The sequence below is a fragment of the Rhizobium bangladeshense genome, assembly GCF_017357245.1.
In the GTDB taxonomy this organism is placed as follows: domain Bacteria; phylum Pseudomonadota; class Alphaproteobacteria; order Rhizobiales; family Rhizobiaceae; genus Rhizobium; species Rhizobium bangladeshense.
In genome coordinates this window covers 2,996,619-3,051,588 of record NZ_CP071612.1, presented here as the reverse complement: position 1 = coordinate 3,051,588, position 54,970 = coordinate 2,996,619, and the positions used below count along the sequence as shown (strand labels likewise).

Sequence of the window (54,970 nt, the reverse complement as noted above, 5' to 3'; positions counted from 1 at the left end):
CGCCAATCTGCAAGGCGTGTGCGATCTCGCGGAGAAATACGGCGCGATGGTCATGGTCGATGACAGTCATGCGGTCGGTTTCGTCGGCAAGAACGGCCGCGGTTCGCCGGAATATTGCGGCGTCGAAGGCCGGATCGACATTATAACAGGCACGCTCGGAAAGGCGCTCGGCGGAGCCTCCGGCGGTTACACTTCGGCGAGAGCTGAAATCGTCGAATGGCTGCGGCAGCGCTCTAGGCCCTATCTGTTCTCGAACACGCTGGCGCCCGTCATCGCCGCTGCCTCGCTGAAAGTTTTCGACCTGATCGAAAACGGCGATGCCCTGCGCAAGCGCCTTTCCGACAATGCCGATCTCTTCCGCACTGAAATGACGAAGCTCGGCTTCAAGCTCGCAGGGGAAGGCCATCCGATCATCCCCGTCATGCTTGGCGATGCCAAGCTCGCGCAGGACATGGCAAGCCTGATGCTGAAGAAGGGGATCTATGTGATCGGCTTCTCTTTCCCCGTCGTGCCGAAAGGCCAGGCCCGGATCCGAACGCAGATGTCGGCGGCGCATTCGAAGGCGGACGTCGAGCGGGCGATTGCGGCTTTTGCGGAGGCAGGGCGGGAATTGGGCGTGATTTGAGGATGGGGAAGTCGCGATTTACTCCTTCTCCCCAGCGGGAGGAAGAGGGGATAGCGAAGCTGGCGCGAAGCAAAGGCGGGATATGCATATGTCTAACATGATGAAGGCGCTGGTCAAATCGAAGCCGGAAGTCGGGCTTTGGATGGAGAATGTGCCGGTGCCCGAGGTCGGGCCGAACGATGTGCTGATCCGGGTGAAGAAATCGGCGATCTGCGGCACCGACGTGCATATCTGGAACTGGGACCAGTGGGCGCAGAAGACCATTCCGGTGCCGATGGTCGTCGGCCATGAGTTCTCCGGCCAGATAGCCGAGATCGGCTCGGCGGTCACCCGCTATCATATCGGCGAGCGGGTCTCCGGCGAGGGGCATATTGTCTGCGGCAAGTGCCGCAACTGCCGGGCGGGCAGGGGGCATCTCTGCCGCAACACGCTCGGCGTCGGCGTCAACCGGCCGGGTTCCTTCGGCGAGTTCGTCTGCATTCCCGAAAGCAATGTCGTGCCGATCCCGGACGATATATCAGACGAGATCGCAGCGATCTTCGATCCGTTCGGCAATGCCGTGCATACAGCACTCTCTTTCGATCTCGTCGGCGAGGACGTGCTCGTCACCGGCGCCGGGCCGATCGGCATCATGGGAGCACTGGTCGCCAAGCGTTCCGGCGCCCGCAAGGTTGTTATCACCGACATCAATCCGCACCGTCTGGATCTGGCGCGCAAGCTGGGCATCGATCATGTCGTCGACGCATCGAAGGAAAATCTTGCCGATGTTATGAAGGCGATCGGCATGACGGAGGGTTTCGATGTCGGGCTCGAAATGTCGGGCGCGGCGCCTGCCTTCCGCGACATGATCGACAAGATGAACAATGGCGGCAAGATCGCCATTCTCGGAATTGCGCCGGCGGGCTTCGAGATCGACTGGAACAAGGTGATCTTCAAGATGCTCAATCTCAAGGGCATCTACGGCCGCGAGATGTTCGAAACCTGGTACAAGATGATCGCCTTCGTGCAGGGCGGCCTCGATCTTTCGCCCATCATCACCCATCGCATCAAAATCGACGATTTCCGCGACGGGTTCGAGGCGATGCGCTCCGGGAACTCAGGCAAGGTCGTGATGGACTGGATGTGAGGAGGATGCAATTGCGGCATCGCGCCCTGCGGCCCGGCCGATGCCCGCCCGCTAAGAGGGCATATATTCCCGGCACAACTTCGAAAGCCGCCGCAATGATAGATGCAGCAGGCAAAATCTTTGCCACCCTTGTCTTTTGTTCGCTGCTTCTTAAATAAGGTTCGCAATCGCAGCCGCGGTTCAAAGCCTGTGGATAAGGCTTTTTCCGAGTTTTCGCGTGCTTTTTTGCTGGAAAAGCTTGACGAGAACAAAAAATGTGGGAATCACCGTTCGACTTGTTGAAACGGTGAACTGGGTCAAGGCGGATCGCGCAACCATGGCCGGAAAGCCAAAAGCAAGAAATCTTTGCTGTCCGGCACCGGCTATCGTGGTTAATCAGACTTTAAACGTCATCCCGTTAGGTGGGCAAGGTGATTCTAGGGCGGCGCGAGCGGTGCGTCAGGCCTGAGACGGCCCATTCACCGTAGCGAGATTGGATAGCGTCAGGAAGGCGACGATATAAATGGCAACCAAGGTCAAAGAGAACGAAGACGCGGAAGTCGAACGCGACGGCGCAAGCGACGGCCCTCTTCTCGATCTTTCCGACGACGCGGTCAAGAAGATGATCAAGGCCGCCAAGAAGCGCGGCTATGTGACGATGGACGAGCTGAACGCCGTCCTGCCGTCCGAGGAAGTCACCTCCGAGCAGATCGAAGACACGATGTCGATGCTGTCTGACATGGGCATCAACGTCATCGAGGACGAGGAAGCCGAAGAGGCCGGAGCCCAGGGCGGCGATGACGACGACGCTGGTGGCGACGACGACAGCGAAGGCGGCGAACTCGCGCCTTCGGGTGGCACTGCGCTTGCGACCGCCAAGAAAAAGGAACCGACCGACCGCACCGACGATCCGGTTCGCATGTATCTGCGCGAGATGGGCTCGGTGGAGCTTCTGTCGCGCGAGGGCGAAATCGCGATCGCCAAGCGGATCGAAGCCGGCCGCGAGACCATGATCGCGGGCCTCTGTGAGAGCCCGCTGACCTTCCAGGCGCTGATCATCTGGCGCGACGAACTCAACGAAGGCACGACGCTCTTGCGCGAGATCATCGATCTCGAAACGACCTATTCCGGTCCGGAAGCCAAGGCTGCGCCGCAGTTCCAGAGCCCCGAAAAGATCGAGGCCGACCGCAAGGCCGCTGAGGAGAAGGAAAAGACCCGGCGCGCCCGTTCCGGCGACGACGACATCACCGATGTCGGCGGCGAAGGACTGCCTCCCGAAGAGGAGGAAGAGGACGAGGACGAATCCAACCTGTCGCTGGCGGCCATGGAAGCCGAGCTTCGCCCGCAGGTGATGGAGACGCTGGATACGATCGCCGAGACCTATAAGAAGCTGCGCAAGCTGCAGGACCAGCAGGTCGAGCAGCGCCTGTCGGCGTCCGGCACGCTGTCTTCAGCCCAGGAGCGCCGCTACAAGGAGCTCAAGGATGAGCTGATCAAGGCGGTCAAGTCCCTGTCCCTGAACCAGAACCGCATCGACGCTCTGGTCGAGCAGCTCTACGACATCAACAAGCGACTCGTTTCCAACGAGGGACGTCTGCTGCGTCTGGCCGAATCCTACGGCGTGAAGCGCGATAGCTTCCTGGAACAGTACCAGGGCGCCGAACTCGACCCGAACTGGATGAAGTCGATCGGCAATCTGGCCGCCCGCGGCTGGAAGGAATTCGCCAAGGGCGAAAACACGACGATCCGAGACATCCGCCAGGAGATCCAGAATCTGGCGACCGAGACCGGAATTTCGATCTCGGAATTCCGCCGCATCGTGCATATGGTGCAGAAGGGCGAGCGCGAAGCCCGCATCGCCAAGAAGGAAATGGTCGAAGCGAACCTTCGCCTCGTCATCTCCATCGCCAAGAAGTACACGAACCGCGGCCTGCAGTTCCTCGACCTCATCCAGGAAGGCAATATCGGCCTGATGAAGGCGGTCGACAAGTTCGAATACCGCCGCGGCTACAAGTTCTCGACCTATGCGACGTGGTGGATCCGTCAGGCGATCACCCGTTCGATCGCCGACCAGGCCCGCACGATCCGTATTCCGGTGCACATGATCGAGACGATCAACAAGATCGTCCGCACATCGCGCCAGATGCTGCACGAGATCGGCCGTGAGCCGACGCCGGAAGAACTGGCCGAAAAGCTTGCCATGCCGCTCGAAAAGGTCCGCAAGGTCCTGAAGATCGCCAAGGAGCCGATCTCGCTCGAAACCCCGGTGGGCGACGAAGAGGATTCGCATCTCGGCGATTTCATCGAGGACAAGAACGCGCTGCTGCCGATCGACGCGGCCATCCAGGCGAACCTGCGCGAGACGACGACCCGCGTCCTCGCCTCGCTGACGCCGCGCGAGGAACGTGTCCTGCGCATGCGCTTCGGCATCGGCATGAACACCGACCACACGCTCGAAGAGGTCGGCCAGCAGTTTTCGGTCACCCGCGAGCGTATCCGCCAGATCGAGGCGAAGGCGCTGCGCAAGCTGAAGCATCCGAGCCGCTCGAGAAAGCTGCGCTCCTTCCTCGACAGCTGACGTTTCGACAATGCCATCATGATTTGAAAAAGCCGGGTTTTACGCCCGGCTTTTGCTTTATGATTAGTCCCGATGATTCCGCGGCTTTCTTGTCCCTTTGTGGTGACAAGCCTATAATCCGGCCGCGGGGGAAGGATCGGTCGCAACGCGCGACCGAGGGGCGACATATGCCTGCACGGCCTATCCTCCGCTGGTCCAGATGATTGCAGGCCCTGCCGGCCTGAAATCCGAATCCGGATCTGCATCAGGAAATAGAGCATGATGTCGTCTGCTCACCTTTTCGGCACCACGCTCTGGGAGGTGCGATATGACCACTTACATTCTTTTGATCGATTGGACGGACCAGGGCATCCGCAACGTCCGAGATTCGCCAAAACGGCTCGACGCCGCGAAGAAATTGCTCGCCAGCGTCGGCGGCTCCTTCACCCAATTTTATCTGACGATGGGCGGGCATGACATGGTCGCCGTCTGCGAGGCGCCCGATGATGCCGTCATGGCGCATTTCACCCTGGCTCTGTCAATGGGCGGCAATGTCAGGACTGAGACGCTGAAGGCTTTCCCGGAGGCGGCCTATAGGGATCTGATAGGTTCGCTCAGCTAGACCGAAGCCACAATACGCTGGCGACGGCCGCCCTGCCGGCCGATGAGGGACGGCGATCACGAGGTTTTTTGCTTTTGCGGCTTGATGCTGCCGGCTTTAAAGGCCACATCGCTCCTGTGACCGAAGAAGTGGAACTGGCAGAGACGAGTCATGAAACGGTAAAACGGCGGCCCGAAATCCGCTGGGGTATCGGCGCGTCCGTGCTTCTGCATGTGCCGGTCGTTGCCCTCCTTATCTTCGGCCTGCCGAAGATCGAGCCGAAGCCGCCGGAGGACGAGAGCGTGAAGGTGGAGCTCGTCCCGCCGCCGGAGGAGAAGAAGCCGGAAGAGAAGAAACCCGAGGAGAAACCGCCGGAGCCGAAGCCGCCGCAAGAGGCCAAGAAGGCGCCTCCGCCGCCACCACCACCGCCGCCTCCTCCGCCAAAGGAAGCTGCAGAGCTTCAGCCCAAGGCGCGCAACCCACTGCCAGCGACGCGTCCGGTCTTTGAATTCGGGGACGAGGATACCGGCCCGAAGAAATCGAGCACCGGAAGTTCCTCGCAAGGTGAGCCAAACGCGGCGCCTGTCCCTCCACCATCCGCGCCGACACCGACGCAACCTGAGCCCGCCGAGAATGCAGCGGAAAAGCCGGCTTCGATCCAACAACCTTCGGGCAATCCTGTTCCTAAGGACGTGAATTTGCCGGAAGTTGCGGCGGTGGATATTCATCCGGAACGAGATGCGCCTGTCGCCGCTACAACGGAAGAAGCGCAGACGAACTTCGAAATGGAGAGGCCTTCGGAAACAAAAAAGCCGACGCAACAGGAGGACGAGGCGCTGAGGGAGCAATTGCCACAGGCAAAGACGCTGTTTTCACGTAGTATCACCGATGATCCCGTTGCTCGCACGGCGATCGGCAATATGTCGCGCGGTCAACGCATGGACGAACTGTGTCGAACCGAGCTCGGCCAACAGCTTGAGCACGAATCGCCTAAGTATCGAGGAGCTGGTCTTCCTTCCTATAAATTCACGAACGAAACAGTGGTGGAGGTGCGGCAGAGGGGCCGTTTCGTGAGCGGCTCCGGCCGTTGGTATCGTATTCAGTTCCGGTGCGAGGTAAACGCTGATGCCACAAAGGTCCTGGCGTTCTTCTACAAAGTCGGAGACTTGATCCCCCGCAGCCAGTACGCCGAATTTAACATTCGCGACTAGCTCCTCGTGATCCTGAACTGCGCTCAGAAACAACCAGCCACGCGCAAGGAACTCTACCTAACCTCTCCTCATTGGCCGTGATGGTACGGTGAAGAAGGGACAATGATATGTCGAACGAGATCGAGCAGTTTCTGGAGCGGCAGGACGAAGCCGTGAGCGCGCTGTTTTTGGAAAGCAAGGGCGATGAGCTGACCGATATTCTGGTGGCGGCGCTCGAAGAGGCTTTCGAGATCCTGCTCGAAGCAGCCCCTGCCGAAACGCTTCATTGACATTTCAAGGCATTGCCGGCTGGATTCTTCGGCGCGCGTCTCTCCGGCTATCAAGATTATTGCGCTCGCCTGCCGTAGCATCGCCTATTCGGCGAGGCGCTGGTGCAGCCATTTCTCGATCGCTACGGTCTGCCGACGCCCGACCCGGCAAGGCTCGATTACTTCCAGCAGCTCGACGAATTCTTTTAGACGGTTGCGTCACCGGGGCCCGGCTGGCAGAGTTGCCGGATCGGACCTGCGGATGTGAAATGCCGAAAAACCAGTTCAGGATGCTGCGCTCGGCGGTGACGGGCGTCGAAGCGGTGGAAGCCGAAACGCCTCATAGTTTCGCCAGGCACACGCATGAGCAGTTTGGCATCGGCCTCGTCTCGTCGGGGGCACAGAAATCGCTTAGCGGGCGCGGCATGGTGGAGGCCGAGGCCGGCGATATCATCACCGTCAATCCGAACGAGGTGCATGACGGCGCGCCGATAGGCGAGCGCCGGTCGTGGCGCATCCTCTATTTCGATCCCGAGATCGTCACTGGTCTCTCGCAAGAGATGGGCGCAGCGCGCTCGGAAATCCCGCACCCCGTCATTCGTGACGCGGCGATCGCCGGCCGCTTCGAAGCATTGTTTCGCGCGGTGACCGCGAAAGCCCCCGACGGGCTGCTTTGCGAGGAGCTGCTTCTGCAACTCGTGGCCGATGTCATGCGGGAAAGCGCCGGCGGCGAGGAGAGGCCACCGGTGCCGGCGTCCATTCGCGCGGCGCGGGATCTGATCGATGACGACCCTCTTGCCGCCGTCTCGCTTGCCGATCTTTCCAGGGAAAGCGGCCTCAGCCGCTTCCAGCTGCTGCGCGGCTTCGCCAGGGCGACGGGACTGACGCCGCATGCCTATCTCGTCCAGGCCCGCATTCATATCGCCCGGCGGCTGATCGCTCAGGGCACGCCGCTTGCGGAGGCCGCCTTTGCCAGCGGCTTTGCCGACCAGAGCCATATGACGCGCGTCTTCGTGCGCAAATACGGCCTGTCGCCGCGGCTTTATGCCGGCGCGTTTATCTGAGGTCCAGCCATTCGCCCTCGTCCTTCGAGGCTCCGGCCTGCGCGCCTCGGGAGGAGGGCTGATCGTGGGTGACGCCCTGCAATTTCGTTCAAGACCCGGACCGGTCCCTGCTGTTTCCTCGGCGCATCCAACAGGAGCGCTGCATGTCGAGACAGGTTCAAGGCTATTTCTATCTGGCGGTGGCAATGCTGACGGTCGGCAGCACTGTCATTGCGAGCAAGATTATTGCTTCGGGACTGCCGCCGTTCACCGCCACCGCCTTGCGTTTCGCCCTCGCTCTCCCCGTCTTTTTCCTGCTGATGCGGGCAAGCGGCGCCCGGTTGCCGAAGCTCTCAGGGCATGACCGTCTGATCCTCGTCATTCAGGCCGGCGCCGGCAGCGTCGGGTATACGACGCTGCTGATATCGGGCCTCAGCCTGACCTCGGCGGCCGATGCCGGCGTCATCATCGGCACACTGCCGGTGGTCTCGGCGGCGGTTTCGATCCTCGTGCTGCGCGAACGGCCGGGGCGCGCCCTTCTGCTGGCCGTGGCGCTCGCGAGCGCCGGTGTGTTTTCGATCGCCTTCACGCCGGAGGCGACCGGTGGTTCCCTTGCCGGCAATGCGTTGATTTTCCTCGCGGTGATCTGCGAAGGCTTGTTCATTCTCCTGAACAAGCGGCTGACGGCTGACATTGCGCCGCTTGCCCAGTCGACGCTGATGACCGGCATCGGCTTCGCCGTCTCTATCATTCCGGCCATTTTCGAGGCGCCCTTTGCGCATGGATTTTCCACAAGCGCTGCCGCTGCCATCGTCTATTATGCCCTGGTGCCGACCGTCGGCGGCTTCCTGCTCTGGTATGCCGGGGCAGAGAGGGTAAGCGGCACCGAAGCTGCGCTCTTCACCGCGCTTGCTCCGGTTTCGGCCGTCATGCTAGCCTTCGTCATTCTCGGCGAGCCGGTCGGCTTCAACCAGATTGCCGGCGTGGTCTGCGTGCTGGCGGCCATGTCAGGGCTTGTCTTTGCAGGAAGCCACAGAAAAATTATCGAGGGGAAATGACCATGCAGTTCAGCCATTCCGACGCGATATGGCAGGCTTTTCCGGAACTTGGCGCCGGCGTGCTTCACGCCGGGGGCATTCATGCGGCGGTAGATGTCGAGGAGGCGATCGCAAGTTTCAGCGCGATTGCCGAGGCCCGCCTCGCTGAAGCACAGGAAGGCGAGTTCCCGGAGATCCAGGCCTGGCGGCGCGGCTTTTCCCGCATGGGGCTGAAGCCGACGCAGTATCGCTCGGCCTCCGAGGCGCTGCTGCGCCGTTTCCGCAAGGAGCGCGCCCTGCCGCGCCTTCATCCGCTCATCGATCTCTGCAACGCGATTTCACTCGCCTTTGCCATCCCTGTCGCCGTCTTCGACACGGAAAATATCGCCGGCGAGTTCCAGGTGAGGCACGCAACGGGACATGAGACCTATCTCACCTTCGGCGGTGAAAGCGAACATCCGGAGCCAAACGAGGTGATTTTCGCGGATGGCGAAGGCAGAGCGCATGCCCGCCGCTGGACGAACAGGCAGAGCGGGCTTTCTGCGGTTCGGGAGACGACGCGCTCGGTGCTGATCGTCGCCGAGGCGCTGCATGCCGGCGCCGGCGGGGACACGGGCAGGCTGGTTGCGACGCTCGCGGATGCGCTTGCGCGTCACTGGCCGGTGACGCCGATGACCGCCACTCTCGGGCGTGCATCGCCGCGTTTCGATTTCCAGGCGTGATGGGAGGCAAAGCCGGGGTTGGGCCGGCGGCATGGGCGCCCTATCTCAGGAGCATCGCTATCCTCTGGAGACGAACTGCATGTTGGACAAGTCGATCAAGATCCCGGGTCCGGACCATCCGATCACCGTCGAGCACAATCCCTGCCGCGTCGTCGTCACCTTCGGCGACAGGACGATAGCCGATAGCCGCAACGCGCTGACGCTGCGCGAGGCCTCCTATCCGCCGGTCCATTATATTCCGCGTCGGGATGTCGACATGACCCTGCTTCAGCGCACCGATCACCGCACGCATTGCCCCTATAAGGGCGACGCCTCCTATTACAGCATCGCTTTGGGTGGCGAACGCGCTGAGAACGCCGTCTGGACTTACGAAGCCCCGCATGCGGCTGTCAGCAACATCAAGGACCATCTCGCCTTCTATCCCGACCGTGTCGACGCGATTGAGGAAATGGCTTCGCCCGAGCCCGGCGCCTTCTGACGCCACGGTGGCGGCCGCTGAAAATTCTCCCGGCGGAACCTGCCGCCTGCGGGATCGTTAGGGGCATTATCGAAGGAGCATGCCGTGCCGAAATTCCACTTCCAGCTCTTCGATCGTGATGGTGTCGGCACCGAGACCGGATACGAATTCGAATCCGTCGAGGCCGCCAAGGCCGAAGCGCGAAGGGTGCTCGCGGAGATGGCAGCCGAAGGCCTGCCGACTGCGCCTTTGAACATGCTTTCGGTCGAACTCTTCGACGAAAGCCGCAAACCGCTTGCGGAGATCCGGCTCATTCTCGAAGAAATCGCGAAATAGCCGTAATTGGTATCCGCATGGACAATGCCTGCAGGCGTCGCCTTGGGGCGGCGAAACTATGTCAAATTTAATTGCCGCCTTTGACAGTGGGCCTTAGCGTCGCGTCCATCGACCGAGTCGGATTGATGCAAATACGGGACCCGGCGGCAGCCTCAATGGAGGCCGTCATCGCATGACGTCGAGCCATTCATTGCTGAAGACGAGGCTGGCGACCGTGACCGGATCGCCGCGCTCGTCGCGGACGGTGACGGCAATCGTCATGCGGTCACCTCCCGGCAATTCGTCACGGGCCACGTCCAACAGGATGCGGGTCACCTCTTTGGGGATGTCTTCACGAGATTTGAGCTCGGTGCCGTGCTCGTCGCGCGTCGGACCTTCCCCGTTGTGCAGATCGAAATAGTAGCGAGCCATGTTCTTTCCTGCGCGTCACAGGAGAAATAACTGATGAAGACAATTGTTCCCGAGGCTAGGCATTGATTCTCATAGAAAATATGGATCGCACCGAGGCGGTCCCTAACCCTCGCAAGATTGGGGGACATGACCGTGATTGAAGCCTTGTTGCTGAACCTTGGAAGCCGTGACGTGCTGTCGAGCGAGGAGGAAAACCTTCTCCGATCCATCCTCGTCAAGGACCGGCATTTTGCCGCCGGGGAGGATCTCGTCCCGGAGGGAAGCCGGCCGCCCTACAGCACGCTGCTGCTCGATGGCTTTGCGGCGCGCTACAAGGTGATGGCGGACGGCAGCCGGCAGATCACCGCCCTGCATGTCGCCGGCGATTTTGTCGACCTCCATGCCTTCCCGGTCAAGAAGATGGATCATGGCATCGTCGCGCTCTCGCCCTGTCACGTCGCCTTGGCCGATCATGCCGACTTGCGGGCGATCACCGAGCGCATGCCGCATCTGACGCGGCTGCTCTGGCTCGACACGCTGGTCGATGGCGCAATTCATCGGGAATGGATCGTCGCCATGGGCCGGCGCTCGAAACGCGCCCAGATCGCCCATCTCGTCTGCGAGCTCTTCATGCGGCTGCAGGTCGTCAGGCGGACGCGGGGCGAAAGCTTTCAGTTTCCGCTGACGCAGATCGAGATGGCCGACGTGCTCGGCATTTCGGTCGTCCACCTCAACAAGACGCTGCAGGCCCTCAGGCGCGAGGGCGTCTTCACCTGGGAAAACCGCACCATCACCATCGTCGACTGGGAACGCCTGCAGGAGATCGCCGAATTCGACCCCGTCTATCTCAGCATCTCCAGGGAGCCGCGCTGATATCAGCGGCCTCGCATGTGCGTTGAAAGCACGGAACGGCATCGTTAGGTTCGGCGGCGGGAATCATTCGGCGGGGCGATGCGTGAAGACGATATTTCTACCTTGTGTGCTGGCGGCGGTTGCCGCGGCATTGCCGGCGGCGGCGCAGACCGAATGGCAGGCAATCGAGGAGGTGCGGCCCTATTCGATTTCAGGCAGGACGGGTGCCGAGCTTTATGAATCGATCGGGGCACAGGGGCCTAAGGCCGGCGTCACCGGGCGGGTCATCGCCCATACGACGTTCAAGCTCACCTGGACCCGCAAATACGAGCCGCAGGGCAATGCCTGCGTCATCGTCACAAACCGGCCGAAGCTCATTATCACCTACACGCTGCCGAAGCCCTCGGCCGCGCTGCCGCCAGCCGTCAAGAGCAGCTGGGAGGGCTTCATCTCGGGCGTTGCCGCGCATGAGCGGGTGCATGGCGAAACCATCAAGGAAATGGTCAAGGAGATCGAGACGATGAGCGTCGGCCTCACCGTTGCCGACGACCCAGACTGCAAGAAAATCCGGGTCGAACTGACACGCCGCCTCGGCGAGATTTCCGCAAGGCAGCGCCAGCGCGGGCGCGATTTCGACAAGGTCGAGATGGGTGACGGCGGCAATATCCACCAGCTCATCCTCAAGCTGGTGAACGGGCCGTGAGTGCATGAAGAGCCTGCCTTCCGCTTCGTACCTGGACCTGCCCCGCTGGCCTCCTATCTCTGCCGCTAACCGGGATGAGCGAGGAGGTGTGTTATGTCCTATGTCGATGGTTTCGTCGTAGCGGTGCCGAGGGAGAACATCGAGGCCTACAAAAAATTCTCGACCTTCGCCGGCTCGATCTGGAAGGAATATGGCGCGCTCGAATATGTCGAATGCGTCGGCGACGACGTGCCTTATGGCGAGCTGACCTCCTTTCCCCGCGCGGTGCAGGCCAAGGAGGACGAGGTCGTGGTGTTTTCCTGGATTACATACCGGTCGCGACAGGAACGCGACGACGTCAACGCCAAGGTGATGGGCGATCCAAGGCTTCAGGGCGATCAATGGCAGATGCCGTTCGACGGCAAGCGGATGATCTATGGCGGTTTCGAGATGCTGCTGAAGCTCTGACCCCGCTCAGCCGCGGCTTCAGCCAGGCATTGACTTGGCCGTCACGGCGCGCCAACTCGCGGGGAGTGTCATTGCGAGATGGAGAGCGCCCGTGCCCCAGACAATCCTCACCCTGTCCACGCGCGGCCAGGGACTTTACGAATTCACCGATCAGGCGGCGGCCTTCGTCAGCGCCTCGGGGCGGGAGGAGGGACTTCTCACCGTCTTCGTGCGCCATACATCCTGTTCGTTGCTGATCCAGGAAAATGCCGATCCCGACGTGCGCACCGACCTTCTCGCCTTTTTCCGCCGCCTCGTGCCGCCTGCCTCCGATCCGTCGATGGGCTGGGTCGTGCACAGGGCCGAGGGGGCGGACGACATGCCGGCGCATATCAAAGCGGCGCTGACACAGGTGTCGATCGGCATTCCCGTCGCCAGGGGGCGCCTGACGCTCGGCACCTGGCAGGGCCTCTATCTCTTCGAGCATCGCGACCGGCCCCACAGGCGCGAAATCGTGCTGCATCTCGGGACCTGAGCGTGCGTCCTTCCCTCTCCGGGGCCTTGACACCCCGATCAGCCCTCGTCCTTGTACGTTGCCGTTGGTGTATAAACGGGCTGCGAAGGGCGTGGGTGGGTTGATGACGATCGAAAACCACTCATCTTCTTGTGAATGCAAACTGAATGCCCGGTTCGAACACCATTCAGCTTGCAGCGTTTACTGTCGAGGCAATCCCTGAAGGGAGAGCTTAAAAGACCAATCGACGGAGACACTCCATGACGCATTTCCTCACCAAGGCTTGCCTTGCCGCAGTGCTCGCCCTCTCATCAATACCGGCCACTGTTTCCACGGCGGCAGCCGCAGGGCCGCAGACGAGCTTCATCGTCGAGGCGCAATATCACCGCCCGATCCGCGGCTGCTCGCCGATGCACGCCGTGCGCAAGGCGCGCGATTTCGGCCTGCGCAGAGCCCATGTCACCCGCATGTCGCCCCGTGTCGTCGTCGTGGCCGGGCGCGACCGTCGCGGCTGGGACAGGATGGTCTTCGCCAATGTCCGCGGCTGTCCGCTGATCCGGCGCTGAGCCTCCGAGCGGCAGGCGCCGACACGCGCTCGCCGCTCCTTTTGCCTTGACGGCGGCACTTCCAGCCGTCTCTTCTCAGATTTGTATAAGTGATTCCACTGACGCTTTGATGCGGAGCGTGGGGAGGGCGGTTCGACCGCACCGATTATAGAACGAAAGGCTTTCTTTGATGATGCAGTTTCTGGCAAAGGCGGGTCTTGCCGCCATGCTGACCGCCGGCACTCTTGCCGGCACGGTGGTTCCGGCTGCCGCCCAGTTTAGTATCATTATCGGTGATCCGGATCGCGAGCCGCCGCGCGATTACCGCCGTCCGCCTCCGCCGCCGGGCTTCAATCGGCGTCCGCGCGGCTGCGATCCGCGTCTGGCTGAAGATCTCGCCCGCGATTACGGCTTCCGCCGCGCGCGCGTCGTCGACATCACCCCGCGCCGAGTCATCGTCCAGGGCTGGACCCGCCGCGGCCCCGATGAAATGAGCTTCGGCAACGTCCGCGGCTGCCCCCCTCTGCGCCGCTGATTTTTGTAGATACGGGCCGCGTCTCCCCGATGCGGACGCCAGAACCGCCTTTGCCGGTCTCCACGATCGGCAAGGGCGGTTTTCTATTTTGTGGGATTGTTTTGCGTCGGTTCGACCAGTGACCGAGACCGCCGAACCCTCCCCCGTGTGGGGAGGGGGCCTTTGGACGGCCGCAGCGCAGAACCGGGCTCCATCAACCTCTCGTCGAGGATCTGCTGCCCATTGCACCTCTTTCCAGGTGCGATTTACTGCTCGATGGCAAAGGTCACAGTGACGCTGACAGTGTAATTGTTCTCGCCGCCCTGGACGGGGACGGCCGCTACGTCAGCTTCCTTCATCATCGTGGCGCGATAGACCGGCTGCGGCAGCGGGCGAGGCACATTCTCGTTGATCTCGAGGATGCGGCCGAGCTTGACGCCGGCGGCTTCGCTCAACGTCTTCGCCTTCTTGACTGCTTCAGCGACGGCGTTCTTGCGCGCCTCTTCGAGCGCCGCGTCCGGCTTGTCATTGGTGAACTGGATGTCGCCGCCCTGGTTGATGCCGAGCGTCACCGACTGGTCAATCACCTGGCCGAGCTTGGAAAGATCACGCAGGCGGACGGTAACCGAGTTGATCGTCTGATAGCCGATCAACTGCGGCTGCTGTTGCTGGCCGTCGACCGGCTGCGGATAATTATACTGCGGCTGGATGGAAAAGCCCGAGGTCTGCAGGTCGCGCTCGGCGATACCGCCGTCCTTCAGCGACTTCAGCACGTCGTTCATCGCCTTGTTGTTCTCGTCGAGCGCCTCACGGGCGGTCTTCGCCTGCTTGACGACGGCGAGGTTGACGACGGCCATGTCGGGCGCCAGCGACGATTCGCCATCGCCCGTCACCGAAATCACCGCCTCACGCGGCTTTGTCTCCTGCGCCAATGCAGGCGCTGCACTGCCGAGCGGCAGGGCAAGAAGGGCAGTCATCATAAGTGTCTTCGAGAGAATCGGCGCCATGTTTCATTCCCTAGTTGTCGTTTCCCGATCAGCTTTCTGTCGGTTGATTGTGAAGCTATTGCGGCGGAAGGAACGGGCGCGGCCGCATTGGCAGAAAAATGTCAGAGCGTCCGGCTTGCCGCAAAACCAAGGCCGTCTGGACCGCAGCCTGCAGGCCGTTATCATGCGGCAACTATCATGGCGAGGAAACAATGTTCGAAATGCTGGATCCCGTGCCGGCCGATATCGTGGCTGCGATTTCCGATGGCCTCAGCGCCTTCAACGAGAGCTCGAACATCCGGCGCGAAGCCTTCGCCATCATCTGGCGCGAGGATGGGAGGCTTCTCGGCGGAATCACCGCGTCCGTTTCCGTCTCGATCCTCTTCATCGGCAACATGTGGGTTGAGAAATCGCGGAGGCTTACCGGCATCGGCACGAAGCTGATGGCGGCGGCGGAAGAGGAGGGGCGACGCCGTGCTGCCGGCACGGCCTGTGTTGATACGCTCTCGACCCAGGCGCCGGCCTTTTATCCGAAACTAGGCTATGTCGAATTCGGCAGGATCGGCGGGCGGGCCGAAGGCCGGCCGGTCGATCGGACATGGTTCCGAAAAGAATTGTCCGCCGCCGCTTGATAGGAGCTGTCGGCGGCGGCTTCGCGGCGCGTCAGGCGCCGAAATCATCCATGAAGGAGGGATGGATCGCGGGCTTGCGCTCTTCGCGGGCTTCGCGGATGCGCTGGGGAACCGCACCGAGACCGGCGACGAAGCGGGTCAGGAGGTTGCGGTTGAAAAGTTTCTGTATGCTCATGGCAGTTCACTCATTCTTTTTTTTGTTAGCCGGCGGCATATATTTTGCCCAGGCTGCCATAACAATGGGCAATTTGGCATGACTGCTATGCACAGGTGTGCAAAGCGATCACATTGACGTTAAGAGCGGCCTGTGGAGGGTTAACCGGCCGTTATCAATCCTCCCTTGTCCATCGCGGCGTGGTAGATTGCAGGCTCGGGCTAAGCTACGCCCCTCCGAAGGAGAAGTTCAGATGAACCGTTTTTTCGCATTTGTCGCGACCGGAACGCTGATCAGCCTTGCCACGATCACTTCGGCCTGCACCTCATCAGGAAATGTCGATCAGACGTCGTCGATCGGCGGCTATTATCAGGAAGGGCGGCCGCTTAATCCGGCTTGCGGGAATGGGTTCAGGCCCAGCGATGGACGCTCTTGCAGTTATTAGAAGGCGCGACACTTGCCATGACAGATTCGGCGGATATGTTCTCTACCGTACAGTTCTGCGAGTGTGTCTTTGGCGTTACAGCTATTTGTTGAGTTAGGCTGTACCCTCCAGTTGTGTTGCAAGACATGGGGTCACGAACATGAAGCTCACGATCGCCACCACCTTCCTAGCACTTGTCGCAACGACCGCGGTTGCAGCCGATGCCGTGCAGGATGTCCCGGCCGCACCTGTTGCGGCTGCGCCAACTTTCACCTGGTCAGGCCCGTATCTCGGCATCGATGGCGGCGCCAGTTGGCTAAACGGCGACTTCAGCCTCGGTGGCGCCAGCGATTCCCAGGATTTTAACGGCGGCGTCTTTGGTGGATTTGCGGGTTACAATTTCCAGTTCGACAACAACATCGTCGTCGGTATAGAGGGCAACCTCGAATACAATTGGAACGAAGAGGAAGCGCTGGGGGCGGACGTCGGGACCGATTGGGCCGGCGCAGTTCGTGGTCGTGTCGGCTACGCCTTCGACAGAGCGCTGCTTTATGGCGCAGCTGGTTGGACCGCCACGCGTGGATACGTCGACCTGCCGGGATTAGACAAGGAAACCGAGACCTTCAACGGTTACACCGTCGGCGCCGGCGTCGACTTTGCTATCACCAACAACATCTTCGCCCGTGGCGAGTATCGATATAACGACTTCGGCGAGAAAGACATTCTCGGTATTGATGTCGACGCCGACCAGCACGAACTCAAGTTCGGAATCGGCGTGAAGTTCTAAGAATTGTCCGTTGGATCAGCGATAAGCCCGACGATCTCCCTTTCTGGCTTGGCGGGCTCGATGGTGGCGTGGGGGTCGACCTCCCACGCCGGTCGCTTCACGGGCCGCTGTCGACATGAGAGCGATATCTAGCCGGAGGGGCGGAAGTGCTGTGTCCGTCTGCCTTTAAATCGCCGGGGCGTTCCACCGTTTTCCCGGCGCCAGGATCGACATGGCAAAGTCAAGTTGCCTTTTCGTGACTGACGGCGAGTTCGCCAGACACCTTGGCCTCGCGCGTAACAGACCACGCTGCAAGCGGCCGCGAAGTCGGGCTTTCAAATGAAGGATGCGATATTTGCAGATCGCCGATGCTGGCTGGCTTGCGTCGCTTGTCACGATCAGAGCTCATGATCGTTTTATCCCGAGAGCCGGCCGGCAAAGGTATATTCCATCTTATCTCGTGCCAGCCTAGGCGGGCACGAGATAGCCTCTTTATGGCGATGACAAACAGTTTAGCACTGCGGCTCACCCCATCGATTCGCTTAGCCCTTGTCCCAAGCCGCCGTCTACCTTGATGCGCTCTCCTGTGGTGAAGGTAGCGTCGAAGGCAAGAAACAGAACTGCGCGCGCCACCTCATCCCGGGTACCGTGGCGCTTCATCGGCGTCACCGCGTCACCGATCTTCATGAATGCCGCGCGTTCTTCCGCCGATGCGCCGGCGACGCCCATAGTCGGCGTGTCGATGAAACCCGGACTGACCATGTTGACCCTGATGCCGCGCGGTAAGAGTTCCGCCGCCAGGACCTTGCCGAAGGCCTGCAGCGCGGCCTTGGTGGCGGAGTACACCGCCATGCCCGGGATTCCGGAATCCTCAGCGATCGAAGTGGTGAAAACAATCGCTCCGCCTCTTTTAATGAACGGAATCAGGCGCTGAGTGGTGAAGAACGCACCTTTGGCGTTGATGTTGAACTGGCGATCGTAAGATGCTTCGGTGACGCGGCCGAACGGTTCCAGTTCCGACACGCCGGCGTTCACATGCAAGAAATCGATGTCGCCGAACTTCTGCCCTACCTCAGCGCCGAGCACGGCGATATCCTCCATGCTGGCGATGTCGGACCGGACCGCATGCACACTACCGCCAAGCACCTGGCGGGCATCCGCAAGGTTCCTTTCATTGCGCCCTGTGATCAGGACTTCGGCGCTTCCGGCGATCAGCGCCTGCGCCACCGCCAGTCCCACCCCATGCGTGCCACCTATGATAGCGGCCTTTTTGCCGTGAAATCTGCTCATGCCTCTTCCTTTCCCAGCGCCGAATGCGCTGTGATCCGTGGTTTGAAAATCTCTGGAACAGCCGCTTTGCGGTGCGAAAACTATCCCGGTGGAAGCTTTGCCTCTGGTCTTTTTGCCGCGCGCTCCGCCACCACGACAGAACTAGGCGTGCACTTCTTCTTGCGCAAGTACGGACAAAAATGTAAGGTACTTACCAAAATGCCGGAATTGGAGATTTCATTGGCAAGAAAACAAGGAAATTTGCCCGACAGTTGTGGATTGGGTTCGGCGTTTGCAGTTATCGGCGGCAAGTGGAAGGCGCTGCTGCTCTGGCAGATCCATCAGGCCCAGCCCTGCCGTTTCGGTGAGCTGAAACGGCTTGTCCCGGAAATTAGTGAAAAGATGCTGATCCAACACCTGCGAGAGATGGAAGCCGACGGAGTGATTCACCGGGAGGTTTTTCATCAAGTACCACCCCGCGTCGAATATTCGGTCACAGAGACCGGCGCCGACCTCGACTACGCGCTCGCTCCGGTGGCGGAATGGGGCAAGAAGCACCAGGCCCGTACTGAGAAGGATAAAGGCGAACGCAAGCATGGAGATAGGCACTCAGTCTTGGCTGACTGAGAGTATCCGCATGCGCGCAGGTGAGCTGGTGGTCACGGACGCGTCCCTTCGGTTCGCGTAGACCATGGGCGGCGACCGGAGGCCAAGTCGATCCAGCCGGTTCAAACCCAGTCGGCGCAGGATCAGAGCTACCGGCGAATGCCGCGCCAGGCACGCGAGAACTCAAGGACCCGTCTGCCGCTGCCGCCGTATATGCTCGATGGCGGCGATCTGCCCGGCCCAGGTTGGTGAGGGCGCATGTGCCGAGCTGCGACCGTGGAGCTGCCGATCCTCGGAGCGATGCCGTCGCAGCGAGTTGGCCAGGACACCTTCCGGAAGGAGCTCTCCAGAAAATGGTGGTGCCGGCGATGTACGTCGGCTCCGCGCGGCGGTTACTTCGAGGTGGCCTCACCGTCCACGATATAGTCGTAAACAAATATGCCGGTAAGCTTGCCGTTTGCGTCATGTTCAAAATGCGGCTCAGCAAACTGGGCGACAGCCTGATGGCTGGGATCCATCACCTCCGAATAAGGTTTGCCGACGAAGTAATCCCTATCCTCCCGGTTGGCGAATATTACGAGGAAGCCTTGCTCGAAGCCTTGGTCGAAGCCTTCCTTGCTGATGCCATCGCCGCCGGTAATCGAGATGATGTAGGGCTTCCCATTGCGCATCGAAGTATTTTTCAAGGCTTTGAATCGCTCGGCGATGTCGGCCTTGACGGAGGCGTCCACGTTCCGCTCGTAGCGCAACGCGACGAAGTGGTGGACGTCCGCGAGAGCCGGGGCGGCAAAGAGCGTCAAGATGAGCGAAGCGGATGCAATCATTCTTGTTTTCATAGTCTGTCTCCATGTTTCGAGCGTTGAATGCCGACCTCCTTGAGATAGTGGCAGCGACGCGGACGATGAATGCCGCAAAAGCCGAATCGTGTTGCCTTTCGTCCAAATGTGCGATCTTGGCGGAATGGCTGGTGCCCCCCGCGATCAGAATGCGGAAGCCGCGCGAGAACGTTGGATGTGGATAGCGCGAAGGCGGTACCGTTGGGCTGGACAACATACGAGAGTGTGCGCTCTGCGACGCGACCTCAGCCTGGCCTCGACAAGTCGGGGGTGCGGCGCTGTCGTTTTGGTGCTATTTTCATGGAATGCTTGATCGTTCGTCCAACGCTTCACTATTTGGAGGCAGCGATGCCGTCAGCGACCTGCTGCGCGGCCTGCGGCTCGACGGCGTCGACTATGGCCGCTGTGAAATGGGGGCGCCCTGGGGCATCTCTTTCCCCGCACAGACTGCAGCCCGCTTCCATTTCATCGATGGAAGCAGTTGCTGGCTGAAGGTTTCAGCAGGTGATTGGCTGGAGCTGCGCGCTGGGGACGCCGTGCTTCTGCCGCGAGGTCGCGAACATGTGCTGGCGAGCGCGCCTGATGTTCCATCTCTGGCGATCAGGAGCTTTAGCTTCGAAGAAGTCAGCCAAGGTATTTATGAGATGCGCGGCGGAAATGCGGAAGCAACGACAACGCTGTTCTGTGGCAGCATGCACTTCAATGTTGGCGTCGTACATCCGTTGCTCAGGATGATGCCCGAAACTATGCGGGCAACCGAATTGGCTGGGCGTGATCCCGCAATCCCACATCTGCTCGAAGCGATGACCCGTGAAGTCGACATGAAGCGCGTCGGCTCCGCAGGCATTCTCGCACGTCTGGCTGACGTCCTCGCCGCCACCATCATACGCGCGTGGGTCGAGCGCGGCTGCGGAGACTCGACCGGATGGGTTGCGGCGATCAGGAACTCCGACATCGGGAAGGTTCTTGCCGCAATCCATCGCAGTCCGGATCACGATTGGACCGTCGAATCGCTGGCAAAATTGATGGGTGCGTCTCGCTCGAGTTTCGCGGAACGCTTCACCGCGATCGTCGGTGAGACGCCGGCGCGCTATGTCACGCGGGTTCGGATGCACCAAGCCATGCATTGGCTGACGCGCGACCGGCTGCGGGTCTCGGTTGTTGCCACGCGGCTTGGCTATGACTCGCAGGCTTCCTTCAGCCGCGCATTCAAGCGCGTCATTGGCGAACCGCCCAGCCATTTCCGTGACGACGCCCAGGGTGAGGGCTTGTTCTCGTCTCCTCTTTTCTGAGGAGGAGATAGGCGCGACTGCTCACGTTCGTTCGCGCGGATGGGTGTGGTCGTGCGAACCATGAGGGCCTCGACAAGCGGCGATCGCGTCGCTTGCCGCGATCGAACGCCCATGGGCGTAGCCGATGCAGATGGAGGAATGCGCTTGATCCCTGATCACTCGACCAAACCCTCCATCAGCCAGGGACACGCATAGTAATCCGAGATGCTCAGGCCTCCATCTACGCCGATCTGAATGCGCACCGGATAGGTCGGACGCCAAGAGTCTTCGACCCAGTTGGACACCATCATGAGCAGCTCACCGTCGAATCGGGCGAGATCAAGATGCCAGGGGGTCTTGGACTTCTGGAACTCTGAAAAATACGGCGCGTTGCCGATTTCGCCGTCATAGCAATCGGCGACGTGCAGGTGTGCGTCGGCACTCGTCAGCTCGACAACGCCAGCCCAGTTCCGTTGGTTGAACAAGGCGACATACCGCTCCAGAAGTGCGACGAGTGCCGGATCGTCGGAAGCGGGTCTGGCGGACGCTTCCGACTGCGCCGCTAGTCGCGCCCGGCCGCGATGCAGGGCAGACTTCACGCCGCCCACGCTGTTGCCGACGACACCTGCCGCCTCTTCGAGAGAGAGGTCGAGCACGTCCTTTAAAAGCACGCAGGCGCGTTCCATCGGCGGCAGCGTTCTCACGAGCCGATCGATCGCGTTGGTGGTGCCGAATGCCGGTATTTCGGGGGGCAAAAAGGCTGGCGCATTCGCTTCGTCCAGTTCAACGAAATTCCAGGAACGCTTCGTGCGGATATGGTCGAGGCATCGATTGTGGGCGATGCGAAACAACCACGCCTTCATCGCCCTTGGTTCCTTGAGCAAATCCAGCTTGCGATAGGCCTCCAGCAGGACATCCTGCATCACGTCTTCGCCGTCGAGCACCGAGCCGCACATGCGCGCGCAATAGCGATGCAAGATGGCGCGATGGCCCCTCACCGTCTCCAGAAACGCCGCGTAGCGAAGATCGAAGAGGCCCTTGGGAAGCTGGTTCTCAGGCATTGCGTTGCCTGGATTTAGGAACGTACGTCATCACCACAACCCCGTTGCTAAACGAGCGTAGTCCGGCAAGGTCGAAGTCGACCAGCTCCGGCGGCACATCCTCGAATGCCCGTTTGCCCGCGCCGACGCGCGTTGGAATGATCGAGAGCTCATAGGCATCGACCAGTTCATTCTCGAGCAGCGTGCGGTCAAGCTCACTGATGCCATATTTCAACAGGTTGCCGCCATCCTGCGTTTTGAGCTCGCGAAGCTTGCCGACGATGTCGCCGTTCAGAATCGATGCGTTCCATCGAACGTCGGCCAACGTATTGGACACCACAAGCTTTTTGAGGCCGTTCATTCGATCCATGTACTTTCCCGTCAGCGCCGGCCACCTGGCGGCGAACATCTCGTATGTCTTACGCCCGAGGAGGAAGTAGTCGGCCTCGCCGGCCTTGTGATAGGCATCCTCGACCGCCTCGTCGGTGAAGAAGCGACTGGCCCAGGCCATTGGGCTCTCGATGACGCCATCGAGCGAAACAAAACTTCCGACAATTAACTTGCGCATGTGCGTACTCCAATTGAACTCCGCGTGAGCAGGGCACATGCAAGGACGTTCGGCAGCGACAGAAAGATACTTCACTATCGACGTATCCTTGTCGTCGGAAAGCTCGTCTTTGTTTTCGTCACAGGTTCAAACGGGAGACGAAAGTGGCAAGCAGAGCCAGCGCGGCCAATCGGCGGCACTACGAAGCCCTCGCTGCATCACCCCAGGCGGGTAGCGACGAGCTGACGAACGAGCAGATCCAGCACCGCGCCGACCTCCACTGGTCGAGCCTCACCGCGGAGCCGGGCAGCGTGGACTATAGCGAAGTCACGGTTGCCGGCCGCCGAGCCCTTTGGATCGTGCCCGAGGGATCGAGGGCCGACCAGGTGCTGTTCTATGTCCACGGTGGCGGATTCGTCGGCGGCTCGATCTACTCTCACCGCAAGCTCGTCGGCCATCTGGCGAGCGCAGCCGGCACGAAGGGCCTGCTGGTCTCGTACCCAATGTCGCAAACAGCGAAGTTTCCAGCCCAACAGCGGCACGTGAGAGACGCCTACAAGTGGCTGCTGAAGACGGGGTGTCCGGCCGAGGGCATCGTTGTGGGAGGAGACTCCGCCGGCGTGGGCGCTCTTTTTGGTGGCCTGCTTCTCGCCAAGCAGAGTGCCCTTCCCATGCCGGCTGCGGCGCTGTCGATTTCCGGCTGGGTCGATTTCACACAATCGGGCAGATCGTATCAGACAAACCGGGAGCGGGATGCGTTCTTCCAGAAGCCGACGGTCGATTTCCTTGCCTCATTGGTGCTAGGCGGCCTGGACGCCCGCGAAGCCAGCCCACTTTTCGCAGATCTCACCGGCATGCCTCCCACGTACCTGCAGGTGGGGGAACACGAGGCATTGCTGGACGACAGCGTCAGGTTCGCCGAGGCGTTAAAGGCGGCTGGCGTGGAAACAAGCATCGACATCTTTCCTGAGATGCTGCACTCGTTCCAGATGATGGCCGGCTTTGCTCCTGAGGCCGACGATGCGATAGCGCGCTTTGCCGGCTGGATGAGGCCACGCCTTGCTCGAAGCGTGCCGCCAGAGCGCTAATGGTGACCCGGTTCTGGAATGTCGGCTTTCACGCGACAGGGCTCGCAATTCCCGGCGGCCGGCGACAACGAAGCCGAAATCACCGCTGGCTGACCTCGGGCAAGAAGACCTTCGTGGCTGACTGCGATGCAGTACATTTGAACGGGGGGCCAGGCAGCGCTGCTTCGCGCCTCGAGGGGCTTCATGTCAGACGCCAAGGTTTTGACCTATGCCGCTCGCCACCTGACGTCTAGCTGAGAGGGCTGTCATCATGTTTCGAACTCGAGCGGGATCAGCAGGCGCTAACTCTGTTGGCGTGAGATCTACGCCCATGTCTTCGCGATGGTTTTGGTGGGCCCGGAGGGTAACCACTAGTGCAGAAGATCAATGACATGGCCGAAAGTGGGACCAGCAATTGTCCCGCGCGTTTCTTATGTTTTTCGGCGCTGAAGTCCGACCGAAGCAGTGCTGGAGTTACGAACCGCAATCGATATCGCTGACCTTTGCCGCGGCGATGAAGGCGGAACCCACTTCGTCGGGCGCGGCCACCTCGTTGATCGCATCTAGAAAAGCATCTCGGCGGCTTCCGCCGCCGGAGCCTGTTCCCGCCAGTCGTTAATCAAGGTATTGCCGACCTGCAGAATTGTCCGAAGCGTCCGCTTTGGGAAGACAAGCACTTCATCTACTGGGAGAACTTCGAAGAGAACTTTCGAGAGCCCATCGGTGAAGCGCCCGTCAACCGTGGACGTTTGAGACTCGCGAGCTCGACGGGACAGCTCGATCCCACAGTGGGTACGACAGCAGACATTTAAGTCACTGCTAATTCTCCCCATATATCACGCTGCGCCGGTTGCCGTTCTTCGTCCGGCGCAGCGGCGTGCTCCTGCGTTCATGGATGGTGCAGTTGAGCCGCCGCACTTCTTACTCAACGGAAGCCGAAGAAGCTCAGGATGGCGAGCACGATGACTACGGCGCCGACGAGCCAGATTATGTTATTCATGTAGAATCTCCTTCAAAATGGAATGAGTCAGGCTGCAAGCAGATAATGTGTGGCGGCAGCTCAGGTTCCATTTCCATCACCTGGCGCACCTTCTCTCGCGACAGGTAGTCCTGCGCCGGAGTCCCTTCGGGTCGAGCTCGGCGCTTTCATTATATCTTGAGGCGCTCGGCGGCCTTATTCGGACGGAGAAGACGATGGTGGGCCCGGAGGGACTCGAACCCCCAACCAAGCGGTTATGAGCCGCCGGCTCTAACCATTGAGCTACAGGCCCTCGGCGTCAGATGTTCGACGCCTGGGTGCCGGAGGCCGGCACCTTGATGCCGGGGCAATGGTTCCCGCAGCATTGGTTCGCTCTAGCCCAAATTGCAGGGAGCCACAAGCCGTCAGCGCAACATCTGTGGATGATGCATAATTCGTGGGCAAAAGCACTGGAACCTTCCAGCGCGGAATACACTTATTCGAATCATATACCGCATCAAAAGGGCGATCGCAGATGGTGGCTTCGAACAGTGCCGTGGTGCTCATCGTGGAGGATGAGCCGCTGATCCGGTTCAATGTCCTCGATGTGCTGGAGGATGTGGGCCATGTGGCGCTGGAGGCGGCGAATGCCGATGAGGCAATGGTGGTGCTGAAGGGCCGGCCGGATGTCGATATCCTGTTCACCGACGTCAACATGGCCGGTTCGATGGATGGGATCCAGCTTGCCAAGCGGGTGAGGGCGATGCGGCCGAATATCGGCATCATCATCACCTCGGGCATGGTGCGGCTTGATCCGATGGCGTTGCCCGCCAATACCGCCTTCCTGCCCAAGCCCTATCTGCACGACACGCTGATTACGACGATCGATTCCCTGATGGCGTGACTTCCCCCATGGTGTGACGCCCCCGACAAGGTGAGCGGGGGCGCGCAGCCGCAAAACGGGGACAGGTTTTGCGGCCACGCGCGAGGCGCCGGGAGGTGTGCCCCTCTTCAGGCGCGGCGGAGGGGCCCGCGCCCTCAGCCGAAGCTGCTCTTCAGCGCCTCATTCTCGTGGTGTGCCTTCTTTTCGTAGATCGTGAACAGCGCCATCGAGAGGAGATAGGAGAGGAACGGATCCCCTATCTGCGTGGCGATGTCGCGGGATGCGAGGACATGGCGCTCCAGCGCGCCAATGTCTTTCGGTGTTGCGGTTTCAACGACGCGTTTCATGCTGCCATCTCCAGGAATTGCGTTACGACCGAGCGGGCCGGAACATGTCTGACATAAAGGGGTAGGGTCAGGCCGAGGGCGGCGCGCATCTTGCGCAGCACGCGGTCCGACACTTCAAAGGCGCCGCAGCAGACGGGATACTTGCCGTAGCCGTCTGCGCGGCCGAGTTCTTCCACTTCGGCGCCTGCGCGTTTGTAGACGCGCTTGAGATAGGGTTCGTAGTTGGAAATCATCGTATGGATGCCGTGATCAAGCGCGCATTCGCACAGGGCAAGCAGCATCATCGAGAAGGCGCGGCCGGCGTCGACATTGGGGAAGTCCCTGGCGATCGCCTCCTCGTCGATGCACATGCGCGTGCCTTCCCAGATGCCAGGGGCGACGAGATCGGCTGCAGCCGGAAAGGTTTCACGGAAGACGTCGTAGAGAAGCGTCGGACCAGTCGTCGGCATCAGGCGCATGCCGCCATAGAGGCGCGTGCGGCTGTCGTTGCACCAGACGAGGTAGGCCGGAGAAAGCGAATCGTAGCTGTCGCGTTCGTAGGGACCGATGACCGGAACGTCCCAGCCGAGCTGGTCGGCGAAGACTTTTTTGCGCAGGCGGAACATCTGGTCGAGTACGGCGGCGTATTTCTGATACTCATGTGCTTGAATGATAACGAACATTTTGCCCTCCAGCGTTTGCAGTTCGTGGAGAGCAGAATGGTTCAGCCGGGCCAGATCGGAAATTCCCTCAGATGGGCCCCCTCAGATGGGGGGATTAGCCCAAAAGCATGAGGATTAGGTCACGACACGCGGAAACAAGGCGCAGCCCGGAAGCACCGCGATCCTTCGGCTTTTGACCCGACACGGCGTATTTTCAGAAAAGCGGTTCCGATCCTCAGGGATTGATGATGCGCAATTGCACCGCGCGCGAGGCGGCCGCCGAAATCGTGGCGCAGCCGAGCTTGAAGCGCGCGGTTTTCAGATAATCCCGTGTCGTGTGCTCTGATATGCCCAATATGACCGAGATATCCTTGTAATCCTTGCCGAGTGCCGTCCAGTGCAGGCACTCGATCTCGCGCGGCGACAAGGTCGGCACTGGATCATTCTCGCCATGCAACTCGTAGACGGCCTTGCGGTGGATTAGATGGGCGATCTCGATCCATTCGTTGCGGCAGCGGCGCACGAGCTCCGACCAGGCGTCGGCCGGGATGCGGGCGTTCAGCGACAAGAGCGCGCGGCGCTGCGCCTTGTCGGCGACGGGAATGGAATAGCCGTTGCCGCCGATGCCGTGCTTCTGGGCGTCGACCAGCATGGCATAGGCTTCCGGCGTCGGCTCGACCTCGCTCCAGTCGAAGGGCAGCTGGCGCTCGAAGCCCTGCTTGACGATCGGATCGACCTTCACATAGCTGTTCAAGAGGTAGCGGGAGACCCAGGCATCCGGATAGGTGGTGCGCACGAAGGGGGAATCGATCTTGCTCGCGATCGTCTGGGCGAGATGGTAGGTAACGAAATCGAGGCCATATTCCGCCTGCAGAATGCGGATGGCGCCATCCACATTTGCCGCAGCTTTGATCTGTTCGAAAGCGGGTTCGAACCTGTCGCTGTAGGTATTCTCGATCATTTCCATCGTCCCAATTCCCTCAATCCTACCGTGAGGACCGTCATAAATACAAGGCATCCCCACATATGCGGGGAATGACAATCCGGCCGCGGCCTGCTAGCGCCTTCATGAGGAGACCTCATATGGACAGCAAGAGACCGTTCGAGATTGCCGAATGCCAACAGGCCGCCAAGGGCCTGAAATCCAGCTGGCAGGACATGGCAGGTTCCGAAGCGTTGATCCGCGCCCTTGTTGCCGAACGCAACGGCGACACCCGGCTGGCGCTGTTCTGGACCGAGGTCCACCGGGCGCTTTGCCAGGAAAACAACGCTTTCTGACATGGCCCGCCCCGGCGGGCGGTTTGAGGCTTTCCCCGACACTAAAGGCCCGGCCAGGCAGCGATCAGCGGCGCGACCGGATGAAATCATGCTTCGTGCGCGAGCACGGTTTCATTCCTATTCCGTTTCGGATTTTGCGAGGAGAGTGTCGAGCGGCAATGTCGCGCTAGGGTGAAACAAAAACAGGTCCTCCATGGATTTGTGCCAGTATGCTTGACGAAGTGTTTCAAGCGGAAACAGCAGCGTTCGGGGAAGCGGTTGGACTGTGCCATTCTTGACGCTTCACCGTCCTGCCCATCACCCGCCCCCGTCCTTCGAGGCTTCGGCCTTTTGCCTGCGCGCCTCAGGATTGGGGCTGATCGGTGTGCTGTGTGGCTGATGGGGCGATGGGTATGCCGTGTGGCCGGTCGGTTGGACGGTGTAGCACCTTGCTAGCGGCTGATCTCTATGTTCGGTGTTGCAGAGTGATACCTCGCAATTGGGCGTTGACACTCCCAAGACCCCTCCGGTGCCGCAAGTCGCACCCTCTCTCCGCACTCATCCTGGGGCGCCCCCCGCGGGCCTAGCGGGACGAGGTCGGCCACCATCGCCACCGCCCCCGTTTGGACAAATCCGCCAAGGCCTCGTAGTCCATGGTGATCAGTGCCTCCTTCTTGCGGCGCACCAGCCCTTGATCTGCCGCTCGCGGGCGATGGCGTCGACGATGCGGTCATAAGTTTCGGTAAAGACGAGTTCGACCGGGAGGCGCTTGGCAGCGTAGTCGTCATAGGTCCGGGCATTGTGCTCCCACACACGAGCCTCGATCTCCTGCTTGGTCAGCCCGGTATAATAGGAGCCGTCGCTGCAGCGGAGGATATAGACGGTGACTTCCATGGCGCAGGCTAGCATAGGGAGCGAGCGGACAGCAATCGCGTGGCGCCGGAGTGCTCCTGCCGCAGGTGGGGCAAGCCTCACCTTCTCCCCGGCATCGTGGGCAGGCCGCACCTTCTCTCCGCCATCGTGAGGCAAGCCGCAGGGGCTCGAAGGACGGGGGTAGGCCACCCGCCCCCGTCCTTCGAGGCTCCGGCCAATGGCCTGCGCGCCTCAGGATGAGGGCTGATCGTGGTGCGGTGTCGCAATGGCCATCGTGTGTCGTGTGGCCACAAGCCACACCCCCGCAAGGGGCCCCGACGGACGAGGCCGGCCAGGTACCAGGGATGTGTTGCGTTGAGCAGCCCGGTCGCCGCTGAAGTCTGATCAGCCAGCCTTGGCGGGGGGAGTGACCCAGCCGGCGCGCGGCAGTTCCGGCCGCTGCGGCTTCGGGCGAAACTTTACCAGCACCTCGCGTCCATCGACCGAGGCCTGCGTGCGTTCCAGCGCGTCCCGCTCGGCGACCGCCTGACGCCAATGTTCACCGTCCCGGCCGTCGGGACGGCCCTGTTCTTCCCAGATCGCATAGGCCCTCTTGCTGATCCATTCATGGCGTCTGTCGCTCATCTATCGGTTCCGTTCGTGAAAGGTGTCATTCGCAATTCTGTCCGGCAGAACAGGCGCGCGGCGCTTGGCCGCCATCAGCAAGTCGAGTTCGATCGAGGAAGGCCCGAAACGGGTAAACAAGCTTTCGGCCTGGTCGCTGCGCAGGCCGTATTTAGAAGCGAATTCATCAAGGCTGTAAGGACGGCCGCGTAGCACTTTGCTTCGCCGCTCCGGTTCACGGATCTGCGTCATTGGTGGTAACCCCATCTGTACTTTCGAAGTATACGAACAAAACAGATTACAGCCGCAAAAGTTCCGTGATTTTTCGGGGTTTTTTCAGCCTTTCCGGCCGCTCCCGCGCGCTGGCATGGAATTTCAAGAATAACGGGTGCAAAGAAAATTTCGCCTAAAACATGCAGGAATTTCATGCCTTTAGGGAACGGGATGCCGCCGCGGTCGAGAAATGGGGTTTATCCCCGGGACGTTACTCTATAGAATCAATCGTGTTATTCGGTCCGCAGGGGGCAAAAATCGCTGAGTTCCCCGCGTTTATGCCGACCGATCCAGGAGGAATTTGGCTTAATCCATCAAGAGGAGACAGACATGATGAATGCCCTGCCGCCACTTCACAACGGCCACGCGCCGTTTACCCTCCAGCAGCTGTTTCGCGAAGCACTTTACGCCTTCGAGGAATGGGACAGCGAATTGACCGAACCGATCGTGACCCATGAAGGACGGGTCATCCCGATCAGCTTCGTTTTCGAAGCGATGCGCGAATGCACCGATATCGTGCCGATGAACATAGTCGGCGCTGTCACCGAGCGGCTGACCAAACCGTGGGAAGGTGAAGGTCCGCTCGATCAGATGACCTTCTCGACGGCGGCACGCGTCATGCGCGTGCTCGTACGCAAACGCCTCCTGGCCAATGGGACCGCGGACCTCGTCGCCGTCTCGGCGCATGCGGCCGAGGACCAGAGCCGCGACTGACCGAAAGGGATCGCGGCCAGAGCATGTTGCACCAAACTGTGCTGCGGTTTTCATAACGGCATGCTTGAGACAAAGACCTGAAGCGCAAGCGATCTGAAGGATCGCGATGTACTTTGGGGGCTGCGATCCTTTTCGGCTTCTTCGGAACCTCCCTCATTTCCGGCCGTTTACTGAATGATCCGAGTTTGCACCGAACTGGGAATTATCAGTTATTCAGCGCGTTACAGCGTGCTTGCGCGCCTGAAAGGCGCTGACGCTCGAATGCCGCAGTCACAGCCCGCGAGATGACGGGCGAGGAATAACGCCATGCTAAGATCCATCGTTCATGAAATCATCGGCACACCGCGACGTGAGCCGGAACTTCCACAATCGCTCGAGCAGTTTCGCGACAGCAAACGGGTGCTGATCATTTTCGCCGATGCGCTGGACGATCGCGCGGCAATCCAGGATGAATGGTTGCGGAACGCACATATGCGCCTCATCGAGGAAGAGGTCGAAGTCTTCATCATTGCCGGCGGCGGCGCTTTCTCGCTGTTCGACGACGGCTGGGAACTTGATGCGGACGATATTCGCGAACGGCTGCAGGGGCCGCCACACAGCGAGTTCGAGCTGATCCTGATCGGACGTGACGGCACAGTGAAGCTGCGCTCGAGCGAGCCGCGCACGGTGGAAGAAATTTTCGCCGCGCTGGACAAGCTGCCGAAGAAGGCATCGTGAATAGCTGCGGGCGACGTGCGCCCGCTCGTTCAAAGTTCGAAGGCTTCCTTGAGGCCGAGGCTCTTGCGTTCGCGTAGGTCGAGATCGGACTCGATGTGCGTGATGTGATGCAGCATCAGCTGGCAGGCGCGGTCGAGTTCGTTGTCTTCGATCGCCGAGATGATGTCGCCATGTTCGGAATGGCCGCAGCTCGAAGCCGTCGATTGGCCGTAGAGCGCGATGACGAGGGATGAGCGGGCGACGAGCTCCTCCATGAAACGCTGCATGATGGCATTGCCCGAGATTTCAGCCAACATCAGGTGGAAATCGCCGGATGCCTTGATCTCGGCGCGCCGCGCTGTCTGGCCACGCTCGCTCATCAGGCGGCCTTCTTCCTGCAAAAGCTCTCGCAGATTCCTGATGTCATCCGGCGTGATCCGCGCCGCCGCCTCACGCAATATGCCGGGCTCGACGAGACGCCGGGCGGAAAAGATCTGGCGGGCCTCATCAGGGGAGGGGTAGGCGACAAAGGCGCCGCGGTTCTTCTCCACCCTGACCAGGCCTTCATAAGAGAGCGCCTGCAGTGCCGCGCGGGCAAGCGTCCGGCTGACGTTGAAAAGATTGCCGACATCATTTTCGGAGAGCTTGGTGCCTGGGGAAAGCCTGCGCTCGACAATTGCCTCGCGAATGGCATCGCGGATCTGATGCGCGCCGGTTTCGGCGACTTCTTCGGCCTGCATGGCCTTTGCGGCGGATTTCATGAAAACTATTCCCTGATGGCGGGCAAACCATACCCGGCTTCGCGGCAAAAGTTAAACGGAATTTGTGATCGAAATCACGGTCGAATTGTATACGATTTTTTGCGCAAATTGCAGACGATAGCCTAAATGATGTGCAGACGATGTTTTGCCTACAAAAATGGCCTGCACGGGTTCTAGCGAGAAAACCGTGCTTTGCCAATGGTATAGCCTATTCCTGCGGCGATTGGCACGGCAGATGCATCATCTTTCCCGAACAGGGGAAGGCATGATGTCGAAAGCGGCAGAGATCGATATAGTATCCGTTTCGAAGGTCTACGGAACGACCACGGCCGTGCACGGGATCAGCCTGAAGATTCCGGCCGGTTCCTATTGCTGTTTCCTCGGCCCGTCGGGCTGCGGCAAGACATCGACGCTGCGCATGATCGCTGGCCACGAGAGCATTTCTTCAGGAGACATCAGGCTCGGCAAAACGGTCGTCACCGATCTTCCGCCAGCCAGGCGCGGCACGGCGATGATGTTCCAGTCCTATGCGCTCTTCCCGCATCTCGACCTGGTCGACAATGTCGCCTTCAGCCTGAAAATGAAGGGCGTCGATAAGGTGGAGCGCCGCGCCAAGGCGCTCGAGATGCTGAAGCTGATGCAGATGGAGCCGTATGCCAACAGGCGTCCGGCCCAGCTTTCCGGCGGGCAGCAGCAGCGCGTGGCGCTCGCCCGCGCGCTGATCACCGATCCGGAGGCGCTGCTGCTCGACGAGCCGCTGTCCGCGCTCGACCCCTTCCTGAAGATTCGCATGCGCGCCGAACTCAAGAAGCTGCAGAAATCGCTCGGCATCACCTTCGTCCACGTCACCCACAGCCAGGAAGAGGCGATGGCGCTCGCCGACGTGATGGTTATCATGAACGATGGCCGGATCGAGCAGGCGGCGGCGCCGCGCGAGGTTTTCGAGAAGCCGGCAACCGCCTTCGTCGCGCGGTTCATGGGCGATCACAATGTGCTCACAGGCAGGGTGACGTCGAGCGCGGACGGCGTGCTCGTCATGACCGTGCCGGAGGGGCAGAGCTTTTCGGTGCGCGGGACGGGCAGGGAAGTCGGCGAGCCGGTCGACATCGGCGTCCGCACCGACCGCGTGCGTCTGCAGGTGGCAACCGAGTGGACGCTCGGGTTCAACGGCATCGTCTCCAACATTGAATATCGCGGCTCCTCGGTGAAGATCACCGTTCTCGGCGCCGGCAGCGACGACTTCACCGTCATTTCAGACGACGAAGACTATTTCGCCCGGCCGGTGTCGGTCGGCGACGCCGTCTCGCTCAGCTGGGCGCTCGAGGATGCCGTGCTTCTTGGCCGCGCCTCCGCATGATCAATCAAGAACCATGAACTTCCACATCAAGAAAAGGGGAACTCACATGACGACTGAAACGACATCGACCAAGGCTGCGAAGGGTCTTTCCCGCCGCACGCTCTTGAAGACGGGTGCTGCCGCCGTCGGCGCCATCGCCGGCTCCGGCGCCATCACCGGCTTTCCCACTATCTGGGCGCAGACGAACATCACGCTTCGCCAGTTCGGCACCGGTGTTTCGAACATCAACGCCATCGCCGAGAAGTGCAAGGCCGACCTCGGCATCACTCTGGAAATGACGGCGACCGATTCCGACGCCGCCGCCCAGCGCGCCGTCACCCAGCCCGACAGCTACGACATCGCCGATATCGAATACTGGATCGCCAAGAAGGTGTATCCAACTGGCGTGCTGCAGCCGATGGACGTCAAGAAGCTCAAATATTACGACAAGATCGTGCCGCTCTTCATCAACGGCAAGATGAAGCCGGACAGCGTCATCGCCCAGGGCACGGCGCCGCATACTGTCGGCTTCGTCGAGGCGCAGGACGCCAAGAAGTTCGCCAAGGAGCCGACGCAGTGGATGACGATGGTTCCCACCATCTACAATGCCGACACGCTCGGCATTCGACCCGATCTCGTCGGCCGCGACATTACCAGCTGGGCCGACATCATGGATCCGAAGTTCAAGGGCAAGACTTCGATCCTCAATATCCCGTCGATCGGCATCATGGACGCGGCCATGATCATGGAAGCCATGGGCAACATCAAATATGCCGACAAGGGCAACATGACCAAGGAAGAGATCGACAAGACGATCGAATTCCTCATCAAGGCCAAGGGCGACGGCCAGTTCCGCGCCTTCTGGAAGAGCTTCGACGAGTCGGTCAATCTGATGGCTTCGGGCGAGGTCGTCATCCAGTCGATGTGGTCGCCAGCTGTCGCGGCCGTCCGCTCCAAGGGCATCGCCTGCAAATATCAGCCGCTCAAGGAAGGCTATCGCGCATGGGGTGGCGGCCTCGGCCTTGCCGCGCATCTCAAGGGCGCGCAGCTCGACGCGGCCTACGAATATATCAACTGGTATACGTCGGGCTGGGTCGGCGGCTACCTCAATCGCCAGGGCTACTATTCCGCCTGCATGGAAACCGCCAAGAACTTCATGACGGCAGACGAATGGGGTTACTGGATCGAAGGCAAGCCGGCACAGGGCGATATCCTCTCTCCGGAAGGCAAGGTCATGGAGAAAGCCGGTGCGGTGCGCGACGGCGGCTCCTTCGAAGCCCGCATGGGCGCCGTCGCCTGCTGGAACTCGGTCATGGACGAGGACCGCTACATGGTCCGCCGCTGGAACGAGTTCATCGCGGCGTAACGCAGGCCGGCGTCTGCCGCTTTTCCCTCCCCAACCCTCCCACAAGGGGGACGGAGTTCGGAGGCGGTGCGAGCTGTCTTTCGCTGATGCTCAAGACGTCGCCTCGCTCCGCCCCCTCATCCGCCCTTTGGGCATCTACCGGGGCGAGCCGCGGGTCTCGTCCGTCCTTCCGACCCCCGCTGGGGAGAAGGGGGAGCTTGCCGCTGGGCAGATAACAAAGAGCAAGGTTCGCGGTGGCCGAGGCGCTGCCGCGAATCTCTTCTTCCCAGCGGGGTCCGAAGGGACGGGTCGAGACCGGCGGCTCGGCCCAGGCAAGGGTGCCGGCAGGCGGAAGAGGGGGGCGGTACGCGCCCTCCGTCACTATCCCGGTCAACGAGATAACGGAGAATAGATGATGGCGACGATCGTTTCAGAGCAGACGGATCAGGCTTCGCAGCCTAGGCGTGGCCGCGTCTTGCGCCTCTCCCCCTCAGCCATCTCCTATCTCCAGGCGACGCCGCTGATCGCCATCCTAGGCTTCTTCTTCCTGCTGCCGATCGCCATGATCGCTGTCGTCAGTTTCTGGGATTACGATTTCGCCGGTCTCTATCCCGATTTCCTCACCATGAACTACACCGATACGCTCGGTTCATGGGTGACATGGAAGACCTATCTCAACACGCTGAAATTCACCGCCATCGTCTGGGCGCTGACGCTCGTCATCGGATTCTGGGTCGCCTATTTCCTGGCCTTCCACATCCGCAGGACCTCGACGCAGATGATCCTCTTCCTCATTTGCACCGTGCCCTTCATGACGTCGAACATCATTCGAATGATCTCCTGGATCCCAGTGCTCGGACGCAACGGCCTGGTCAATTCGGCGCTGATCGAGATGGGCGTCATTCCGCAGCCGATCGAGTGGCTGCTCTATTCCGATTTCGCCGTCGTGCTCGCCATGGTGCACCTGTACACGCTGTTCATGGTGACGCCGATCTTCAATACGCTGATGCGCATCGACCGGTCGCTGTTCGAGGCGGCCCGCGATGCCGGCGCATCCGGCTGGCAGGTGCTCTGGAACGTGATCATTCCGCTTGCCAAGCCCGGCATGGCAATCGGCACGATCTTCGTCGTCACGCTCGTGATGGCCGACTTTTCAACCGTGCAGGTGATGTCCGGCGGCCAGAGCGCCTCGGTGGCACTGATGATGAAGAACCAGATGTCGCTGTTGCAATATCCGGCCGCCGCCGCCAATGCCGTGGTGCTGCTTGCCGTCGTGCTGCTGATGGTCGCCGCCATCCTGCGTGTCGTCGACATCCGCAAGGAGCTTTGAGATGAACCACGAAAAGCGCGGCCTCCAATTCTACCTGCTGGCGATCTTCTTCGCCGTCTTCGTGCTCTTCCTCTACGGCCCCCTCTCGGCGATCCTGATCCTCTCTTTCCAGGGGCCGGACGGCGGCCTGACCTTCCCGATGAACGGCGTTTCCACCCACTGGTTCTTCAACCTGTTCGAGAAGCAGGCGGTCGGTGATTTCGGCGCCTCATTCAGGCGCTCCTTCACCCTCGGGCTGATGGTGATGGTGGTGACCGTCGTCGTATCGCTGCTTGCCGGCCTTTCCTTCCGCCGCCGGTTCCGCGGCTCAACCGCCTTGTTTTACGCCACGGTCGCCAGCCTCGTCGTTCCCTCGATCATCATCTCGCTCGGCATCGGCGTCGTCTTCCAGGAGGGCGGGCTGAAGCCCGCCTGGTATTCCTCGGCCTTCGGCGCCCATCTGACCTGGACGCTGCCCTTCGGCGTGCTGATCATGTTTGCCGTCTTCAACCGCTTCTCCCCGGCCTATGAAGAGGCGGCGCGCGACCTTGGGGCCACGTCCTGGCAGACGTTCCGCCACGTGGTGCTGCCGATGATTGCGCCGAGCCTGATCGGCGTTGGTCTGTTCGGCTTCACGCTTTCCTATGACGAATTCGCCCGCACGCTAATGACGTCGGGCACCTACAATACGTTGCCGCTAGAAATCTACGGCATGACGACCAATGTCACGACGCCGGTGCTCTACGCGCTCGGCACGGTGACGACGCTATTTTCCTTCACCATCATTCTCATCGCGCTCGGCATCATGATGATGCTGGGGCGATGGCAGGCAAAGATAGACTGACATGCGCATCCTCATCGTTAATCCGAATACGACGGCCTCCATGACCGCGAAGGCTGCCGCCGCCGCGCGCGCGGTGGCTGCATCCGGCACGGAGATCATCGACGCTACCTCAAGCATGGGGCCTGTCTCCATCGAGGGACATTACGACGGGGCCTTGGCGATCCCCGGCCTGCTTTTCGAACTCAAGGAGCGGCAGGCGGCGGGTTATGACGCGGCTGTGATCGCCTGTTTCGACGATACCGGCCTCGAGGCGGCGCGAAGCTTCGCCGATGTGCCGATCCTCGGGCTTTGTGAATCGGCCATCGCGACAGCGGGCTTCCTCGCGCAGCGTTTCACCGTGGTGACGACGCTGGAGCGGTCGCGGGTGCTGATCGACAATCTCGTGCGCCGCTACGGTATGGGCGAGCGCGCCAAGGTGCGCGCCTCCGACATTCCGGTGCTGGAGCTAGAGGATGCGGCCTCGGGCGCAATCGGCAAGCTCAGGGCCGAGATCGAGCGGGCGCTTGCCGAAGACGGCGCCGAGGCGATTGTGCTCGGCTGCGCCGGCATGACCGATCTTGCGCGCCAACTGCACGATATCTACGGCGTGCCCGTCATTGACGGTGTGGCGGCGGCCGTCAAGCAGGCCGAGGCGCTGGTGTCGCTTGGGCTTTCCACCAGCAAGCGCGGCTCCTATGCCTCGCCGCTGCCAAAACCCTTCACCGGCGCGATGAGCGGTTTTTCGCCGGTGTCGAGGATCGGCTGAACCATGGCCGTTTCCTTCGATTTCAAGCAGCTTTCGGAGCGCGAACGCTACAAGCTGATGATCGGCACGATCATCCCGCGGCCGATCGCGCTGGTGACGACGGTCGACGAACACGGCCGGATCAATGCGGCGCCCTTCAGCTTCTTCAATTGCCTGTCGGCCGATCCGCCGATCCTGGCGATCGGCGTCGAGAACAATGCCGACATGTCGTTTAAGGATACCGGCCACAATATCCGCATGACCGAGGTCTTCACGGTCAACATCGTCTCCCTGGCGATCGCCGAGGCAATGCATGTCTGCGGCGCTAAATATCCGCGCGGCGTCGACGAACTGAAGGAGGCGGGCCTGACAGCGGTCCCGGGCGCGAAGGTGGCGTCGCCCTTCATCGCCGAGGCGCCGGCCGCCTTCGAATGCAGGCGGCATGTGACGCTGGAGCTCGGCCGCTCACGGCAGATCGTCATGGGCGAGATCGTCTATGCGCATTACCGCGAGGGCGTCGTCGATACCGAGAGGCTACATGTCGATCCGGCGGCGGTCGATGCCATTGCGAGGCTCGGCGGCGATATCTGCGCTACCATCCGCGACCGCTTCGAGATGCTGACGCCGAAGCTCTGAGATCGACGGTAGCGCCAAGTTTTTGCTTTACTTTTCCGCATTCGGCGAGAATGGTCTGCAGCGGATCACGCGGCAGAGGAGGCCTATCCATGACAATCGAAGACGATCTCAGCCGGATCGCAGAGCAGGAACAGGCGCTGAGCTTCGACGCCTTCGATCTCACCACGGCATGGCAGCTCGGCAAGCTCCTGCAGGAACTCGGCACGGAGCGCGGCCTCGGCATTGCGATCGACGTAACCCTGCATTCGATGCCGGTCTTTTATGCCGCGCTTCCCGGCGTCACGCCCGACAACGTCAATTGGGTCAGGCGCAAGCGCAACATGGTGCTCCGTTATTTCCGCAGCAGCTATGCTTCCGGGCTGAAACTCAGGAAGGACGGCAAGACGGTCGAGGACAATGGCCTCGACGGCGCCGATTACGCGCCGCATGGCGGCAGTTTTCCGATCAACGTCAAAGGCACGGGCTGCATCGGCGCGGTCACCGTCTCCGGCCTGCCGCAGCGCGACGATCACAATCTCGTCGTCGAGGCCCTCGCGCTGATGCTGGCGAAGGATCTCGATACGCTGCGTCTCTCTGCGCTGTGACGCGGCCGCATCTGCCGGCCCCTGAAACAGCCGTCAGAGCCTGCCGCCGGCCTCGGCGATGCCTTTCGTCAGGCTGCCCGTTGCCGGGAAGAGTGGAATGAGACACGCCTGCAATGCATGATAAATGTCGCCCTTGCCAGGGAAGAGCGAGTGCGAGGGAACGAGGTCTTCCGTCAGTTCCTCATGCCAGCCGCCATTCCGATGGTCGATGAAGGCGCGTTCGATCACGTTCCAGATCTTGCGGTAGCTTTCCTCGTGGAAATCGCTCGGCAGATGCTCGTTGAGGAAATGCGCGGCAGCCGCACCCTCGCAGGCCGGCCACCACAGCTTGTTGCGCTTGGCCGGCCTGTCGTCCCAATCGAGCGTATAGAAGAAGCCGCCCTTGTCATTGTCCCAACCGAGCGCCATCGACTGGGCGAAAAGCGCCTTGGCCGCATCCGGCATCCATTCGATTTGCTTGCCGCCGAGCGCCCAGAGCTGCAGGATGAGGCGGGCCCATTCCAGCCAGTGGCCGGGTGTCGTGCCGGCCGGACGGAACATTTCATTCGGATGGTAGTAATCCTTATCGAGGTTCCATTCGGCATCGAAGTGCTCGGCGACGCGCCAGTCGACCGAACCGGCCGCACGGCGGATGACGAGATCGGCGATGCTTTCGGCCTTGGTGAGGTAATCCCTGTCGCCGGTGGCTTCGAAGGCCGCCATCAGCGCCTCTGTCAGGTGCATGTTGGAATTCTGGCCGCGATAGGCGCCGCCGTCGAGCGGCTGCCAGTCAGCGGCGAATTCCTCGGCGATCGCGCCGTGACGCGGTTCCCAGAACCTGGTGTTCAGGATTTCGGTGATATCGGCCAGCATGCCGTCGGCAAGCGGATGGCCGATCGTCTTTGCCGAAGAGGCGGCGAGCAGGACGAAAGCGTGGCCATAGCCCTGCTTGTTGGAATCGACCGGGCCGTTATTGTCGAGCGACCAGAAATAGCCGCCGTTCTTGCGGTCGCGATGGTGGTTCCAGAGATAATTCATGCCGTGGTCGACGACGTCGAAGGCGCCGGGACGGCCGAGCAGGGCACCGATCGAGAAGCAATGGACCGCGCGAGCCGCGATATGGATGCCGCGCACTTGGCCGTCGGCGTCGAGCGGACTTCCGGTGTCGTCAAGATCGTAGAAGCCGCCCCTGGGATTGATCGAATTGTGCTGGAAGAAATCGAAGAGGCCGTTTGCCTGGTTCAGCAGCCAGCCGCGATGGTAGTCGCGGCTTGCCCAGTTTCCAAGCGTGCCGTTGCCGGTTGCGGGTGCCATGATACTCCTCCGATTTCGTACACAAGCGTCGCAAAGGCCTATATAGAGCTCCAGCGAGCCTGTCATCGGCGAAGCTTCGCAAAGCACGAAATCGATAGCCATATATTGACATAAAGATATCTTTATGTGATCTGGAAGTCTGGTCTTACGACGTCAAGGAGCCCTCCCGTGTTTGACAATCTCTTTGGTCCGGAAACGGGCAAGCGTGACGGCAGTGAAGTTTTCGCCGCTTTGAAAAAAGCCGCGAGCGAGCGCATCCTCATTCTCGACGGCGCCATGGGCACGCAGATCCAGGGCCTCGGCTATGACGAAGACCAGTTCCGGGGAACCCGCTTCATCGGGTGCGCCTGCCACCAGAAAGGCAATAACGACCTTCTGATCCTGACCCAGCCGGACGCGCTCGAGGAGATCCATTACAAATACGCCAAGGCCGGCGCCGATATCCTCGAGACCAACACCTTCTCCTCGACCCGCATCGCTCAGGCCGATTACCAGATGGAAGGCGAGGTCTATGCGCTGAACAAGGAAGGTGCGGAGATCGTGCGGCGGGCGGCGATCCGCGCCGAACGCGAGGACGGCCGCCGCCGCTTCGTCGCCGGCGCCATCGGGCCGACCAACCGCACCGCCTCGATCTCGCCCGACGTCAACAATCCCGGTTTCCGCGCCGTCACCTTCGACGATCTCAGGGAAGCCTACGGCGAGCAGATCGACGGGCTGATCGACGGCGGCGCCGACATCATCCTCATCGAGACGATCTTTGACACGCTGAACGCCAAGGCGGCGATCTTTGCCTGCGAGGAGCGCTTCGCTGCCAAGGGTGTGCGCCTGCCGGTGATGATCTCCGGCACGATCACCGACCTTTCCGGCCGCACGCTCTCCGGCCAGACGCCCTCGGCCTTCTGGAATTCGGTGCGCCACGCCAACCCCTTCACGATCGGCCTCAACTGCGCGCTCGGCGCCAATGCGATGCGCCCGCACCTGCAGGAGCTTTCGGGCGTCGCCGATACCTTCATCTGCGCCTATCCGAATGCCGGCCTGCCGAACGAGTTCGGCCAATACGACGAAACACCGGAACTGATGGCCGCGCAGATCGACAGCTTCGCCCGCGAAGGCCTGGTCAACATCGTCGGCGGCTGCTGCGGCTCGACGCCGGAGCATATCCGGGCGATCGCCGAGACCGTGGCGAAATACAAGCCGCGGCCGATCCCCGAGCATCGCCCCTTCATGTCGCTGTCCGGCCTCGAACCCTTCGAACTCACCAAGGACATTCCCTTCGTCAATGTCGGCGAGCGCACCAATGTCACCGGGTCGGCGAAGTTCCGCAAGCTGATCACCAACGCCGACTACACGGCGGCACTCGATGTCGCCCGCGATCAGGTCGAGAATGGCGCGCAGGTGATCGACATCAACATGGACGAGGGTCTGATCGATTCCGAAAAGGCGATGGTCGAATTCCTCAACCTGATCGCCGCCGAGCCCGACATCGCCCGCGTGCCCGTGATGATCGATTCGTCGAAGTTCTCGATCATCGAGTCCGGCCTGAAGCGCGTGCAGGGCAAGCCGATCGTCAACTCGATCTCGCTCAAGGAGGGCGAGGAGAATTTCCTCGCCCAGGCGCGGCTCCTGCGCAATTATGGCGCCGCCGTCGTCGTCATGGCCTTCGACGAGACGGGGCAGGCGGACAATTACGACCGCAAGGTCGAGATCTGCACGCGCGCCTACAAGCTGTTGACCGAAAAGATCGGTTTCCCGCCCGAGGACATCATCTTCGACCCGAACATCTTCGCGGTCGCGACCGGCATCGAAGAGCACAATAATTACGGCGTCGACTTCATCGAGGCGACGCGGACGATCCGTGAGCGCATGCCGCTCGTGCATATCTCCGGCGGCGTCTCCAACCTGTCCTTCTCGTTCCGCGGCAATGAGCCGGTGCGCGAGGCGATGCATGCCGTGTTCCTCTACCACGCTATCCAGGCGGGCATGGACATGGGCATCGTCAATGCCGGCCAGCTCGCCGTCTACGACAATATCGATCCCGAGCTTCGCGAGGCCTGCGAGGACGTGGTGCTGAATCGCCGTCCAGACGCGACCGAGCGGCTGCTCGAAGTGGCCGAGCGTTTCCGCAGCGCCGGCGCCAGGGAGGGCCGCGTTCAGGATCTCTCCTGGCGCGAATGGAGCGTCGAGAAGCGCCTCGAGCACGCGCTGGTCAACGGCATCACCGAATATATCGAAGCCGATACCGAGGAGGCGCGCCAGCAGGCCGCCCGGCCGCTGCACGTGATCGAAGGGCCGCTGATGGCCGGCATGAACGTCGTCGGCGACCTGTTCGGCTCGGGCAAGATGTTCCTGCCGCAGGTGGTGAAATCCGCTCGCGTCATGAAGCAGGCCGTTGCCGTCCTGCTGCCCTATATGGAAGAGGAAAAGCGCCTCAATGGCGGCGATGACCGGCAGTCCGCAGGCAAGATCCTGATGGCGACCGTCAAGGGCGACGTGCACGATATCGGCAAGAACATCGTCGGCGTCGTGCTTGCCTGCAACAATTACGAGATCGTCGACCTCGGCGTCATGGTGCCGGCGACGAAGATCCTTGAAACGGCGATCGCCGAGAAGGTCGACATCATCGGTCTCTCCGGCCTGATCACGCCGTCGCTCGACGAGATGGTGCATGTCGCGGCCGAGATGGAGCGGCAGGGCTTCGAAATCCCGCTCCTGATCGGCGGCGCCACCACCAGCCGCGTGCATACGGCCGTGAAGATCCATCCCGGCTACAACAAGGGGCAGGCCATCTACGTCACCGATGCGAGCCGCGCCGTCGGCGTCGTGTCGGCGCTGCTCTCGCCGGAGACGCGGCAGTCCTATGTCGACGATATAAGAGCCGAATATGCCAAGGTGGCGGCCGCGCATGCCCGCAGCGAGGCGGAGAAGGTGCGCCTGCCGTTGTCGCGCGCACGCGAGAATGCGCACAAGATCGACTGGCCGGCCTACAAGCCGACGAAGCCTGAGTTCTTTGGCACGCGGGTGTTCGAGGATTACGATCTGGCGGAGCTTGCCAGATACATCGACTGGACGCCGTTCTTCCAGACCTGGGAACTGCGGGGCCGTTTCCCCGCCATTCTCGAAGACGAGAAGCAGGGCGAGGCGGCGCGTGCGCTCTGGGCCGATGCCCAGGCGATGCTCAAGAAGATCATCGACGAGAAGTGGTTCCGCCCGCGCGCCGTTATCGGCTTCTGGCCGGCGGGCGCCGTCGGCGACGATATCCGCCTGTTTACGGACGAAAGCCGCAGCAAGGAACTTGCCACTTTCTACACGCTTCGCCAGCAGCTGTCGAAGCGGGACGGGCGGGCGAACGTGGCGCTGTCCGACTTTGTCGCACCTGTCACAAGCGGCGTGCAGGACTATGTCGGCGGCTTCGTGGTGACGGCCGGCATCGAGGAAATCGCCATCGCCGAACGTTTCGAACGGTCGAACGACGACTATTCCTCGATCCTCGTCAAGGCGCTGGCCGACCGCTTCGCCGAAGCGTTCGCCGAACGCATGCATGAGCAGGTGCGACGTGAATATTGGGGCTATGCGAGGGATGAGCAGCTCAGCAACGAAGATCTGATCGGCGAAGCCTATGCCGGCATCCGCCCGGCGCCCGGCTACCCGGCTCAGCCTGACCACACCGAGAAGAAGACGCTGTTCAAGCTGCTCGATGCGGAACACACAGCGGGCGTGAAGCTGACGGAAAGCTATGCGATGTGGCCCGGCTCATCCGTTTCCGGCCTCTATATCGGCCACCCCGACTCCTATTATTTCGGCGTGGCCAAGGTGGAGCGCGATCAGGTGGATGACTATGCCAAGCGCAAGGGCATGGAGGTTTCCGAGGTCGAGCGCTGGCTCGGGCCGGTGCTGAATTACGTGCCGCGAAAGGCGGACGAGGAGATTGAGGACGCCGCCTAGGGTCGCTGTCGTCCTTAATGCAACGAATCAAGAGACATTGAAGCCGGAAAGAGATTCACTTTCCGGCTTCATGTTTTTGATATTGCTATATTTTATGCGCTGGGCCTACGCCGCCCCGATCGTCAGTTCCGCGACAAAATCATAAGCGTCACCGCGATAGAGCGAGCGGGTGAATTCCACGGCGCGGCCGGAGCCGAGATAGGAGATACGCTCGATCGACAGGCCGGCCGCGCCCAAGGGGACGCCGAGAAGCTGGGCGTCGGCTTCTTTCATATTGGTTGCGGAGATACGCTGAACGGCGCGCACCGGACGAACCTGGCGGCGTTCGAGTTCGGCGTAGAGCGAAGTGGTGACGATGGAGGGATCCGGCAGGAATTCGCCGGAGACGCTGGCGTTCTCGATCGCTAGTGGCTGGTCGTCGGCGATACGCAGGCGCGAGAGGCGCGAAACCTTTACGTCGGCGGCGAGGCCGAGGATCATCATTTCGTCGGGTGAGGGGGTGTGAATGCCCTTGTGCAGCCATTCGGAGCGGGAGGACATGCCTCGGCGCGCCATATCCTCGGTGAAGGAGGTGAGCTGCGACAGCCGCTGCTCGACTTTGGAGACCGGCTTGGCGACAAAGGTGCCGGAGCCGTGGCGACGCACCAGCAGACCGTCGGCGACGAGCTCGTCGATCGCCTTGCGGACGGTGACGCGGCTGACGGCGGCAAATTCGGCGATGTCGCGCTCTGGCGGCAGCGCATCGCCGTGGCCGAGCGTGCCGGTGCGCACGGCTTCTTCGAGTGTGCGGCGCAGCTTCACATAGAGGGGGCCTGTGCCGGCCGCCTGCAGGCGCTGCAGGGACAGGAGGGTGGCGAGGTCGTCGGTCATGCCGCACCGCTCTGCTGATCATTCAGGAGCTTGACAGCAAGTTCCACCGCGCCCTGCAACGCATCGTTCTTCGGCTTGGCGAGCAGCGGCTTGTAGCGTTCCGAAAGCCAGGGCTCATAAGCTTCCGCAAGGCCGCCGAGCAGGCAGATGGACGGGCATTCCGGCCAGAGGAGAGCATCGAGGCTTTCGCCGATCGCCGTTGCGGCATTCCTGACGATGTCGACCGCAACGGCATCGCCCTCGGCAGCATGTCTGAAGACCATAGGCGCGTAACGGGCGAAATCCGTCGGCCGTGCCGTATGGGCGAAGTTGACGATCCGCTCCGGATCGTCCCCGTATTCGGCCATGACCGCTTCTGTGACCGGCGATGCCGGGCGCACTCTGTCATGGGCGAGCAGCGACCGTTCCATGAGGTCGCGGCCCAGGCGGGCGCCGCTTGCCTGGTCGCCGACGATGAAGCCCCAGCCGCCGATGCCGTTCATACTGCCGCCCCTACGCGCATTATAAACCGAGCCGGTGCCGAAGGCGCCAACGATGCCGTCGGCATCGCCGAGCGCGCCCTGCAGGGAGATCAGGGCATCGGTGACGACACGGCCTTCGGCAAAGGGCAGGGCTCTTTCGATTCGTTGGCCGTAGTCCATGACATTGGCGCCCGCGACGCCGACGACCGATACGACGGAGGTCACCACTTCGGCGTCGAGACCGGCGTCGCTGAGCGCTTGCCGGGCGGATTCGACGATGTTGACAAGAGCGTTCTCCAAGTCGGACAGGATGTTGGCAGGACCTGCCTTGCCGCGGCCGAGAATGTTGCCGTCTTTATCCGCGACTGCTGCCCGGCAGCTCGTTCCGCCGCCGTCTATGCCGATTGCAAGCTCCGTCATCGTGCCTCCGATACGCCGTTCCCCTTGGTTTTTCTTACAATACCAAAAAAATACCATTTACCAAGTAGGAATGACGGCATAAACCGATCTTTTTAATCTGCTGATTTTATTGAATAAAATTTTTAAATGAGTTTTTGAAAGCCAAAAGGTTAAAATTCGGCTAGACAATTGGTATTTTTTTGGACTTAATTCGGTAAAAGGGAACAGCAGTTCGAAGCCCGCGAAAACCGGCAGTAAAGCTAAGCCGGGCCGCTTCGAGGATGATCAAGGAATGGCGTGTCGGCTTGCCAAGCCGATGGCGAATTCAGGGGTCTATCGGCTTTCCCACTTCATTCGCCGCGCCCGGCCAGCACGCCAGGGGCGCAGTCAGACCGCAGGCGATCCCGCTTTCGGTCCGTCGAGCTTTCGGGGCCGGCAGTCGCTGGCGGCCCTCCAAGGGGCATTGGGTGTTTCCTCAGACGCGCCAATTGCTTGTTTCAGATCAAAACGGCGCCTTCCGGTGCTAAAAACAGGAGAGGGAAATGAAAAACACTGCTCTGAAAAGTCTGCTGCTTGCCTCAAGCCTGCTGAGCTCGGCAGGTCTCGTCCATGCCGCCGACGTCACGCTGACGATCGAAAGCTGGCGTAACGATGACCTGCAGATCTGGCAGGAGAAGATCATTCCGGCTTTCGAAGCCAAGAACCCGGGCATCAAGATCGTCTTCTCGCCGACCGCGCCTACCGAATACAACGCTTCGCTGAACGCCAAGCTCGACGCGGGCTCCGCAGGCGACATCATCACTTGCCGTCCGTTCGACGCCTCGCTCGAACTCTTCAACAAAAAGCAGCTCGTCGACATCACCAGCCTGCCGGGCATGGAGAATTTCTCGCCGGTCGCGAAGGCCGCCTGGACGACCGACGACGGAAAGTCGACCTTCTGCGTGCCGATGGCCTCGGTCATTCACGGTTTCATCTACAACAAGGATGCCTTCGACAAGCTCGGCATCTCCGTGCCGAAGACGCAGGACGAATTCTATGCTGCGCTCGACAAGATCAAGGCTGATGGCACCTATATCCCGCTTGCCATGGGCACGAAGGACCTCTGGGAAGCCGCAACCATGGGCTACCAGAATATCGGGCCGAATTACTGGAAGGGTGAAGAGGGGCGCGAAGCCCTGATTTCAGGCAAGCAGAAGCTGACCGATCCCGAATGGGTCAAGCCCTATGAAGAGCTTGCCAAGTGGAAACCCTATCTCGGCGACGGTTTCGAAGCCCAGACCTATTCGGACAGCCAGAACCTCTTCACGCTCGGCCGCGCCGCGATCTATCCGGCCGGCTCCTGGGAGATCGCGCTCTTCAACACGCAGGCGCAGTTCAAGATGGGCGCCTTCCCGCCGCCGGTTCCGAAAGCCGGCGATCAGGGGTACATTTCCGACCATCCTGACATCGGCGTCGCCTTGAACGCGAAGAGCACGCATCCCGAGGAAGCCAAAAAGTTTCTGAGCTGGGTGGCTTCGCCCGAATTCGCCGATATTTATGCGAACGCGCTGCCGGGCTTCTTCAGCCTGAACTCCAACCCGGTGAAGATGTCCGATCCGCTCGCTCAGGAGTTCGTCTCCTGGCGCGGCCCTTACAAGTCGACCGTGCGTTCGACCTACCAGATCCTGTCGCGCGGCACGCCGAACCTCGAAAACGAGACCTGGGTGGAATCGGCCAACGTGATCAACGGCACGGATACGCCACAGGTCGCTGCCGAGAAGCTGCAGAAGGGCCTCGACAGCTGGTACAAGCCGGCCAAGTGATGTGATCAGGGGCGGCGTTTGCAGCCCCTCATCCGGCCTGCCGGCCACCTTCTCCCTGCTTGCGGGGAGAAGGAGACTCGCAGCGACCTCCCAGCCCGTAATAGCATTCCAGCAGGGCGTTCCCTCTCTTGCCAGGCGGCAGAGAGTTCGGGTGAGGCGCAACATTTTCCATCTGCGCCCGCAAGATTGCGGCCAGGCGACAAGAACAGGCAAAGCCATGAGCGGAACCGACAACGCGGCCGATATCGTCCCGATCAAACGCCCGGTGCGCTGGCACATCTTCGTCTTCATGCTGCCTGCGGTGATCGTCTATTCCGCCGTCATGGTGCTGCCGCTGATCGAAACGCTCAGGCTTTCGCTCTATAATACGGTAGACGGGCAGCCGGCCTTCGTCGGGCTTGCGAATTTCAAGGTGCTTTTCGGCGATCCGCGCTGGGCGCATGATTTCTGGAACGCCCTCGTCAACAACGTGATGTTCTTCGCCATCCACATGTGCGTGCAGAACCCGATCGGCATTGCGCTCGCCGCGCTGCTTTCCGTGCCGAAATTGCGGGGTGTGGCCTTCTACCGCACGGCGATATTCCTGCCGACGCTGCTTTCCTTCGTCATCGTCGGCTTCATCTGGAAGCTGATCCTTTCGCCGATCTGGGGTGTCGCGCCCTGGATGCTCGATCTCATCGGCTTGAAGTTCCTGTTCGCGCCTTGGCTCGGCAAGCCAGGTTCGGCGCTGATCGCAGTGTCGCTGATCTCCAACTGGCAATACATCGGCATTCCGATGATGCTGATCTATGCAGCGCTCCTCAGCATCCCCGAAGAGGTGATCGAGGCGGCCGAATGCGACGGCATCACCGGCTGGGCGCAGTTCTGGAAGATCAAGCTGCCGCTCATTCTGCCGGCGATCGGCATCATCTCGATCCTGACCTTCGTCGGCAATTTCAACGCCTTCGATCTGATCTACACCGTGCAGGGCGCGCTTGCCGGCCCCGATATGTCGACCGACATTCTCGGCACACTGCTCTACCGCACCTTCTTCGGTTTCCAACTGCAGCTCGGCGACCGCTCGATGGGTGCTACGATCGCTACCGTGATGTTCCTGATCATCCTCGCCGGCGTCTCGCTTTATCTTTTCGTCATCCAGCGGCGCATGCGTCGCTACCAGTTCTGAGGAGCGCGCATGTCCAAGGCACGCACATCTCCAATCCGCACCGGCCTCGTGCATCTGGCGCTCTCCGCCTATACGCTGGTCGCGCTGTTCCCTGTGTTCCTGACCATCGTCAACTCGTTCAAAGATCGCGCCTCGATCTTCCGCGAGCCGCTGATGATCCCGACGCCGTCGACCTTCAGCCTCGTCGGATATCAGACGGTGCTCGGGCAGGGCGATTTCGCAACCTATTTCCAGAACAGTTTCATCGTCACGATCGTCTCGATCCTGCTCGTGCTGCTGTTCGGCGCCATGGCGGCCTTCGCTCTGTCGGAATACCGCTTCCGCGGCAATATGCTGCTCGGGCTCTATATGGCGATCGGCATCATGATCCCGATCCGTCTCGGCACGGTGGCGATCCTGCAGGGCATGGTGGCGGCCGGCCTCGTCAATACGCTGACGGCGCTGATCCTCGTCTACACCGCGCAGGGCATACCGCTCGCCATCTTCATCTTGTCGGAATTCATGCGCACGGTTTCTGACGATCTGAAGAATGCCGGGCGTATCGACGGGCTTTCCGAATACGCGATTTTCTTTCGCCTGGTGCTGCCGCTGGTGCGTCCGGCCATGGCGACTGTCGCCGTCTTCACGATGATCCCGATCTGGAACGATCTCTGGTTTCCGTTGATCCTGGCGCCGGCCGAAGCTACCAAAACGGTGACGCTCGGTTCGCAGATATTCATCGGCCAGTTCGTCACCAATTGGAATGCGGTGCTCGCGGCCCTGTCCCTCGCGATCCTGCCGATTCTGATCCTCTACGTCATCTTCTCGCGGCAACTGATCCGCGGCATCACCTCGGGAGCGGTCAAGTGAGCCAGGAGAAACTGATCCGCGTCCTCGTCGCCGGCCTCGGCAATATGGGCCGCAGCCATGCGCTCGCCTATCATAACAATTCAGGCTTCGAGATCGTCGGGCTCGTCAATCGCTCGACGCCGGTGCTGGAGCCGGAACTGCAGGGCTATACTATTTACCCGGACTTCGCCACGGCGCTTGCGGAGCTGAAGCCGGACCTGTGTTCGATCAACACCTATTCCGACAGCCATGCCGATTACGCGGTCGCCGCCTTCGAGGCCGGCTGCCATGTCTTCGTGGAGAAGCCGCTGGCGACCACTGTCGCCGATGCTGAGCGGGTCGTGGCCGCAGCAAAGACTGCCGGAAAAAAGCTGGTGATCGGTTACATCCTTCGCCATCACCCATCCTGGGTGAAGCTGATCGAGGAGGCGCGCAAGCTTGGCCCACCTTACGTCTTCCGCATGAACCTGAACCAGCAGTCCAGTGGCCCGACCTGGGCGACGCATAGGTCGTTGATGCGCACGACCTCGCCGATCGTCGATTGCGGCGTTCATTATGTCGACGTCATGTGCCAGATCACCGATGCGAGAGCCGTCGAGGTGCGCGGCATGGGACTGCGGCTCTCCGACGAGATCGCCGCCGACATGTATAATTACGGCCACCTGCAGGTGCTGTTCGAGGACGGCTCGGTCGGCTGGTATGAGGCCGGCTGGGGGCCGATGATCTCGGAGACCGCCTTTTTCGTGAAGGATGTGATGTCGCCGAAGGGCGCGGTGTCGATCGTCATGGATCCGAACGCCAAGTCCGACGATATCGACACGCATACCAAGACCTCGGTGATCCGTCTGCACACGGCCGAAACCGGTCCCGACGGCAAATTCATCCGGCCCGACCAGGATATGAGGATGACGGGCGAGCCCGGCCATCAGGCGCTTTGCGACCTGGAACAGGCCTTCATGCTGAGGGCGATCCGCGAGGATCTCAACCTCGACCGCCATATGGCGGATGCGGTGGCGTCGCTGCGCATCTGCCTTGCCGCCGATGAGAGCGTGCGCACCGGCCAGCCGGTCAGATTGTAAGGGAAAGACAGTGGGATCACTTCAACTCAAATCCATCCGCAAGACCTATGGTACGCATGAGGTGCTGAAAGGCATCGACCTTGAAGTCGAGGACGGCGAGTTCGTCATCTTCGTGGGGCCGTCCGGCTGCGGGAAATCGACACTCTTGCGCAGCATTGCAGGCCTGGAGGATGTCACCTCCGGCGCCGTCGTCATCAATGGCCGCGACGAGACGCTGACGCCGCCGGCCAAGCGTGGTATCGCGATGGTGTTCCAGTCCTATGCGCTCTATCCGCACCTGACGGTCAAGGACAATATGGGGCTAGGCCTCAAGCAGGCGGGAACGCCCAAGAACGAGATCGACAAGCGCGTCGGCAAGGCGTCCGGCATGTTGTCGCTTGCGCCCTATCTCGCTAGGCGGCCGGCCGAGCTTTCCGGCGGTCAGCGTCAGCGCGTCGCCATCGGCCGCGCGATCGTGCGCGAACCGGAACTCTTCCTGTTCGACGAGCCGCTGTCGAACCTCGATGCGGCGCTGCGTGTCCAGACCCGGCTCGAAATCGCCCGGCTGCACCGCAGCCTGAAGGCGACGATGATCTATGTCACCCACGACCAGGTCGAGGCGATGACGCTGGCCGACAAGATCGTGGTGCTGAATGCCGGCACTATCGAGCAGATCGGTTCGCCGATGGAACTCTACAATCGCCCGGCCAATGTCTTCGTCGCCGGCTTCATCGGCTCGCCGCAGATGAATTTCATCGCAGGAGAGAAAGTCGGCGATCACGGTGCCAAGACCATCGGCGTGCGTCCCGAACACATGACGCTGTCGCGCGAGCAGGGAACCTGGGCCGCGAAGGTCGTGCATGTCGAGCATCTCGGCGCCGACACGATCATCTATCTCGAATCCGAGCAGTGCGGTCTGCTGACGGCGCGTTTGTTTGGCGAGCATCAATACGAGCCGGACGAGATCGTCCATGCAACGCCGGACCAAGCGCACGTACATCGCTTCGATGTGGATGACGAGGCGATCCGATGAACGCATGGGCAGAGGGATGAGCCCCGCCAGCCGGCCTGGCGCGGCTTATCATTCCTGTCGTATGCGGTTTAATCAACCGAGCACGGGCCGCATGAAGCTCCGTTCATAGCTGATGATACTGCGGTTGCGTTTGTCGAGTTCGAAAGCGGCCTCACATTCCGGATCGCTGGCCATGCTCGTGCGATAGTCTTCGTAAGCGGCAAAGCTTGGGAAGGAAAACAACGCAACGGCAATGTTGTTGGCACCCTCTGACGGCAGAAAATAACCATGATGGGTACCACCCATCCTGTTGACGATCGGAATCCAGAGACGAGCATATTCCTCGAATTCCGCGAGCTTGTACGGATCGATCACATAGCGTAGGTGGCAGGTAATCATTGAAATACCCCATTGCGTAGATGCCTGGCGGAGGGCTGCCGGGCTGGTTCGGCTGTGCACAAGTTCCGGCACTGAACCTCGGAAAGCTCAAGTGCTTTGTGGTGATGGCTGCATCACGTTTTCTGACAGGTCGGTCGGCCTGAAGTGAAAATGGCGCCGCGACGGCGGCGCCTTCCTGCAAGATCACGCTAGCGGTTCAATCGCGGATGATCAGCAGGTCGGCTGCCATGAAACGGAGCGTCACGGTTTCTCCGGCCTGCGGCGGGGTGACGCCGGGGCTGTTGAACATGTCGAAGGAGATGACGTTGCCGCCAACATTCATGCGGGTGCGGATGACCGAGCCGAGGAAGTGGGCGGACACGACCTGACCAGTCAAGGCGGTGTCGCTTCTGGCGGTGTCGGAGAGAGAGCCTGCTTCCGGGCGCAGCGCCAGCGAGATGGTTTCTCCGGCCTTGTGGGCTGCGACCGACTGCTTCAGTGTGATCTTCTGATCGCCGATCTGGATGAGGTTGATGTCGGGATCGATGACCTTGGCTTCGATCAGGTTCAGCGTGCCGACGAAGGAGGCGACGAAGCGCGTGGCCGGTTTGTTGTAGATCTCGAAGGGCGAGCCGATCTGATCCGCCTTGCCGGCGTTCATGACGACAATGCGATCGGAGATCGACAGGGCTTCTTCCTGATCGTGGGTGACGAAAACCGTGGTGATGCCGAGCTGTTGTTGGATCTGGCGGATTTCCTCGCGCAACGACACGCGGATCTTGGCATCGAGCGCAGAGAGCGGTTCATCGAGCAAGAGCACCTGCGGTTTTACGGCGAGCGCACGGGCAAGCGCGACGCGCTGCTGCTGGCCGCCCGACAACTGATAGGGGTATCGGTCGGCCAGATGATCGAGCTTGATCAGGCCTAGCATTTCCTTGACGCGGGCGTCGATTTCGGGCTTCGGCGCGCCGGCGACCTTGAGGCCGAAGGCGACATTGTCGCGCACGGACATGTTAGGGAAGAGAGCATAAGCTTGGAAGACCATGCCGATATTGCGCTGGTTCGGCTTCAGCGCGCTCTGGTCCTTGCCGTTGATCGTCAGCGTGCCGCCGGTCGGGGTTTCGAAGCCAGCGATCATGCGCAGGACGGTCGTCTTGCCGCAGCCGGACGGTCCGAGGAAGGAGATGAATTCGCCCTTCTCGATGTTCATGTTGAAGTTCTTGACGACCTGAACCGGGCCGAAGGATTTCTGAATGTTGTTCAGTGTGAGAAAGGACATGCCGGTTACCTTAAGCCTTTGCCGGGCGAGCTTTGCCGAAGCGGGAAACGAGGTTGAGCAGGCCCATGCTGAGCCAAGTGATCGAGAAAGCAATGACCGCGAGCGCCGAAGGCTCGTAAGCCTTGTTCGCGCCGACGAGCTGCAAATACGGGCCGAAGGCCGGGCGGTTGAGCAGGGCGGCGAAGGTGAATTCGCCCATTACGATCGCGAGCGTAATGAAGGCGCCTGACAGCACACCGCTCATCACGTTCGGGAAGATGCAGCGGAACATGATGGTCGTCCAGCGGGCGCCGAGGCTTTCGGCCGCCTCCGTCAGTGTGCGAACATCGATGGCGCGCATGGCGGTATCGACGGCGCGGTACATATAGGGCAGTGACAGCGTGATGTAGGAGAAGACCAGCAGGGCGTTGGTCCCGGTCGTCGAACCCGTCAGCGGCAGATAGGACGAGGAATTATACATTCTGAGGTAGCCGAAGACGATGACGATTGCCGGAATGACGAGCGGCATCAGCGTGATGAATTCGACGACTGGACGCATCTGCGGCAGGCGCAGCCGCACCCAATAGGCCGTCGGCACCACGAGCAGCATGCCGAAGACGATGGTCAGAAGCGCCATGAGCATGGAGTAGCCGAAGGTTTCGCGGAACTGAATATCCGAGAAGACTGATGTATAGGCATCCAGGCTGTATTCACCGCGGCGCATGCGCAGCGAAAACTCGATGGTGCCGATCAGCGGGATGATGAAATAGGATGCGCCGAGAATGATGGCGATCCAGGCTCCCAAGCGTTGGGTTTTCATTTTTGCCACCTCTCGGCGCGCATGCGCAGCATGAGGTAAAGGATGTTGGACACGCCTGTGATGACGATCATGCCGAGGGCGATGGCGTAACCGAGGTTGGGATTGTGCAGAACGTCGCCGCGGATCTGCGCGTAGAGCAGGATCGGTACGATGTTCAGCGAGCTGCCGGTCAGCGCAAAGGCGGTGGCGATAGCGCCGAAGGCGTTGGCGAAGAGCAGCAGCGTCGTACCGAGCAGGCTCGGCCAAAGGATCGGCAAGGCAACCATCGTCCAATATTGGCGATTGGTAGCGCCGAGGATCTGCGAGGCTTCGCGCCATTCTTTCTTCATGCCATCAAGCGCCGGCGTCAGGATCAGCACCATCAGCGGGATCTGGAAATACATGTAAGTGATCGTAAGGCCGAAGAAGGACAGCAGGTTGAAGCCTGTGCCGTAGAGATTGAAGCCGAACCATTCCCGCAGGAAAACCGTCACGAGGCCCGTGCGGCCAAGCGTGGCGAGGAACGCGAAGGCGAGCGGCACGCCTGCAAAATTCGAGGCAACGCCGGAGAAGGTGAGAAGCGCAGAACGCACCGAGGCGGGCAGGCCGCCGAGCACGACAGCCCAGGCAAGGAAGAAACCGATCAGCGCGCCGCCTAGTGCCGACGCCACCGAGACGCGGATACTGATCCAGTAAGCGCTCATGATCGATGGAGTAAAGAGATCCCCGATATTCTTCAGCGTAAAATTGCCGTCCGGCGTCAGGAATGCGCCCACTACGAGATAGAGCGTGGGGATGATCAGGAACAGCAGCGAAAAAATAATGAAGGGTGTAATGCCCAGCCAGTCGATCACGCGGTCTTTGCTGATCAAGGGAGCGCTGCTCACCATCGGCGTTGAAACGGTACTCATAGAAAAGCTCATCCTGGGGCGTCGGAGAGAGAAAGCCTCCCCGCCTTGTGAGCGGGGAGGCTGGATCGAATATTACTGAACGTTGGCGCCGACGACGCTATCCCAGTTCTTGGTGATGGTCTCCTTGCCGGCGGCCTGCTCTTCGAGCGTCGGGAAGACGGCCTTTTCATAGGCCTCTGCCGGCGGCAGCTTGTCGAGCAGTTCCTTCGGGATCTTGTTGTTTTTGGCAAGATCGTTGAAGCGGATCGGGTGGCAATAACCCTTCAGCCAGCCGAGCTGACCTTCGTCGGAATAGAGATATTCCATCCAGAGCTTGGCGGCGTTCGGGTGCGGAGCGAAAGCCGAAATGGCCTGCACGTAGACGCCGGCGACGACGCCCGTCTTCGGAACGACGACTTCGAAAGGAGGATTGCCCTTCAGGCTTTCACCCCAGGAAAGCGCATTGTAGTCCCAGGCGATGATGATCGGCGTGGAGCCTTGTGCGAAGGGGGCAGCCTTGCCGACGACAGGCACGAAGTTGCCGGTC

Annotated in this window: 61 protein-coding genes, 1 tRNA gene and 2 pseudogenes (2 of these 64 only partly in view); 41 read left to right on the top strand and 23 right to left on the bottom strand. The window is 61.0% G+C overall.

The window, feature by feature from the left end; genetic code table 11:
- The 12 genes and pseudogenes from J2J98_RS14905 to J2J98_RS14855 form a co-directional block, all read left to right on the top strand.
- Positions 1-625: the 3' portion of a glycine C-acetyltransferase gene (locus J2J98_RS14905; protein WP_138393093.1), read on the top strand. Its footprint begins 563 nt before the window's first position; the window shows 625 of its 1,188 coding nt (coding positions 564-1,188); the start codon falls outside the window, past its left edge; the stop codon is at positions 623-625.
- 88 nt (positions 626-713) lie between these two features.
- Complete coding sequence (gene tdh / locus J2J98_RS14900) at positions 714-1,751, top strand: L-threonine 3-dehydrogenase (RefSeq protein ID WP_064705682.1); 1,038 nt, start codon at positions 714-716, stop codon at positions 1,749-1,751.
- A gap of 502 nt (positions 1,752-2,253) precedes the next feature.
- Entirely contained in the window at positions 2,254-4,308 is a 2,055-nt protein-coding gene (gene rpoD, locus J2J98_RS14895) for an RNA polymerase sigma factor RpoD (protein ID WP_064684285.1), read from the top strand.
- Positions 4,309-4,615: 307 nt separating this feature from the next.
- Complete coding sequence (locus J2J98_RS14890; RefSeq protein ID WP_064705681.1) at positions 4,616-4,909, top strand: GYD domain-containing protein; 294 nt, start codon at positions 4,616-4,618, stop codon at positions 4,907-4,909.
- 74 nt (positions 4,910-4,983) lie between these two features.
- Positions 4,984-6,099, top strand: coding sequence for a DUF930 domain-containing protein (locus J2J98_RS14885; RefSeq protein WP_207603142.1), 1,116 nt, complete (start codon positions 4,984-4,986; stop codon positions 6,097-6,099).
- Between the two features lie 107 nt (positions 6,100-6,206).
- Entirely contained in the window at positions 6,207-6,368 is a 162-nt protein-coding gene (locus tag J2J98_RS14880; RefSeq protein ID WP_207601450.1) for a hypothetical protein, read from the top strand.
- A gap of 58 nt (positions 6,369-6,426) precedes the next feature.
- Positions 6,427-6,557, top strand: a pseudogene (locus tag J2J98_RS30370) (APH(3') family aminoglycoside O-phosphotransferase); the annotation flags it as partial.
- Positions 6,558-6,616: 59 nt separating this feature from the next.
- Positions 6,617-7,411, top strand: coding sequence for an AraC family transcriptional regulator (locus J2J98_RS14875; protein ID WP_207601449.1), 795 nt, complete (start codon positions 6,617-6,619; stop codon positions 7,409-7,411).
- Positions 7,412-7,554: 143 nt separating this feature from the next.
- Positions 7,555-8,448 (top strand): DMT family transporter, encoded by an 894-nt coding sequence (locus tag J2J98_RS14870; protein ID WP_207601448.1) that lies wholly within the window; start codon positions 7,555-7,557, stop codon positions 8,446-8,448.
- A 2-nt stretch (positions 8,449-8,450) separates the two neighbouring features.
- Positions 8,451-9,149, top strand: a complete 699-nt coding sequence (locus tag J2J98_RS14865) for a B3/B4 domain-containing protein (protein ID WP_207601447.1) — start codon at positions 8,451-8,453, stop codon at positions 9,147-9,149.
- Positions 9,150-9,228: 79 nt separating this feature from the next.
- Positions 9,229-9,627, top strand: a complete 399-nt coding sequence (locus tag J2J98_RS14860; RefSeq protein ID WP_207601446.1) for a DUF427 domain-containing protein — start codon at positions 9,229-9,231, stop codon at positions 9,625-9,627.
- Between the two features lie 84 nt (positions 9,628-9,711).
- Positions 9,712-9,942, top strand: a complete 231-nt coding sequence (locus J2J98_RS14855; protein WP_020921849.1) for a DUF6894 family protein — start codon at positions 9,712-9,714, stop codon at positions 9,940-9,942.
- 165 nt (positions 9,943-10,107) lie between these two features.
- On the opposite strand, the gene J2J98_RS14850 is transcribed toward J2J98_RS14855, so the two are convergent.
- Positions 10,108-10,353, bottom strand: a complete 246-nt coding sequence (locus J2J98_RS14850; RefSeq protein WP_064705676.1) for a DUF6894 family protein — start codon at positions 10,351-10,353, stop codon at positions 10,108-10,110.
- A gap of 132 nt (positions 10,354-10,485) precedes the next feature.
- Here J2J98_RS14850 and J2J98_RS14845 point away from each other — a divergent pair, with 132 nt between their 5' ends.
- From J2J98_RS14845 to J2J98_RS14820, 6 genes are all read left to right on the top strand, one after another.
- Positions 10,486-11,205 carry a Crp/Fnr family transcriptional regulator gene (locus tag J2J98_RS14845; protein WP_064711681.1) on the top strand — a complete coding sequence of 240 codons (720 nt, stop codon included), beginning with the start codon at positions 10,486-10,488 and terminating at the stop codon, positions 11,203-11,205.
- Between the two features lie 82 nt (positions 11,206-11,287).
- Positions 11,288-11,887 carry a DUF922 domain-containing Zn-dependent protease gene (locus J2J98_RS14840; protein WP_375337084.1) on the top strand — a complete coding sequence of 200 codons (600 nt, stop codon included), beginning with the start codon at positions 11,288-11,290 and terminating at the stop codon, positions 11,885-11,887.
- Between the two features lie 93 nt (positions 11,888-11,980).
- The gene (locus J2J98_RS14835; protein ID WP_138393099.1) at positions 11,981-12,334 is read left to right on the top strand and encodes a DUF1428 domain-containing protein; all 354 of its coding nucleotides are present in this window, start codon (positions 11,981-11,983) and stop codon (positions 12,332-12,334) included.
- Positions 12,335-12,425: 91 nt separating this feature from the next.
- Complete coding sequence (locus tag J2J98_RS14830) at positions 12,426-12,848, top strand: secondary thiamine-phosphate synthase enzyme YjbQ (RefSeq protein ID WP_064705674.1); 423 nt, start codon at positions 12,426-12,428, stop codon at positions 12,846-12,848.
- Between the two features lie 239 nt (positions 12,849-13,087).
- On the top strand, positions 13,088-13,393 hold the full coding sequence (locus J2J98_RS14825) for a hypothetical protein (protein WP_064711502.1): 306 nt from the start codon (positions 13,088-13,090) through the stop codon (positions 13,391-13,393).
- 169 nt (positions 13,394-13,562) lie between these two features.
- The gene (locus J2J98_RS14820) at positions 13,563-13,907 is read left to right on the top strand and encodes a hypothetical protein (RefSeq protein ID WP_064705672.1); all 345 of its coding nucleotides are present in this window, start codon (positions 13,563-13,565) and stop codon (positions 13,905-13,907) included.
- 245 nt (positions 13,908-14,152) lie between these two features.
- Here J2J98_RS14820 and J2J98_RS14815 read toward each other — a convergent pair whose 3' ends face one another.
- Entirely contained in the window at positions 14,153-14,893 is a 741-nt protein-coding gene (locus J2J98_RS14815; protein WP_138393100.1) for an SIMPL domain-containing protein, read from the bottom strand.
- Positions 14,894-15,084: 191 nt separating this feature from the next.
- Between J2J98_RS14815 and J2J98_RS14810 the strand changes: the two genes are divergently transcribed.
- On the top strand, positions 15,085-15,504 hold the full coding sequence (locus tag J2J98_RS14810; RefSeq protein ID WP_207601445.1) for a GNAT family N-acetyltransferase: 420 nt from the start codon (positions 15,085-15,087) through the stop codon (positions 15,502-15,504).
- Positions 15,505-15,535: 31 nt separating this feature from the next.
- Here J2J98_RS14810 and J2J98_RS14805 read toward each other — a convergent pair whose 3' ends face one another.
- Positions 15,536-15,679, bottom strand: a complete 144-nt coding sequence (locus J2J98_RS14805) for a hypothetical protein (protein WP_164517803.1) — start codon at positions 15,677-15,679, stop codon at positions 15,536-15,538.
- A 232-nt stretch (positions 15,680-15,911) separates the two neighbouring features.
- Here J2J98_RS14805 and J2J98_RS14800 point away from each other — a divergent pair, with 232 nt between their 5' ends.
- A complete protein-coding gene (locus J2J98_RS14800; protein ID WP_064711504.1) occupies positions 15,912-16,103 on the top strand; it encodes a hypothetical protein in 192 nt (63 codons plus the stop codon).
- A gap of 139 nt (positions 16,104-16,242) precedes the next feature.
- The gene (locus J2J98_RS14795) at positions 16,243-16,869 is read left to right on the top strand and encodes an outer membrane protein (RefSeq protein ID WP_138393103.1); all 627 of its coding nucleotides are present in this window, start codon (positions 16,243-16,245) and stop codon (positions 16,867-16,869) included.
- Positions 16,870-17,373: 504 nt separating this feature from the next.
- Here J2J98_RS14795 and J2J98_RS14790 read toward each other — a convergent pair.
- Positions 17,374-18,138 carry an SDR family oxidoreductase gene (locus tag J2J98_RS14790; protein WP_207601444.1) on the bottom strand — a complete coding sequence of 255 codons (765 nt, stop codon included), beginning with the start codon at positions 18,136-18,138 and terminating at the stop codon, positions 17,374-17,376.
- Here J2J98_RS14790 and J2J98_RS30365 point away from each other — a divergent pair.
- Positions 18,091-18,744, top strand: coding sequence for a winged helix-turn-helix transcriptional regulator (locus tag J2J98_RS30365; protein WP_246569375.1), 654 nt, complete (start codon positions 18,091-18,093; stop codon positions 18,742-18,744). The two genes, J2J98_RS14790 and J2J98_RS30365, sit on opposite strands and share 48 nt — an antisense overlap.
- Before the next feature lie 371 nt (positions 18,745-19,115).
- Here J2J98_RS30365 and J2J98_RS14780 read toward each other — a convergent pair whose 3' ends face one another.
- Positions 19,116-19,559: a Dabb family protein gene (locus J2J98_RS14780; protein ID WP_207601443.1), complete on the bottom strand. Its 444-nt coding sequence runs from the start codon at positions 19,557-19,559 to the stop codon at positions 19,116-19,118.
- A 305-nt stretch (positions 19,560-19,864) separates the two neighbouring features.
- Between J2J98_RS14780 and J2J98_RS14775 the strand changes: the two genes are divergently transcribed.
- Positions 19,865-20,851 (top strand): AraC family transcriptional regulator, encoded by a 987-nt coding sequence (locus J2J98_RS14775; protein WP_138393106.1) that lies wholly within the window; start codon positions 19,865-19,867, stop codon positions 20,849-20,851.
- 155 nt (positions 20,852-21,006) lie between these two features.
- Here the strand turns inward: J2J98_RS14775 and J2J98_RS14770 are convergent, their stop codons facing one another.
- Together J2J98_RS14770 and J2J98_RS14765 are read right to left on the bottom strand one after the other, a co-directional pair.
- Positions 21,007-21,891, bottom strand: coding sequence for an RNA polymerase sigma factor (locus J2J98_RS14770; RefSeq protein WP_207601442.1), 885 nt, complete (start codon positions 21,889-21,891; stop codon positions 21,007-21,009).
- Positions 21,884-22,438 carry a dihydrofolate reductase family protein gene (locus J2J98_RS14765; RefSeq protein ID WP_207601441.1) on the bottom strand — a complete coding sequence of 185 codons (555 nt, stop codon included), beginning with the start codon at positions 22,436-22,438 and terminating at the stop codon, positions 21,884-21,886. The genes J2J98_RS14770 and J2J98_RS14765 overlap by 8 nt, the downstream gene beginning before the upstream one ends.
- Before the next feature lie 143 nt (positions 22,439-22,581).
- Between J2J98_RS14765 and J2J98_RS14760 the strand changes: the two genes are divergently transcribed.
- The gene (locus tag J2J98_RS14760; protein ID WP_207601440.1) at positions 22,582-23,505 is read left to right on the top strand and encodes an alpha/beta hydrolase; all 924 of its coding nucleotides are present in this window, start codon (positions 22,582-22,584) and stop codon (positions 23,503-23,505) included.
- A gap of 1,174 nt (positions 23,506-24,679) precedes the next feature.
- Here the strand turns inward: J2J98_RS14760 and J2J98_RS14755 are convergent.
- A tRNA-Ile gene (locus J2J98_RS14755) sits at positions 24,680-24,755 on the bottom strand.
- A 222-nt stretch (positions 24,756-24,977) separates the two neighbouring features.
- On the opposite strand from J2J98_RS14755, the gene J2J98_RS14750 reads away from it, so the two are divergent.
- A complete protein-coding gene (locus J2J98_RS14750) occupies positions 24,978-25,346 on the top strand; it encodes a response regulator (RefSeq protein ID WP_064705660.1) in 369 nt (122 codons plus the stop codon).
- 134 nt (positions 25,347-25,480) lie between these two features.
- Here the strand turns inward: J2J98_RS14750 and J2J98_RS14745 are convergent, their stop codons facing one another.
- The 3 genes from J2J98_RS14745 to J2J98_RS14735 all read right to left on the bottom strand — a co-directional run bounded on the left by J2J98_RS14745 (position 25,481) and on the right by J2J98_RS14735 (position 27,274).
- Entirely contained in the window at positions 25,481-25,672 is a 192-nt protein-coding gene (locus J2J98_RS14745) for a hypothetical protein (RefSeq protein WP_064705659.1), read from the bottom strand.
- Complete coding sequence (locus J2J98_RS14740) at positions 25,669-26,334, bottom strand: acyl-homoserine-lactone synthase (RefSeq protein WP_064705658.1); 666 nt, start codon at positions 26,332-26,334, stop codon at positions 25,669-25,671. Before J2J98_RS14740 ends, J2J98_RS14745 begins: the two co-directional genes overlap by 4 nt.
- 214 nt (positions 26,335-26,548) lie before the next feature.
- The gene (locus J2J98_RS14735; RefSeq protein ID WP_064706131.1) at positions 26,549-27,274 is read right to left on the bottom strand and encodes a LuxR family transcriptional regulator; all 726 of its coding nucleotides are present in this window, start codon (positions 27,272-27,274) and stop codon (positions 26,549-26,551) included.
- Positions 27,275-27,396: 122 nt separating this feature from the next.
- Between J2J98_RS14735 and J2J98_RS14730 the strand changes: the two genes are divergently transcribed.
- Positions 27,397-27,591: a hypothetical protein gene (locus J2J98_RS14730; protein ID WP_207601439.1), complete on the top strand. Its 195-nt coding sequence runs from the start codon at positions 27,397-27,399 to the stop codon at positions 27,589-27,591.
- 562 nt (positions 27,592-28,153) lie between these two features.
- Here the strand turns inward: J2J98_RS14730 and J2J98_RS14725 are convergent.
- The 3 genes and pseudogenes from J2J98_RS14725 to J2J98_RS14715 form a co-directional block, all read right to left on the bottom strand.
- A pseudogene (locus J2J98_RS14725) lies at positions 28,154-28,464 on the bottom strand (GIY-YIG nuclease family protein).
- A 363-nt stretch (positions 28,465-28,827) separates the two neighbouring features.
- Positions 28,828-29,067: a DUF2934 domain-containing protein gene (locus J2J98_RS14720; protein ID WP_064705655.1), complete on the bottom strand. Its 240-nt coding sequence runs from the start codon at positions 29,065-29,067 to the stop codon at positions 28,828-28,830.
- Entirely contained in the window at positions 29,068-29,298 is a 231-nt protein-coding gene (locus tag J2J98_RS14715) for a hypothetical protein (RefSeq protein ID WP_064711511.1), read from the bottom strand.
- Positions 29,299-29,649: 351 nt separating this feature from the next.
- On the opposite strand from J2J98_RS14715, the gene J2J98_RS14710 reads away from it, so the two are divergent.
- On the top strand, positions 29,650-30,033 hold the full coding sequence (locus tag J2J98_RS14710) for a BRA0787 family protein (RefSeq protein WP_038690240.1): 384 nt from the start codon (positions 29,650-29,652) through the stop codon (positions 30,031-30,033).
- 306 nt (positions 30,034-30,339) lie between these two features.
- The gene (locus J2J98_RS14705) at positions 30,340-30,750 is read left to right on the top strand and encodes a DUF4174 domain-containing protein (RefSeq protein WP_064705653.1); all 411 of its coding nucleotides are present in this window, start codon (positions 30,340-30,342) and stop codon (positions 30,748-30,750) included.
- Positions 30,751-30,779: 29 nt separating this feature from the next.
- Here the strand turns inward: J2J98_RS14705 and J2J98_RS14700 are convergent, their stop codons facing one another.
- Entirely contained in the window at positions 30,780-31,490 is a 711-nt protein-coding gene (locus J2J98_RS14700; RefSeq protein WP_064711512.1) for a GntR family transcriptional regulator, read from the bottom strand.
- Between the two features lie 268 nt (positions 31,491-31,758).
- Here J2J98_RS14700 and J2J98_RS14695 point away from each other — a divergent pair, with 268 nt between their 5' ends.
- The 7 genes from J2J98_RS14695 to J2J98_RS14665 all read left to right on the top strand — a co-directional run bounded on the left by J2J98_RS14695 (position 31,759) and on the right by J2J98_RS14665 (position 38,268).
- Complete coding sequence (locus J2J98_RS14695; protein ID WP_207603139.1) at positions 31,759-32,847, top strand: ABC transporter ATP-binding protein; 1,089 nt, start codon at positions 31,759-31,761, stop codon at positions 32,845-32,847.
- Between the two features lie 46 nt (positions 32,848-32,893).
- The gene (locus J2J98_RS14690; protein WP_064705650.1) at positions 32,894-34,192 is read left to right on the top strand and encodes an ABC transporter substrate-binding protein; all 1,299 of its coding nucleotides are present in this window, start codon (positions 32,894-32,896) and stop codon (positions 34,190-34,192) included.
- Positions 34,193-34,586: 394 nt separating this feature from the next.
- Positions 34,587-35,501, top strand: a complete 915-nt coding sequence (locus tag J2J98_RS14685) for an ABC transporter permease (protein ID WP_207603138.1) — start codon at positions 34,587-34,589, stop codon at positions 35,499-35,501.
- A gap of 1 nt (position 35,502) precedes the next feature.
- Entirely contained in the window at positions 35,503-36,324 is an 822-nt protein-coding gene (locus J2J98_RS14680) for an ABC transporter permease (RefSeq protein WP_207601438.1), read from the top strand.
- A gap of 1 nt (position 36,325) precedes the next feature.
- A complete protein-coding gene (locus J2J98_RS14675; protein ID WP_207601437.1) occupies positions 36,326-37,069 on the top strand; it encodes an aspartate/glutamate racemase family protein in 744 nt (247 codons plus the stop codon).
- 3 nt (positions 37,070-37,072) lie between these two features.
- Positions 37,073-37,684, top strand: coding sequence for a flavin reductase family protein (locus J2J98_RS14670; RefSeq protein WP_064711515.1), 612 nt, complete (start codon positions 37,073-37,075; stop codon positions 37,682-37,684).
- A gap of 89 nt (positions 37,685-37,773) precedes the next feature.
- Positions 37,774-38,268 (top strand): heme-degrading domain-containing protein, encoded by a 495-nt coding sequence (locus tag J2J98_RS14665; protein WP_207601436.1) that lies wholly within the window; start codon positions 37,774-37,776, stop codon positions 38,266-38,268.
- Between the two features lie 33 nt (positions 38,269-38,301).
- On the opposite strand, the gene J2J98_RS14660 is transcribed toward J2J98_RS14665, so the two are convergent.
- Complete coding sequence (locus tag J2J98_RS14660) at positions 38,302-39,561, bottom strand: AGE family epimerase/isomerase (RefSeq protein WP_207601435.1); 1,260 nt, start codon at positions 39,559-39,561, stop codon at positions 38,302-38,304.
- 168 nt (positions 39,562-39,729) lie between these two features.
- On the opposite strand from J2J98_RS14660, the gene metH reads away from it, so the two are divergent.
- Complete coding sequence (gene metH, locus J2J98_RS14655; protein WP_064711518.1) at positions 39,730-43,503, top strand: methionine synthase; 3,774 nt, start codon at positions 39,730-39,732, stop codon at positions 43,501-43,503.
- 105 nt (positions 43,504-43,608) lie between these two features.
- Here metH and J2J98_RS14650 read toward each other — a convergent pair whose 3' ends face one another.
- Together J2J98_RS14650 and J2J98_RS14645 are read right to left on the bottom strand one after the other, a co-directional pair.
- The gene (locus J2J98_RS14650) at positions 43,609-44,373 is read right to left on the bottom strand and encodes a GntR family transcriptional regulator (RefSeq protein ID WP_064705643.1); all 765 of its coding nucleotides are present in this window, start codon (positions 44,371-44,373) and stop codon (positions 43,609-43,611) included.
- Entirely contained in the window at positions 44,370-45,254 is an 885-nt protein-coding gene (locus tag J2J98_RS14645; RefSeq protein ID WP_064705642.1) for a glucosamine kinase nucleotide-binding domain-containing protein, read from the bottom strand. The genes J2J98_RS14650 and J2J98_RS14645 overlap by 4 nt, the downstream gene beginning before the upstream one ends.
- Before the next feature lie 521 nt (positions 45,255-45,775).
- Here J2J98_RS14645 and J2J98_RS14640 point away from each other — a divergent pair.
- From J2J98_RS14640 to J2J98_RS14620, 5 genes are all read left to right on the top strand, one after another.
- On the top strand, positions 45,776-47,035 hold the full coding sequence (locus tag J2J98_RS14640; RefSeq protein ID WP_064705641.1) for an ABC transporter substrate-binding protein: 1,260 nt from the start codon (positions 45,776-45,778) through the stop codon (positions 47,033-47,035).
- 217 nt (positions 47,036-47,252) lie between these two features.
- Positions 47,253-48,200 (top strand): carbohydrate ABC transporter permease, encoded by a 948-nt coding sequence (locus tag J2J98_RS14635; RefSeq protein ID WP_207601434.1) that lies wholly within the window; start codon positions 47,253-47,255, stop codon positions 48,198-48,200.
- A gap of 9 nt (positions 48,201-48,209) precedes the next feature.
- Positions 48,210-49,049 (top strand): carbohydrate ABC transporter permease, encoded by an 840-nt coding sequence (locus tag J2J98_RS14630; protein ID WP_012484543.1) that lies wholly within the window; start codon positions 48,210-48,212, stop codon positions 49,047-49,049.
- Entirely contained in the window at positions 49,046-50,107 is a 1,062-nt protein-coding gene (locus J2J98_RS14625; RefSeq protein ID WP_064711521.1) for a Gfo/Idh/MocA family protein, read from the top strand. The genes J2J98_RS14630 and J2J98_RS14625 overlap by 4 nt, the downstream gene beginning before the upstream one ends.
- A 10-nt stretch (positions 50,108-50,117) precedes the next feature.
- The gene (locus tag J2J98_RS14620) at positions 50,118-51,119 is read left to right on the top strand and encodes an ABC transporter ATP-binding protein (protein WP_064705638.1); all 1,002 of its coding nucleotides are present in this window, start codon (positions 50,118-50,120) and stop codon (positions 51,117-51,119) included.
- A 72-nt stretch (positions 51,120-51,191) separates the two neighbouring features.
- Here J2J98_RS14620 and J2J98_RS14615 read toward each other — a convergent pair whose 3' ends face one another.
- The 5 genes from J2J98_RS14615 to J2J98_RS14595 all read right to left on the bottom strand — a co-directional run.
- The gene (locus tag J2J98_RS14615) at positions 51,192-51,497 is read right to left on the bottom strand and encodes an NIPSNAP family protein (protein ID WP_207603137.1); all 306 of its coding nucleotides are present in this window, start codon (positions 51,495-51,497) and stop codon (positions 51,192-51,194) included.
- A 196-nt stretch (positions 51,498-51,693) separates the two neighbouring features.
- On the bottom strand, positions 51,694-52,755 hold the full coding sequence (locus J2J98_RS14610; protein ID WP_064711522.1) for an ABC transporter ATP-binding protein: 1,062 nt from the start codon (positions 52,753-52,755) through the stop codon (positions 51,694-51,696).
- Positions 52,756-52,765: 10 nt separating this feature from the next.
- Positions 52,766-53,554 (bottom strand): ABC transporter permease, encoded by a 789-nt coding sequence (locus J2J98_RS14605; protein WP_064705635.1) that lies wholly within the window; start codon positions 53,552-53,554, stop codon positions 52,766-52,768.
- Positions 53,551-54,444: an ABC transporter permease gene (locus J2J98_RS14600; protein WP_064705634.1), complete on the bottom strand. Its 894-nt coding sequence runs from the start codon at positions 54,442-54,444 to the stop codon at positions 53,551-53,553. Before J2J98_RS14600 ends, J2J98_RS14605 begins: the two co-directional genes overlap by 4 nt.
- Before the next feature lie 72 nt (positions 54,445-54,516).
- Positions 54,517-54,970 carry the end of an ABC transporter substrate-binding protein gene (locus J2J98_RS14595; protein WP_064705633.1) on the bottom strand. Its footprint extends 650 nt past the window's final position, so 454 of the gene's 1,104 nt are visible here — the last part of the coding sequence; the start codon falls outside the window, past its right edge — the gene reads right to left on this strand; the stop codon is at positions 54,517-54,519.

Bases quoted from the DNA above. Each gene is read 5' to 3' on its own strand.
- J2J98_RS14670 (WP_064711515.1), top strand. From the start codon at position 37,073: ATGGCCGTTTCCTTCGATTTCAAGCAGCTTTCGGAGCGCGAACGCTAC.
- J2J98_RS14715 (WP_064711511.1), bottom strand. From the start codon at position 29,298: ATGACGCAGATCCGTGAACCGGAGCGGCGAAGCAAAGTGCTACGCGGC.
- J2J98_RS14610 (WP_064711522.1), bottom strand. From the start codon at position 52,755: ATGTCCTTTCTCACACTGAACAACATTCAGAAATCCTTCGGCCCGGTT.
- J2J98_RS14815 (WP_138393100.1), bottom strand. From the start codon at position 14,893: ATGGCGCCGATTCTCTCGAAGACACTTATGATGACTGCCCTTCTTGCC.
- J2J98_RS14820 (WP_064705672.1), top strand. From the start codon at position 13,563: ATGATGCAGTTTCTGGCAAAGGCGGGTCTTGCCGCCATGCTGACCGCC.
- J2J98_RS14800 (WP_064711504.1), top strand. From the start codon at position 15,912: ATGAACCGTTTTTTCGCATTTGTCGCGACCGGAACGCTGATCAGCCTT.
- J2J98_RS14890 (WP_064705681.1), top strand. From the start codon at position 4,616: ATGACCACTTACATTCTTTTGATCGATTGGACGGACCAGGGCATCCGC.
- J2J98_RS14870 (WP_207601448.1), top strand. From the start codon at position 7,555: ATGTCGAGACAGGTTCAAGGCTATTTCTATCTGGCGGTGGCAATGCTG.
- J2J98_RS14600 (WP_064705634.1), bottom strand. From the start codon at position 54,444: ATGAGTACCGTTTCAACGCCGATGGTGAGCAGCGCTCCCTTGATCAGC.
- J2J98_RS14640 (WP_064705641.1), top strand. From the start codon at position 45,776: ATGAAAAACACTGCTCTGAAAAGTCTGCTGCTTGCCTCAAGCCTGCTG.
- J2J98_RS14680 (WP_207601438.1), top strand. From the start codon at position 35,503: ATGAACCACGAAAAGCGCGGCCTCCAATTCTACCTGCTGGCGATCTTC.
- J2J98_RS14735 (WP_064706131.1), bottom strand. From the start codon at position 27,274: ATGATCGAGAATACCTACAGCGACAGGTTCGAACCCGCTTTCGAACAG.
- J2J98_RS14780 (WP_207601443.1), bottom strand. From the start codon at position 19,559: ATGAAAACAAGAATGATTGCATCCGCTTCGCTCATCTTGACGCTCTTT.
- J2J98_RS14860 (WP_207601446.1), top strand. From the start codon at position 9,229: ATGTTGGACAAGTCGATCAAGATCCCGGGTCCGGACCATCCGATCACC.
- J2J98_RS14775 (WP_138393106.1), top strand. From the start codon at position 19,865: ATGCTTGATCGTTCGTCCAACGCTTCACTATTTGGAGGCAGCGATGCC.
- tdh (WP_064705682.1), top strand. From the start codon at position 714: ATGTCTAACATGATGAAGGCGCTGGTCAAATCGAAGCCGGAAGTCGGG.
- J2J98_RS14835 (WP_138393099.1), top strand. From the start codon at position 11,981: ATGTCCTATGTCGATGGTTTCGTCGTAGCGGTGCCGAGGGAGAACATC.
- J2J98_RS14720 (WP_064705655.1), bottom strand. From the start codon at position 29,067: ATGAGCGACAGACGCCATGAATGGATCAGCAAGAGGGCCTATGCGATC.
- J2J98_RS14865 (WP_207601447.1), top strand. From the start codon at position 8,451: ATGCAGTTCAGCCATTCCGACGCGATATGGCAGGCTTTTCCGGAACTT.
- J2J98_RS14630 (WP_012484543.1), top strand. From the start codon at position 48,210: ATGTCCAAGGCACGCACATCTCCAATCCGCACCGGCCTCGTGCATCTG.
- J2J98_RS14745 (WP_064705659.1), bottom strand. From the start codon at position 25,672: ATGAAACGCGTCGTTGAAACCGCAACACCGAAAGACATTGGCGCGCTG.
- J2J98_RS14675 (WP_207601437.1), top strand. From the start codon at position 36,326: ATGCGCATCCTCATCGTTAATCCGAATACGACGGCCTCCATGACCGCG.
- rpoD (WP_064684285.1), top strand. From the start codon at position 2,254: ATGGCAACCAAGGTCAAAGAGAACGAAGACGCGGAAGTCGAACGCGAC.
- J2J98_RS14750 (WP_064705660.1), top strand. From the start codon at position 24,978: ATGGTGGCTTCGAACAGTGCCGTGGTGCTCATCGTGGAGGATGAGCCG.
- J2J98_RS14700 (WP_064711512.1), bottom strand. From the start codon at position 31,490: ATGAAATCCGCCGCAAAGGCCATGCAGGCCGAAGAAGTCGCCGAAACC.
- J2J98_RS14805 (WP_164517803.1), bottom strand. From the start codon at position 15,679: ATGAGCATACAGAAACTTTTCAACCGCAACCTCCTGACCCGCTTCGTC.
- J2J98_RS14770 (WP_207601442.1), bottom strand. From the start codon at position 21,891: ATGCCTGAGAACCAGCTTCCCAAGGGCCTCTTCGATCTTCGCTACGCG.
- J2J98_RS14790 (WP_207601444.1), bottom strand. From the start codon at position 18,138: ATGAGCAGATTTCACGGCAAAAAGGCCGCTATCATAGGTGGCACGCAT.
- J2J98_RS30365 (WP_246569375.1), top strand. From the start codon at position 18,091: ATGCGTGCCACCTATGATAGCGGCCTTTTTGCCGTGAAATCTGCTCAT.
- J2J98_RS14645 (WP_064705642.1), bottom strand. From the start codon at position 45,254: ATGACGGAGCTTGCAATCGGCATAGACGGCGGCGGAACGAGCTGCCGG.
- J2J98_RS14765 (WP_207601441.1), bottom strand. From the start codon at position 22,438: ATGCGCAAGTTAATTGTCGGAAGTTTTGTTTCGCTCGATGGCGTCATC.
- J2J98_RS14695 (WP_207603139.1), top strand. From the start codon at position 31,759: ATGTCGAAAGCGGCAGAGATCGATATAGTATCCGTTTCGAAGGTCTAC.
- J2J98_RS14650 (WP_064705643.1), bottom strand. From the start codon at position 44,373: ATGACCGACGACCTCGCCACCCTCCTGTCCCTGCAGCGCCTGCAGGCG.
- J2J98_RS14810 (WP_207601445.1), top strand. From the start codon at position 15,085: ATGTTCGAAATGCTGGATCCCGTGCCGGCCGATATCGTGGCTGCGATT.
- J2J98_RS14635 (WP_207601434.1), top strand. From the start codon at position 47,253: ATGAGCGGAACCGACAACGCGGCCGATATCGTCCCGATCAAACGCCCG.
- J2J98_RS14660 (WP_207601435.1), bottom strand. From the start codon at position 39,561: ATGGCACCCGCAACCGGCAACGGCACGCTTGGAAACTGGGCAAGCCGC.
- J2J98_RS14605 (WP_064705635.1), bottom strand. From the start codon at position 53,554: ATGAAAACCCAACGCTTGGGAGCCTGGATCGCCATCATTCTCGGCGCA.
- J2J98_RS14665 (WP_207601436.1), top strand. From the start codon at position 37,774: ATGACAATCGAAGACGATCTCAGCCGGATCGCAGAGCAGGAACAGGCG.
- J2J98_RS14875 (WP_207601449.1), top strand. From the start codon at position 6,617: ATGCCGAAAAACCAGTTCAGGATGCTGCGCTCGGCGGTGACGGGCGTC.
- J2J98_RS14705 (WP_064705653.1), top strand. From the start codon at position 30,340: ATGCTAAGATCCATCGTTCATGAAATCATCGGCACACCGCGACGTGAG.
- J2J98_RS14615 (WP_207603137.1), bottom strand. From the start codon at position 51,497: ATGATTACCTGCCACCTACGCTATGTGATCGATCCGTACAAGCTCGCG.
- J2J98_RS14710 (WP_038690240.1), top strand. From the start codon at position 29,650: ATGATGAATGCCCTGCCGCCACTTCACAACGGCCACGCGCCGTTTACC.
- J2J98_RS14880 (WP_207601450.1), top strand. From the start codon at position 6,207: ATGTCGAACGAGATCGAGCAGTTTCTGGAGCGGCAGGACGAAGCCGTG.
- J2J98_RS14685 (WP_207603138.1), top strand. From the start codon at position 34,587: ATGGCGACGATCGTTTCAGAGCAGACGGATCAGGCTTCGCAGCCTAGG.
- J2J98_RS14690 (WP_064705650.1), top strand. From the start codon at position 32,894: ATGACGACTGAAACGACATCGACCAAGGCTGCGAAGGGTCTTTCCCGC.
- J2J98_RS14730 (WP_207601439.1), top strand. From the start codon at position 27,397: ATGGACAGCAAGAGACCGTTCGAGATTGCCGAATGCCAACAGGCCGCC.
- J2J98_RS14740 (WP_064705658.1), bottom strand. From the start codon at position 26,334: ATGTTCGTTATCATTCAAGCACATGAGTATCAGAAATACGCCGCCGTA.
- J2J98_RS14825 (WP_064711502.1), top strand. From the start codon at position 13,088: ATGACGCATTTCCTCACCAAGGCTTGCCTTGCCGCAGTGCTCGCCCTC.
- J2J98_RS14795 (WP_138393103.1), top strand. From the start codon at position 16,243: ATGAAGCTCACGATCGCCACCACCTTCCTAGCACTTGTCGCAACGACC.
- J2J98_RS14850 (WP_064705676.1), bottom strand. From the start codon at position 10,353: ATGGCTCGCTACTATTTCGATCTGCACAACGGGGAAGGTCCGACGCGC.